Below are 55,954 nucleotides of genomic sequence, written 5' to 3'. Positions count from 1 at the left end.
GTGAAGACGATGGCGTCCGGCCGCGCCCCGGACGCCTCGAGGTCCTCGAACACCTCCCGCAGCCGCTGCTCGCTGTCCACGGCCCCGTACAGCGGGGCGTCCCCTCCGAGGAGGTGGGTGTCACTCATGTGCAGGACGAAGTGCTGGGGCCGGGGGTGTTCTGCTGTCCGGGGGACCATGGAACCTTCTCCGATAGCTGGTGGGCACGCTGGCTTGTCTGCCATCAAAGCAGAAGCTCGCGTCCCTGTCGGTGAACTCCCCACGGCACGGCGCGAAACTCTGAGGAAACATGTGCCATCGGGCTCCGTCGAGTAGGGTGTCGCCGCGAGGTGTTGATCATCGGGTCCCGCGGGGCCCTGCAGGAACGGCACGAGAACAGGAGACCCCGGCATGTGCGGACGCTTCGTCATCGCGGGCAACAGGGCGGACCTCATCGACGCCTTCGAGGTGGACGAGGCGGCCGAGGACGAGGTGCCGCCGTCCTGGAACGTGGCGCCGACCGACACCGTGCGGCTCGTCGTCGAGCGGTTGGACCCGCACACGGGTGAGCTGACGCGCCGGCTGGAACCGGCGCGCTGGGGTCTCATCCCCTCCTGGGCCAAGTCCGCCGCCGTCGGAGCGCGGATGATCAATGCCCGGAGCGAGACCCTGCTGGAGAAGCCCTCCTTCCGGGCCGCCGCACTCAAGCGCCGTGCCATCGTCCCCGCGGACGGGTACTACGAGTGGCGGAAGAACGACGACGGCTCGAAGACCCCGATCTACCTGCACGGCCCGGACGGCTCGCTGCTGGGCTTCGCCGGGCTCTACGAGTTCTGGCGGGACCCCGCGACCGCGGACCCGGAGCACCCGCAGGGTGCCTGGGTGGTCAGCTGCACCATCATCACCCGGCCGGCGAGCGACGCCCTGGGCGAGATCCACGACCGCACGCCGGTGATCCTGCCTCCGGACCTCCGCGGCGCCTGGCTCGATCCGCGCAACGATTCGCGGCCCGTGGTGCAGGACCTGCTGGACGCCATCCCGGACCCCCACCTGCTGCCGCGGATCGTCGGCACACGGGTCGGGTCGGTGCGCAACAACGGCCCCGACCTCATCGAACCCCTCCCCGGGACACCGCAGGGCGCCTAGGGTCGCAGCATGACGACGATCGGAACGCACGCATGATCAGGACGGACCTCGCCCCGGGCATCCACTACCTCGAGCACGCCAGGACCAACGTGTACCTCGTGGAGGACGACGACGGGCTCCTCCTGGTCGACACCGGGCTGCCGCGCTCGAAGGGACTCCTCCTGGCGGCACTGACCCGGATCGGGCGGACGGTGCAGGACATCCGGGGCATCGTTCTCACCCACGGGCACTTCGACCACGTGGGCACCGCCGAGCACCTGCGCTCGCGGTACGGCATCCCGGTGTACTGCCACCCCGACGACGCCCACCTCGCCGCACACCCCTACAGCTACGACCGGGAACGGAGCCCGTTCCTCTATCCGCTGCGCTACCCGCGGGCCGTGCCGGGGCTGCTGCGCATGACCGCGGCCGGGGCCGTCGCGGTCAAGGGAGTGCCCGACACCCTGCCGCTGACCCCCGAGGCGGCCGCGGCCCTGCCCGGCTCACCCCGGCTGGTCCCGACGCCCGGGCACACGCGGGGCCACTGCGCGCTGCACTTCCCGGACCGCGACGCCGTCATCAGCGGGGACGCGCTCGTCACCCTGGACCCCTATACAGGCCGTCCCGGCCCGCAGGTGGTGGCCCGCGCCGCGACCGCCGACATGGGCACCGCGCTGCGCTCCCTCGAGGCGCTGCGCTCCACGGCCGCGGGGACAGTCCTGCCGGGCCACGGCTTCCCCTGGTTCGCCGGCGCGGAATCCGCGGTCGCACAGGCGATCGAGGTCGGCGGCCACTAGGCCCGGACCGGGCCGGGCCGGGCCGGGCCTGCCCGGCGGGGACGACACGATACGCTGGCGACATGGGCTGGTTGAGGCGTCAGACGATGGTGGGCTTCGCCCGCGGCACGGTGAAGCGCGGGATGCTCACCATGGTCACGGCGCAGGCGGTGGTCATCGCCGGCGTCATCGCCGTGGACGTGTACCAGAGGAGCCGGCGCACCAAGCGCCCGGCCTTCCCGCAGCCGGGCACGTTCCACACCACCATCGCGGACACCGAAACCACCGTCTACACCTACGGCGAGGACCTCTTCGAGGCGATGATCGCCGCGATCGACGGCGCGAAGGAGCAGGTGCTCCTGGAGACCTACATCTGGAAGGGCGACGAGGTCGGTACACGCTTCCGCGACGCCGTGAACCGTGCGGCGGACCGCGGCGTGGACGTCTTCGTCATCTACGACGGCTTCGCGAACCTGGTGGTGAACCCGTTCTTCTACGATTTCCACCCCGCCGTCAACGTCTACCGCTTCCCGGTCATCCGCCCCTCGATCGTCTTCACGAACATCCGCGGCACGGGCCTGGACCACCGCAAGGTCCTCGTGGTGGACGGCGAGGTGGGGTTCGTGGGCGGTTACAACCTGGGGACGCTGTACGCGACGAAGTGGCGCGATACGCACCTGGAGATCCGCGGACCGTCCGTCTGGGAGCTCCGCGAGGCGTTCGCGAGCTTCTGGAATCTCCGGGCCATCCCCAGACGGCCCGAACTGCCCGACCTCAGCGCCAACTACTGGGAGCCCCGCATCCGCGCGGTCAACAACGTCCCGGCCGTGCTGGTCTACCCCATCCGGGGCGTCTACCTGGATGCGATCAACCGCGCGCACAAGCACGTCTTCATCACCACCGCGTACTTCATCCCCGACCGGCAGATCCTCGACGCGCTCCTGCGGGCCAGCCGCCGGGGAGTGGACGTCCGGGTGATCCTCCCCGAGGACTCCAACCACGTGGTCTCCGACTGGCTGTCCCGGGGGTTCTACTCCTCCCTCATCAATGCCGGCGTGCGGATCCTGCTCTACCAGAACTCCATGATTCATGCGAAGACGGCCACGGTCGACGGCGAGTGGAGCACGGTCGGCACGGCGAACATCGACCGGCTCAGCCTCACGGGCAACTACGAGATCAACCTCGAGATCTTCGACCGGGACCTGGCGGCGACGATGGAGAAGATCTTCGCGGTGGACTCCTCCAACAGCCGCGAACTGACCCGCGAGGAGTGGGAGAGCCGCCACCTGGTGGCCCGCGCCAGCGAGATCATCCTCGCTCCGCTGCGTCCGTTCCTGTGACCCCGGACGGCCCTCCGGGTGCCTGCCCGGGCGCCGCGAAGCGCTGCAGGTAGCCACGCTGCGACGAGTCCACGTGCCCGGCCATGAGGCGCCCTGCCTCGGCCTCGCTGCCGGCGTCGATCGCCGCCAGGACGAGGCGGTGCTCGCCCCAGGACTGCTTCCCGCGGTGGTCGACGTCGGAGGCGTACAGCCACTCGATCTTGCCGGAGATCTGTCGGAGCAGGGCCGTCAGCGACGCGCTGCCGCTGAGCTCCGCGACACCGAGGTGGAAGCGGATGTTCAGCTCGGGCAGCGTCGCGAGGGCGTCGGCGGCCACGGCGCGGTCGCCGTCGTCGAGGATGTCCGTGAGCGCCCGGCGTGCGGCCCACCACCCGCTGTCCGGCGCGGCGGCACCGAACTGGGCGGCGGCCCGGCGGGCTGCGCGCCGCGCGATCGTCGCCTCGATGACGCCGCGGACGGCGAACAGGTCCTCCGCGTCGTCGAGCGGGATCGCCGCCACGGTGGAGCCGGCGTAGGGACGGGACTCGACGAACCCCTCCGCCTCGAGCGCGCGCAGCGCCTCCCGCACAGGGACGCGGGAGACGCCGTACTTCGTCGCGAGCGCCGCCTCGGTGACCCGCGTGCCGGGCGCCAGGACCCCGAAGATGATGTCGTGGCGGAGGGCGTCGAGGACGCGCTGCGGCGCCCCGGCGTCCGTCTCAGGCCGCATCTGCCGCGTCCGGTCCCGCGACGGCGGGCGCGTCGGGCACGGGCTCAGCGTCCCGCCGCATACCCCTGCGCTCCCCGCGGGTTGGCGGCGGCCGACAGCACGCCGGTCCCGTGGTCCCGGGTGACGGCCGAGAGCCGGCCGAGCGACCAGTCCCCCGCACGCGTGACGACGTGGCCGCGGCGTTCCAGGTCCGCGATCACCTCCTCCCCCAGCCGGTCCTCGACCACGGCGCCGCCGGGCTCCCAGGTGCGCGGCCAGAAGGATCCGGGGATCGACGTCGTGTGGAGGGACGGGGCGTCGATGGCCTGCTGCGGGGTGTATCCGCCCACGATGGTGCGCAGGATGTAGAGCAGCTGCCACTGGTCCTGCTGGTCGCCGCCGGGCGACCCGAGGGCGACGACGGGCCTGCCGTCCTTCAGGATGAGCGTCGGGGTGAGCGTGGTGCGCGGCCGCTTGCCGGGTTCCAGCGTGGACGGCGCCCCGTCCTCGAGCCAGGTCATCTGGAGCCGTGACCCGAGGCAGAAGCCGAGCTCGGGGATGGTCGGCGAGGACTGCAGCCAGCCGCCGCTCGGCGTCGCGGAGACCATGTTCCCGGCGGCGTCGACGACGTCGATGTGACACGTGTCGCCGCGGGTCTCGCCGCTGCGGGACACCGTGGGCTCGCCCACCCCGGCGAACCCGCCACCGCCCACCAGGGCGGGTGGCGTGTAGTCGGTGCGCAGCGGCGGGGTGAAGGGGGTGCGTCCCGGGACGGTGCCGGGCCGGAAGTCGAGGGAGGCGTCGTCACCGATGAGCGCGCGCCGCCCGGCGGCGTACTCGGCCGAGAGCAGGTACTCCATGGGAACGTCGGCGTCCCCGTAGTAGGCCTCGCGGTCGGCGATGGCGAGCTTCTGCGCCTCGAGGATGGTGTGCGCCCCGAGGGCGGTGGACGGGTCGAGCCGCTCGTCGTCGAACCCGTCGAGGATCGCGAGGGTCTGCAGCAGGGCCGGGCCCTGGCCCCACGGCCCGGTCTTCGCGATGGTGTAGCCGCGGAACTCCAGGGTCGCGGCCTCCTCGTACCCCGCCTCGAAGCCCGCGAAGTCCTCGAGGGCCAGGACACCGGCGTGGTCGAGCCCGGAGGAGTGCCGGTGCGGGGTCCGGCAGAACTCGACGGCGGCCTGCGCCACGCGCCCGGTCCGCCACTCGAGGCGCGCGGCGTCGATGCGCTCTGCCCGTGTCGCGGCGTCGGCCCCGGCGTCGACGAGGGATCCGAGCACGCGGGCGTACGCCTCGTTGCGGATCATCTCGCCCTCCCGCGGCGGCCTGCCCTCGGGCATCCACAGGGCTGCGGAGGTGGGCCAGTGCTCGGTGAAGAGGTCCGCCACGGCGGCGATCGTCGCGCCCACGCGGCCGAGGACGGGGTGCCCGTCCCGCGCGTACCGACAAGCGAACTCGAGGACGTCCCCGAGTTCCCACGTGCCGTGGTCGCGGAGGAGGATCAGCCAGGCGTCGACGGCGGCGGGTACCGCGGCAGCGAGCGCGCCCGCGCCGGGGACGAGTTCCAGTCCCTCGGCGAGGTAGTGCTCGCGGGTGGCCGCGGCCGGCGCGGGCCCCTGCCCCATGAGGACGACCGGCCGGCCCGGGTCCTCCGCCGTGGCGAAGACGCCGGTCATGTCCCCACCGGGACCGTTGAGGTGGGGCTCGACGACGTGGAGGACGAACGCCCCGGCCACCGCGGCGTCGAAGGCGTTACCGCCACGTTCCAGGACCGCCTGCGCAGAGGCGGTGGCCAGCCAGTGCGTCGAGGCGCTCATGCCGAACGTGCCCTGGAGCGTGGGGCGGGTGGTGAAGGAGGGCGGGGGCGTGTACGTCATCGTTGTCCCTTTCGACGGGGGATCGGCGGTGCGCGACCGCGGTCGCGGGACTGTGAGCATTGAATACAATCGGCAGTCCGAGGATAAGCTTCGTATACATTCGCCCACATTGTACTGAAGGACATCATCGTGACGAAGAACCGGGTGGCAACGGACCGCCTCCACCTGTGGCTCATGCTCATCCTGACCTTCTCCACCGGGGTGATCGACGCCGTCGGCTACCTGGGGCTGGATCGCGTCTTCACGGGCAACATGACCGGCAACGTGGTGCTCCTCGGCATGGCCTTCGCCGGCGGGGCCGACCTGCCCATCCTCCGGCCGGCCCTGGCCCTCGTCTTCTTCATGGTGGGCGCCGCGCTCGCCGGCCGGGCCCTGCGGAACGGACCCGAGGGGTGGTCCGGCCGCACCTCCGGCATGCTCCTCGCGGTGACGGTCGGCCTGACCGCTCTCGCCGTCTACGTCGCGCTGGTCGACGTCACCGCCGAGGAGATCCTCGGCAGCATCACGACGTCGGTGCTCGCCACCGTGATGGGCGTGCAGGCGGCGACCGCCAAGCGCCTCAAGGTCGCCGAGATCACCACCGTCGTCGTCACGTCCACCATCACGGGCCTCGCCTCGGACTCCCGCCTCGCCGGGGGGAAGAGTCCCTTCTGGGCCCGCCGGGCCTCGGCGATCGCACTGATCATGGCCGGTGCCGTCGTCGGCGCCCTGGCCCTGAAGGCCGACCTCTGGGTTGGCATCGCGGTGTCGGCGGTCCTCTCCGCCGTCGTCACCCTGCTCGGGCACCTCCGGCATCGACGGGACGTGAAGGACGCCGTCACAGGAAATGTCGGGGAAGCCGCACTACGGTAGACGCATGCATACGGTCGAAGAGCAGTTCGCATTCCACCGCCTGGCACGATCCTGGCCGCAGCACCGCTGGTGGAAGCCGCTCCTCACCGTCCTGCTCGGTGGGGTGTTCTACGTCGTCTTCGTGCTCATGGTCCTTGTCACGGGGCTCGCCCTCGCGAGCCTGACACCTGCGGGGGTCGGACCCTACTTCGATGCCCTGTCCGTGCTGGATCTCAGCAACCCGGTGATGTTCGCGTTCACCCTCGTCTCGCTGATCCTGATGATTCCCGCCCTCGCCCTGGCGGCCCTGATCGTGGGCCCCCGGCCGATCGGCCTGCTCTCGTCCGTCGCCGGCCATATCCGGTGGCGGTGGCTCGCGGTCTGCGCAGGCGTCTCCGTGGCCGTGTTCCTCGTGAACCTCGTGGTCTCCTTCGGGGTCGGCGTGCTCTTCCCGGTGGAGGCCGAACCGTTGCCCGTGCCGCCGGAGACGACCACCCTGCTCATCCTGCTCGCCCTGTCCGTCCTCGCCGTCCCGTTCCAGGCCGCCGCGGAGGAGTACGTGTTCCGGGGCTTCCTGATGCAGGCCATCGGCAGCTGGCTCCGCCATCCCGCCTTCGCGATCCTGCTCCCCGTCCCGCTCTTCGTCCTCGGCCACGGCTACGATCCGCTCGGGCAGGCCGACGTGGCGATCTTCGCGATCTTCGCGGGCTGGATCACGTGGCGGACGGGCGGGCTGGAAGCCGCGATCGCTGTGCACGCCGTCAACAACATGACCATCTTCGTCCTCGGGGCGTTCGGGCTCGTGGATGTGAACTCCACCGAGGGGTCACTGAGCGGGCTCGTCCTGTCCGTCGCGACCATGGCCCTCACGGCCGTGATCATCGTCCGCCTGGCGGACCGCCGGGGCGTCGCCCGGACGCGGACCGTCACCCTGTGGCCGGCGCCGGAACCGGCGAACGGGGTGCCGGGCCCACCCCTCCCCCCGCGACAGATGATCGAGGACTGACCTCTGACGACCGACCGCCGGGGGTCCTCCCGGCCTCAGGCCTCGATCCGTAGGCCCATGCCCTCGGCGAGGAACGGGGCCAGCACCAGCAACTGGTGTTCGTCGATCGTGGCGCCCCGCAGTCCGTCGAGGCCGTTGATCCCGCGGAAGCTGCTGGTGCGCAGGTCCACGTCCTTCAACCGGGCGCCGTCGAGCGTGAGGGTGCCGATGGTGCAGTCGCGCAGCGCCAGGCGGGTGGCCCGGGCGCCGGTGAGGTCCAGTTCGCCGATGATGCATCCGCTCACGAGGACGTCCGTCAGCTGGGCGCTCCGCAGGTTCACGTAGTCGAGCTTCCCGCCGTCGATCCGGACGCCGTCGAACCTGCTGTCGTACAGCTCCGCCGAACCCCAGCGGGTACTCAGCAGCGAGGTCTCGCGCCAGGCACTGCGCGGCGCCCGGAGCACCGGCGCGAAGAGGTCCTCGAAGGCGCAGCCGATGAAGCGTGCACCCCGCAGGTCGGTGTCGTCCAGGGACACGGCCTCGAGCACGCACTCCTGCAGGGTGGTCCCGGCCAGGTCCTCGCCGTCGAGCACCAGCCTCCCGTAGTGCTCGCCCTCCCGATGGTCACCGTCGAGCAGGCCCGGCGCCTCGATGTGCGTGAGGTCCCCCGGCCGCTGCAGGGACAGGCGTGGCGGGTTCGTCGTGCTGCGCGGTGGCATCGCTGGATCCGTTCGTCGTCGTATCACTCCGGGCCGACCGGTGCGACGGACGGTTTTCATCCCATCATCGACGAAACAATTCACCCGGAACAGCCGAACTCGTACAGTGGAGCACCCGATCGTTGAAGGAGCCGACATGCCGAAGCCCGACAGCACACACGGAACAGGCGCGGAACATGCCTCGCTCCTGAAGGTCCTGGGGAACTGGGACGCCCTCGCCCTCGGGTTCGGGGCGATGATCGGCTTCGGCTGGGTGGTCCTGACCGGCGGCTGGATCGCGTCGGCAGGAACCGGCGGAGCGGTCCTCGCGATGGTGACGGGCGGCGTCATCATGGGCGTCGTCGGCCTCACGTACGCGGAGCTGACCGCCGCCATGCCGAAGGCGGGTGGCGAGCACAACTTCCTCCTGCGTGGCATGGGCCCCCGCTGGTCCTTCGTGGGCTCCTGGGCCATCACCGGCGGCTACGTCACCATCGTCGCCTTCGAGGCCGTGGCACTCCCCCGGACCGCCGAGTACATCTTCCCCGGGCTCAGCCGGATCCCCCTCTGGACGGTGGCCGGCGACGAGGTGCACCTGACGTGGGCCCTCGTCGGCGCGGTCGCGGCCGTGGTGGTCACCCTCATCAACATCCGCGGCGTGAAGATCGCAGGGGCCGCGCAGACCTTCGTGGTCGTGTTCCTCCTCGTCATCGGGCTGATCCTGGTCTTCGGCAGTGTCACCGGTGGATCGGCGGCCAACATGGAGCCCTTCTTCACGGGCGGCTCGGCCGGGTTCTTCGCCGTCCTGGTCGTGGTGCCGTTCCTGTTCGTCGGCTTCGACGTCATCCCGCAGTCCGCCGAAGAGGTCAACATCCCCGCGCGGCAGATCGGCCGCCTCGTCGTCGTCGCCGTCGTCCTCGCCACCATCTGGTACGTGATGACCATCCTGACCACCTCGTCCGCGATGCCCGCGGACGAGCTCGCCGACGCGGACATCGCGACCGCCGACGCGATGGGCACGATGTTCGGCTCGGACCTCATGGCCAACGTGCTGATCGCCGGCGGCATCGCGGGCATCCTCACCTCCTGGAACTCGCTGCTCCTGGGCGCCTCCCGCCTGATGTACTCCATGGCGCGCTCCGGCATGCTCCCCCGCTGGTTCGGCGTGCTGCACCCGCGCTACCGCACTCCCGTGAACGCCCTGATGTTCATCGGCGCCCTGTCCTTCATGGCCCCATTCTTCGGCACGCAGATGCTGGGCTGGCTCGTCGACTCCGGCGCTCCCAGCATCGTCCTCGCCTACATCCTGGTCTCGGTCGTCTTCGTGATCCTGCGCCGCCGCGAACCGGCCATGGAGCGGCCGCTGCGCATCGGCGGGGCCGGCAACGGCGGCACGGCGATCGGGTGGATCGCCGCCATCCTCTGCATCGCCCTGCTGAGCCTGTACCTGCCCGGGATGCCCGCCGCGCTGACGCCCCCGCCCTGGATCCTGTTCGGCCTGTGGTGGGTCCTGGGCGTCGTCTTCCTGCTGCGCATCCCCCGCGGGATCGCCCCGGGGCACGACGCCGAGGAGCGGCTCCTCGAGACACTCGCCGACCGCCGGAGCGGGGTCCGCTGACCCACCCGCCGTGCTTTACTGGGGTCATTCGTCGATCCAGGGGGAGGACAACCGATGAGCAGTGGCCCGCGGCCCACGCACGATCCACGCTACGAGGGCATCTACCAGCGCGGTGGTGCCCCGGATGCGGCGACGGCGGCAGGCTCGCCCTCCGGCGCTCCCGGACCGAGTCCCACCGCCGGGCCGGCCGGCCCGGGGACCTCCGTGATCCGCGAGGTGCCCCCTGAGCCGGGTGGCCACGCGACCGGGGCCGCGTCCCGGCGGAACCCGTACGACCGCTGGATCTGGGGTGTCGCCGGCGTCCTCGTGGCGCTCGGCGCCTACCTCCTCGCGGCACCGATGATCCACGCGGAGGAGTACGCCGAGGCGATGTCCGCGGTCCAGACGGGCCCCTACTTCGCGCCCTGGTTCACCTATACGAGCATGGCCTCCCCGATCCTGCTGCTGCTCGGCGTGGCCACCGCCGTCGTCCAGCTCTTCGTGCTCTCGGTCCGGCACACGCTCACGAGCCGCTGACCAGCCCCTGATCGGCCGGTGATCGGCCGGTGGTCGGCCGGTGGTCGGCCGGTGGTCGGCCGGTGGTCGGCCGGTGGTCGGCCGGTGATCGGCCGGTGATCGGCCGCCGGCCGACCACCATACCGAGGCCGGTCAATCGCCGGGCGTTGCCGCCGTAGGGTGGAGAGCATGGAATCACCGATCGAGAGCTACCTGAAGACCATCCACCGGGAGATCTCCGATCTGAAGGACGGCAAGCCCTACAGCACCATCCCCGCCATGGCGAACGTCGATCCCGACAACTTCGGGATCTGCCTGACGACGGTGGACGGCTACATGTACGAGGTCGGTGACACGCGCGAGGAATTCACCATCCAGTCCATCTCGAAGCCCTTCACGTACGGTCTCGCGCTGGCGGACCTCGGCATGGAGGCCGTGGACGCGAAGGTCGACGTCGAGCCCTCCGGGGACACGTTCAACGAGATCTCGCTCGCGCCCGGAAGCGGTCGCCCCTCGAACGCGATGATCAACGCCGGCGCGCTCACCGCCACGTCCCTCGTCCGGTCGCGCGGTGGCAACACGCGCTTCAAGCGCATCCTCAGCACCTACTCGCAGTTCGCGGGCCGCCAGCTGGGCGTCGACGAGGAGATCTTCCGCTCCGAGGTGGAGCACGGCCACCGCAACCGCGCCCTCGCCTACCTGCTCCGGTCCTTCGGGATCATCGAGGACGACCCCACACCGGTCATCGAGGACTACTTCCGCCAGTGCTCGGTCATGGTCAACTGCATGGACCTCTCGGTCATGGCCGCGACGCTCGCGAACTCGGGGCGTAACCCGCTGACCGGCGTGGAGGTGATGGACCTGCTCGCCGTCGAACGCGTCCTGTCCGTGATGACCACGTGCGGTATGTACGACGACGCCGGGTCCTGGATCAGCACGGTGGGCATGCCCGCCAAGAGCGGTGTGGCGGGCGGGACGATCGCCGTCCTGCCCGGCCAGGTGGGCCTGGCCATCTACTCTCCGCCCCTCGACGAGCACGGCAGCAGCGTGCGCGGCATGGCCACGAGCCAGCGCCTGTCCCGGGACATGGAGCTGCACTTCGTCCGGGCCGCGCGCGCCGGGAAATCGGCCATCCGTGCCACCTACGACATCCTGGCCACGCCGTCGGGCATCCGGCGCACGGATGAGGCGATGGACGTCCTCCGCGACCACGGGCATCGGGCCCAGGTGATCGAACTCAACGGCGACCTGCTCTTCGCGGGCACGGAATCGATGGTCCGCGAACTGAGCGGACTCGACGACGACGTCGACTTCGTGATCCTCGACCTGCGCCGCGTCGACGAGGTCGCCGATGTCTCCCTGCGCCTGCTCGGCGAGGTGCGGGAGAACCTCACCACGATGGGATGCGACCTCGTGCTGATCGACGGCGAGGGCACCCTCGCGGAGACCTTCAAGGATGTGGACCGGCCCGTCCCCACCTTCGACACACGCACCGCCGCCGTCGAGTGGTGCGAGAACGAACTCATCACGCAATACGGCGGGGACCTCCTGCTCCCCTCGAAGGTCGAGGTGTCCCAGTGCCCGGCGCTGAGCCCGCTCACCGACGAGGACATCGAGGCCCTGACGCTGCGCATGGAGGACCGCACCTACGAGAAGGGCCATGTGGTGCGTCGCGTGGGACAGACCTTCGGCGGCGTCTACTTCATCCTCTCCGGCAAGATCGTCACTTCGGTGCCCGGGCCCTCCGGCGAGCGCCTCAAACTGACCACGCTGAGTGCCGGCATGACGTTCGGCGAGCTGGCGCTCGGCAGCGACGACCGTCAGGAAACCACCGTGAAGGCCCTGGAGGACGTGCACGTGAAGGTGCTCACGGCACAGGCCATCAAGGCCATCGAGAAGGAGGACCCGAAGCTGGCGGTCGAACTCTGGAAGGCACTGACGCGGGACGCCTACACGCGGGTGGACCTGTACCTGCGCGAAACCGCGGTACGCATCCGGGACTAGGGTGGTCTGATGACGGTATTGATAGCGGGCTGCGGGGATCTCGGGACAGAGGTGGGGCTGCGGCTGGCCGCCCGGGGCGAGCGCGTGGTCGGCTGGCGCCGGTCCGCCGGACGCCTCCCCGCGGCGATCGAGGGTGTGGCCGTGGACCTCACGCAGCACCTCCCGCCCATCCCGTCGGACACCGACGTCGTGGTCATCGCCACCGCCGCCGGGGACCGCACCGAGGCCGCGTATCGCAGCGCCTACGTGGATGCGACCCGCGCCGTCCTGGCCGCACTCGAGCGCGACGGCGTCGCACCCCGTCGGATCCTCTTCGTCTCCTCCACCGCGGTGTACGGAGACTTCGGCGGTGCACGCGTCACCGAGGAATCACCGGCGGAGAGCACGGCACCCACGGCCCGGCTGGTGCGGGAGGCCGAGCAGGTCCTCCTCGAGGGCTCGGCCGAGGGGACCGTCCTCCGGCTCTCGGGGATCTACGGCCCCGGCCGCACCCGATTGATCGACCAGGTGCGCAGCGGGAGAGCCGTACTGCCGTCGGAACCCCAGTGGACCAACCGCATCCACCGCGACGACGCCGCCGCCGCGATCGTCCATCTCGTCACCGCGGTCGCATCCCCCGCGCCGATCTACCTCGGCAGTGACGAACTGCCCGTGGATCTCGGTGAGGTGCTGAGCTTCCTGGCCGCCGAGTTGGAGCTGCCGGAACCGCCGCGGGGCGAGTCGACGTCGAGCCGGGGCGGTGCCCGCCGCGTGGACAGCAGCCTGCTCCGTGCGACCGGCTTCACCTTCCGCTACCCGACCTACCGCGAAGGCTACCGGGCGGTGCTCGCCGGGCAGGGCGTCAGGCACCCCTAGGCGCGGCGATCGCCGCCGCAGCGCGTGCCCGCGCCGTGAGGCGCCCCAGCCGCACGAGCGACCACACGAAGATGCTCACCACGAGCAGGTTCCGCAGCGTCAGCAGGACGGCGACGGCGGGATTCAGGTCGTAGCGCAGGGCGTCGTAGAACACGGGATAGACCAGGGTGGTCAGGGCCGCCGTCACGAGCATCGTGATCGCCGGGTAGCGCCACTCCGAGGCCCGGTCCAGCACGAGGCCCGCGGCGATCGTCGCCGTGATCCACAGCATGAACTGCGGCGAGCCCACCTTGTTGAACACCACGAGCGTGCTGACGAGGGCCAGCGACCCGGTGGCGAGCAGCGCCCCCGGCTCGGCTCCACGGTGCAGGGCGATCGCGAGGAACACGGCCACGAGGACCACCGTGAGCGCGAGCAGCGGCGTCATGAGGTCCCCCACCACCCCGCTCAGGGCACCCCGGACCTCCATGGTGTTGATGACCTCGTCCTCGAAGAAGTACGCGCCGGAGGTCCCCGTGATCGCCTGCCACACGCCCGGCGTGCTGAGCGGCGCCTCGAGCTGCATGCCGCGGGCGCCCTGGGCTCCCAGGAAACCGGTGAGGTTGCGGACGTCGCCGAATACCGCGACCACGACGGCGACGCCGGCCGTGAACGCGGCACCCGCGGCGAGGATCCGGAGCCGGCCCTCGCGGACGACGACGAGCGCGGCGAGGACCACGGCGGCCGGCCACACCTTCATCCAGGTGGCGGCGCTCAGCAGGAGGGACGCGACGAACGGCCGCGCGGCGACGATCAGCAGCGCGGTGATGACCAGCGGCGCGGTCAGCCCGTCGATCCTGCCCACGGCCACGGGTCCGAGGAGCGCGGTCGCGACGAGCCACCAGTAGGCGGCGGTGAAGGACGACGGCGTGCCCCGCCGGATCAGGGCGGCGACCCCGACGGCGTTGAGGCCCGCGAAGAGCACGAACCAGGCCAGCTGGTACAGGTGGGGTCCGAGGACGGCGGCGACGAGCATCGGAGCCAGGGCGCCGGCCGGGTACACCCACGCCGTGTCGATGCCCTGCCACACGCCGTCGCCCAGTGCCTGGTAGGCCCACTCCCGGTAGAAGCGGACGTCACTGAGCACTCCCCCGTCGAGGATGAACGGCAGCAGCCGCGCGAGGAACCCGGCGTGGATGAGGGCGAAGAACAGCCAGACCGAGCGGGCGCTGTTGCGGGTCTCCGGGCGGGGCGGGCGGATGCGCACGAATGGCTCCTGATCGGCGGATGGCGGCAGCGGCAATCGTCTCACCCGGCGTGTGGCCCGCGCCAATCTCCCACGGCACCCCGGGCCGCGGGGCATACCCTTGGGCGATGACACGGCGCGAGGTGTTCCCGATCATCAACTGCAGCGATCTGGCGTCCACGTGCGCGTTCTACGAACGCGTGTTCGCGGCCCGCCAGACCTACCGGTTCCCCGACGTGGGCGAGGCGGTCTACGTCGCGCTGCGCATCGGGGACGGGCAGATCGCCCTCGGGGTCGGCACGTCGCCGGCCCTGTACGGCGCCACGCCCCTGCCGGCCACCGGCCACGCCGTCGACGTCTGCCTCTATGTGCAGGATCTCGCGGCCGTCGTCGATGCCGCGTACGCGGCGCAGGCGCAGGTGCCGCTGCGTCCGTCGCCCATGCCGTGGGGTGAGACGGTGGCCTACGTCCGCGACCCGGAGGGCACCATGCTGCTGGTCATCCAGGCGCCTGCGGAGGCGCGCCCGGAGGGTGGCCCCTGATCAGGTCAGCTCCCCGAGGGGACGTTCCCGAGGGCCTTGTCGACGACGCCGGGCAGCGGGCGGCCCTCCCGCCACAGCAGGAAGTTCCGCTCGAACTGGGCGGCGAGGTCGTCCAGCCAGGAATCGGCGTTGCTCGCCATGTGCGGGGTGACCAGGACTGTCGGCAGGAACCACAGAGGATGCTCCGGCGGAAGCGGTTCGACGGCGAAGGTGTCCAGCACCGCCCCCGCGATCCTCCCGGACGCGAGGGAGCGGACGAGCGCCTCCTCGTCCACGAGCCGGCCGCGGCCCACGTTGATCACGACCGTCGAGGGTGGGAGCGCCGCAATGACCTCCGCGCTCACAAGATTCTCGGTGGCCGGGGTCAGGGGCGCCACGAGGACGAGCCAGTCCACGTCACCCACGACACTCGCCAGGTCCGCGGAGGAGTGGATGCGGCCGAAGTCGTCGTCGTGCAGGGCGGCGGTGCGGCCCGCCCCCTCGACGCGCACCCCGACCGCGCGCAGGAGGCGCGCCGTGTGGCGGCCGATACTGCCCGTGCCCACGACGAGCGCGCGGGTGCCGGCGATGTTCCGGCCCTCGCGCCACGTCCATTGCCCGGCCCGCTGCTGGTCGCGCAGCGGACCGAAGCCCTTCGCGGCGTGCAGCATGGCGCCGAGGACGTACTCGGCCATCGGCTGGTCGAAGACGCCGTGCGCGTTCGTGACGACGACGTCGGAGTCCACGAGGCCGGGGAACAACAGCTTGTCCACCCCGGCCGCGGCGACGTGCAGCCAGCGCAGGGAGCCGGCGGCATGCCAGGCAGCGGGCAGCGCCCCGGAGAAGTAGTCCCACAGGTAGAGCACGTCGGCGCCGTCGAGCGCGCGGTCGAGGTCCTCGGCCTGCGCCACCCGCACCTCGGCGAGCCCGGCGACGCGCTCGAGCCCCCTGACGGGCCGCGCTCCCTCGAGCACGGCCACCACGGGCCGCTCACGCACCGGACTGCTCGGGGCTGTGCGCCAGCGGCCCTGCTTCCGTCGTCGTCGCCCCGGGACCCTGCGGCGGCCCGTCCTGGGCCCCGACGTCCCGCTCCGGCCGATACTCGGTGGACAGGTCGCGGAGGTAGCGGAGCACCACGATGGCGACCGCCGTCGTCGGGACCGCGAGGAACGCGCCGACGAGCCCGAAAAGGGTTCCGCCCACCGTGACGGAGGCGAGGACGACGGCGGGGTGGATCTCGAGCGTGCGACCCACCAGCAGCGGCTGGATGAAGTTGCTCTCGAGCTGCTGGACCAGCACCACGAGGCCGAGCACCACCAGGGCGCTCACCCAGCCGTACGCGAGGAAGGCGACGAGGGTCGCCAGGAGCCCGGACACGATCGCCCCGACCACGGGGATGAAGGCGGAGAAGAACACGAGCACCGCCAGCGGGATGGCGAGCGGGATGTCCAGCAGGACGAGCCCGAGTCCGATGAAGACGGCGTCCACGAGCGCGACGGTGGCCTGGGCGAAGATGTAGGAGGACAGGGTCTTCCAGGTCCCGCTGGCGATCGTCGAGGCGTGGCCGAAGGCGGCGGAGTTCGTCCAGCGGGACGCCCACGGCATGAAGCGGTCGCCGTCCTTGAGGCAGAAGAACGTGAAGACGAGCGCCAGCAGCACGACCACGGTCAGGGAGGTCAGTTCGCTCAGCCCCGCCGTGATCCCGGAGACGACGTTCCCGACGTTCGCCTGGAGCTCGGTCAGGGCGGTGTCGACGACGTCGTCGAGACTGGCCGCCTCGAGGTTCAGCGGCGGGCCGGCGACGAAGTCCACGAGATCGGCGACGTTGTCGCGGGCCAGGGTCGAGAGCTCGGTGACGCCGGTCGCGATGGCGGGGATGGTCGCCGCCCCGATGCCGACGACGACCGCGATGAAGCCGAGCAGCGTCAGCAGGGCGGCCAGGACCTTCGGCAGGCCCCTGCGCAGGAACCGGTTGACGGGCCACAGCACCGAGGCGAGGAGCAGCGCGAAGAGGGTGGGCAGCACGATCGACCACAGCGCCCCGATGACGTACCAGAGGACCACCAGGCCGGCGAGGACGATCAGCGCGCGGGCGGTCCAGGCGGCGCTGACGCGCAGCCCGTCCGCGAGGGCGCGGGGCCTGAAACGGCGGGCCACCGTGGACCCGTGCGGCTCGGCGGCGGGGGTGCCGTCGTCGGCCGGCGTGCCGGCTCCGGTGGGGTTGTCGGGGCCGGTGGGGACGCCCCTACCGGTGGGGATGCCGGTGCCGTTCGGGCCGGTGGTGCTCTCGGGATTCTCGCGTGTCACGTAGCCATCCTGCCCTACACCCCGTCATGCGCGCCGGGACCCGCCTGACCTTCACGGCGTCGGCTTTCAGTCGGGGCTAGTGTTGCTGCTGGCACTGCAGGGTCTCCGTGGAAGCACCCTGACCTCCCCGACGGCAACAAAGGTGACGCATGCGCTACGTGAAACTCGGTTCGACCGGCCTCGACATCTCCGCGCTGGCCCTCGGCTGCATGAGCTACGGCTCCCCCGACCGCGGCAACCATGCGTGGACCCTCCCCGAGGAACAGAGCCGCCCCCTGATCCGTGCCGCCGTGGAGGCGGGCATCAACTTCTTCGACACCGCCAACGTGTACTCGGACGGGTCCAGCGAGGAGATCGTGGGCCGCGCCCTGGCCGACTTCACGCGCCGTGAGGACACCGTCATCGCCACGAAGGTCCACGGCCGCATGCACGAGGGCCCCAACGGCGCCGGTCTCTCGCGCAAGGCGATCCTTGCGGAGCTGGACAACAGCCTTCGCCGCCTCGGGACCGACTACGTGGACCTCTACCAGATCCACCGTTTCGATCCCGCGACGCCCCTCGAGGAGACCCTCGAGGCCCTGCACGACGTCGTGAAGGCGGGCAAGGTGCGCTACCTCGGGGCGTCCTCGATGTATGCCTGGCAATTCTCGAAGGCCCTCTACCTGCAGCGCATCAACGGCTGGACCCGGTTCGTCTCCATGCAGGACCACTACAACCTGATCAACCGCGAGGAGGAGCGCGAGATGTACGGACTGTGCGCTGACCAGGGCATCGGTGTCCTGCCGTGGAGCCCGCTCGCGCGCGGGAAGCTCACCCGCCCGTGGGACGAGACGACGACGCGCTCGGAGTCCGACCAGTTCGGCAGGACGCTCTACGGCACCCTCGACGCCGACCGCCGGGTCGCGGACGCCGTCGGGACGGTGGCCGAGGCCCGCGGCGTGTCCCGCGCCCAGGTGGCCCTCGCCTGGGTGTCGCGCAACCCTGTGGTGTCCGCGCCGATCGTCGGGGTCGGGAAGACCCGGCACCTCGAGGACGCCGTGGCCTCCCTCGACCTCGACCTGACCGACGCCGAGGTCCACGCGCTCGAGGAGCACTACGTGCCCCACCCGCTCGTCGGGTTCTGATGGCCGCCCTTCCCTGCGGCGGTTGACGCGCATGTCCACCCATCTCGTCTTCTCCAACGGCCGCGTCTTCGACGGCCTGTCGCTCCACCCCACCGCGACGGCGGTCGCGGTCGCGGACAGCACCATCGCGGCCGTCGGGACCGACGCGGACGTGCTCGCCGCCGTCGACCCGCGCACCGACGTCGTCGACCTCCGCGGACGGCTCCTCACCCCCGGCTTCACGGACGCCCACGCACACACCTTCATGGGCGGCATCGAAGCCCTCTCGTGCAACCTCGACGTGCACCGGGGGCCCGTCGGGGTGCAGCGTGCGGTCGCCGCCTATGCCGCGGGCCCGGGCGAGGGACAGGACTGGATCACCGGGGCCGGCTGGTACAAGGGTGACTTCGAGGGCGGCTTCCCGGACGGCCGCGTGCTCGATGCCGTCGCGCCGCACCGACCGGTCTACCTCATCAACCGGGACCATCACAGTGCCTGGGTCAACACGGCGGCGCTCGAACGGGCCGGGATCGACGCGCGTACCCCGGACCCGCGGGACGGGCGGATCTCGCGCAGGGCCGACGGGTCGCCGAGCGGCATCCTGCACGAGGGGGCGATGTCCCTGGTGGCCCGGCTGCTGCCGCCCATCACCCAGGCCGCCGTCGAAGCCGGAATCCTGTACGGCCAGCGCCATCTCCACTCCCTCGGCGTGACTGGCTGGCAGGAGGCGATCATCGGCGAGTACGCCGGTTACCCCGACGCCGCCCCCGCCTACCGCTCGCTCGCCGCCTCGGGCCGGCTGACGGGCCGGGCGACCGGCGCGCTCTGGGTTCCGCGGGGTCTCACCGTTCAGGACGTCCCGGACCTGATCGCTGAGTTCCTCGAGCGCCGGCGCGTGAACGCGGAGGCGGGCTTCCCGACCTCCAGCGCCAAGATCATGGTCGACGGCGTGCCCGAGAACCGGACTGCCGCACTCCTGGATCCCTACGAGCGCGTCGGCTGCGGCTGCGTAGCGGCCGCCGATGCGGACCGGGGCCCCACCTACCTGCCCCCGGACGTGCTCGACGCCGTCGTCGCCGCCCTGCAGGCCGCACGGTTCGACCTCCACCTGCACGCCATCGGCGACCGCGCCGTCCGGACGGGCCTCGACGCCGTGGCGCGCGCCCGCACCATCGCGCCGAGCGACGGTTCGTGGCGCCCGCGGCACACCATGGCCCACGTGCAGCTGGTACATCCCGACGACGTCCCGCGCTTCGGCGAGCTCGACGTGACGGTCAACGCGCAGGCGCTCTGGGCGTGCAGCGACGAGCAGATGCGCTCCCTCACGGTGCCCCTGATCGGCGAGGGCCGTGCGCAGTGGCAGTACCCGTTCGCGTCGATGGTCTCCGGGGGTGCACCGCTCGCGATGGGCTCCGACTGGTCCGTGTCCGACGCCGATCCGTGGCAGGCCATCCACGTGGCGGTCAACCGGATGCACCCCGATCATCCGGGCATCCCGCCCCTGGTGGCGGACGAGGCGCTGTCCCTCCGGGCGGCCCTGTCCGCGTACACGGCGGGCTCCGCCCGGGTCACCCGGTCGACGGCGGGCATGGTCCGCGAGGGACTGCCGGCAGACCTCGCGGTCCTGGCCGTCGACCCGTTCGAGGTCGAGACCTCGGAGCTGCACGCCGTGGCGGTGGACCTCACGATCGCGGGCGGGCGCGTGGTCTTCGAGCGATAGCCGGTCACCGGCGGGTCACCAGCGGGTCACCAGCGGCGGAACCCGCCCTCCGTGCTGAGCAGCTGGCCCACCATCCAGCGGCCCTCGTCGCTCAGCAGCCACGCGATGAGCCGTGCCGGGTCGTCCGGCTCCCCGAAGCGCCCGGACGGGCAGTGCGCCAGGACGTCCCGGAGCACCTCCGACGGACGGTCGGAGGTGCCCTCGTCCAGGTAACCGGTGTTCACCGGTCCCGGATTGACCGTGTTGAGCAGGATGCGCCGGTCCACGAGGTCGTCGGCGACGGAAGCCGTCAGCCCGGCGAGCGCTGCCTTGGACGCCGCGTAGGCGATCTCCCCGGACATAGGACCGGCCACCTGGCCCGAGGTCATCCAGATCACGCGGCCGCCCTCCCGTCCGTCGTGCTGTTCTGCGAAATACCTGGTCGCCAGCAGGGTGGACCGGGTGTTGACCTGCCAGTGCGCGTCCAGGTCCTGCCAGGAGATGTCACGGAGCCGTCCGTCGCCCCCGCTCCTGGCATGGTTGCAGACAAGACCGTCCAGGTGGCCGAGCGCGTCGGTTGCCGCGGTGATGAGCCGTTCGCCGCCGTCGGGCTCGGCGAGGTCCATGCCCGCGTGGGCGAGCTCCGCGCCGTCCCGCAGCCTGCCGCGGATGCCGGCGACGACGTCGTCGATGCTGTCGGCACCCCAGGGCTGCTCGTCGTCGTGCGGCGCGAAATGGTGCAGGAACAGGCTGGCTCCCATGGCGGCGAGGCGGGAGGCGATGGCGTAGCCGATGCCCTGGCGTCGGCTGACGCCGGTGACCACGACGGTGCGCCCTGCCAGGGCGGAGGAGGAGTCCATGGGATCAGCGTAGGTGGAAAGGCTTCGCTAGGCTGGAGGCCCCACCGACCGTCCCGCCGTGCCGAGGAGATCCATGCGCCCGACCACGAGAGCCCGCGTCCTGACGGCCGGCGTGGGTGCGGTCCTGGGCCTGTCCGGCTGCGCGGGCGGGCCCGTGCTCGACGTGCTGGAACAGGACCCGACGGAGCAGGACGTCCTGACCATCCAGACGGACCTCGACGGCATCGACCTCGCAACCACGCGCTTCCTCGCGGAGCAGGACGGCGTCGAGTACTTCGCGGCCCGGCCGACCGCCGGCAGCGCCAGCGAGGACACCGTCTGCCTGCTCGCGGAGGAGGGCATCGGGGTGGGCCTGGAGTGTACGCCGCTCGAACCCGGCTCGGCCGGCGCGGTGATGCGCGACAGCAGGGCCACGGTGGTGCTGCTGCCGGACGACATCGACCGGAACGCCCTCGCCGACGACGGCTTCGACCTGCTGCACCCCAATCTGGCCATCCGCCCGGTCGACACGGAGTGATCAGGCACCCGCGCGACCCGGTCCTCCGGGGAGGAAATGGTGGACACTCCCGATCCGCGCGTGCCTAGCATGGGAGCACGCGGAACGGACGACGACGGAGGAGCCATGGCGGTTGCAGGGGACGACGGCGGCGAGCTGATCGTCGGGGATGTCACGCACACGGGCGGCCGCGCCCTGGCGATCGGTCTGTCCTCCTCGAGGGACGGCGAGGGCCGACCGATGGTCAGCGTCGGCTGGGTGGAGCAGGGCGAGCAGCTCGGGCTCACCCTGGACGAGGCCGTGGCGCTGCGGGACGAGCTGACGCGCATCATCGACGAGGCCGGAGGCGCGTGACCCGGACCCGTCAGGCCTGCACCTGGGTCGTTCCCACGGTGACCCTGTGATCCTGTTCGCACGTGAAGACGGCGAGGGTGCCGGGCGGAACCGGCCCCTCGGCGGGCCATTGGTCCTCATCGAGTTCGACGAGCGTGGAACCGCAGCTGGGGCATCGTGCATCCATCAGGTTCTCCCTTCCTTCGCGTGGCCGTTGCCTACAGCGGGCCGTGGTCCCTCATCTCTACCCGTATGCCGCCTCCCGAGGCAGGAGCACGACACCACTGGAGCCTCCCGGCGCTGGTGCCTATAATCGGGCGTGCTCACAGCCGGCGTGGATCTCGCAGCGGAATCGAAGGGCACCGCCCTTGCGGTCATCGACTGGTCCCGCCCTACGACCACCGTGGACGTGACCCTCGGGGTCCCGGACGCCGCCATCGCGGGAGTGGCCCCCGACGTCGACCGCCTCGGGATCGACTGCGCCTTCGGGTGGCCCGACGAGTTCGTCTCCTTCATCACGCGCCACGCCGAGGGGTTGCGCGTGGACGGGAGCGCGGAGGAGGGCATGGCGTGGCGCCGCCGCCTCTCCTACCGCGCCACCGACCGCGTGACCCGGGACATCACCGGCCGCTGGCCGCTGAGCGTCGCCACGGACCGGCTCGGTCTCACGGCGATGCACTGCGCCGTACTGCTCGACGCGATCGGTGATGCCCTCGGCACACCCGTGGACCGCTCCGGCGGCGGCACCGCCGTCGAGGTCTATCCCGCGGCCACGCTCCGGGGGTGGGGCTTCGACACCCGCGGCTACAAGACCGACGGCGGCATGCGGGAGGCCCTGCTGGGCCGGATCCTGGCACGGGCCCCGTGGTTCGACCTCAGGCCTACCACCCGGCAGCTCCTGATCTCCTCGGACGACGCGTTCGACGCCGTGATCGCCGCCCTCGCCGCTCGGGCGCACGCCCTCGGTCGGACCCATCCGGTCCCCCGGGAGTTCCGGGAGCAGGCGCGCCGGGAGGGCTGGATCGCCCTCCCCGTGGGACGGTTGGAGGAGCTCGCACCGGAGGGTGCGCCGCACGGAGCACCGGGATAGGAGGCAGCGGTCATGGACCTGGCCGAGCGCACCGCCGCCCTGTACGTGCTGCCGCTCGACCGCTTCACGGCGTCACGCAATGCCGCGGCGAAGGAAGCGGCGCAGGACGGCGACAGGGAGCTCGCCGCAGCCCTTCGCTCACTCCCGAAGCCGTCGTCGGCCGCATGGCTCGTCAATGTGCTCGTCGACCGCCGTCGCGGCGAGGTGGAGCAGGTGCTGGAGCTCGGCGCGTCCCTCAAGGAAGCGCAGGCGAGCCTCGACCGGGCACAGCTGCACGCACTGGGACAGCGGCGACAGCGTCTCCTGGCCGCCGTCACCCGTCAGTCGCTGGAGGCTGCCGCAGAGGTCGGGCACGACGTCGGCCCCGCGGCGCTCCCCGGCGTCGAACAGACTCTGCGCGCAGCCCTCGCCGACCCCGCTGCGGCTTCCGCCGTCCTGACCGGGCGGCTCGTGCGCCCCCTCGAAGCGAGTGGCTGGGATCCGGTGGACCTCGACGGAGCCGTCGCCGGCCCCTTCACGCCGCCGGCGATTACCGCTGATTCGCCCTCCGGGTCGGCGGCGGGGTCGGGCGCGGACGACGGCAAGCAGCGTGGCGCGACCCCGCGGAAGGTCTCGGCGCGTCAACGGAGGGAAGCCGAGGCGCAGCTGGCCACGGCGCGCGAAGCCCTCGCCGACGCGCGGGACCGACAGGCGGCAGCCGACAAGGCATCGGCACGGATCGGCGTGCGGCGCGACGGGCTGACGGCTTCGATCGAGGACCTCGAGGAACGCCTCGGTGCCCTGCGCCGGGAGCTGGCCGACCTCGACGAGGAGGGCAACGCCCTGGCTCGCGAGGCGAAGAACGCTGCGCGCTCGCTCGAGGACGCAGAGGCGGAAGCGGAGGCCGCGGAGGCTGCGGCCCAGGCGCTTCTGGAGGGGTGACACCGGCTACGGGGCTGCCGGGGCACCCGGTCCGCCGGGTGACACCGGCTACCAGGTGACACCGGCTAGCAGGTCGCTCGACCGCTCGCCGGGCCGGTTGCCGAGCCGATCGCTTGGGTCGGGCCTTGCGCCGCCGGCGTCGTCGGGCAGACGCCTGTGTCAGAGGTGACCCACGTCGATCCCCGGCACGCCGTGGGCGTCGGCCGTGTGCCGCCTGATGAGCCGTTGAGCCCGCTTGGCCAAGCCGTGAAGGGCGCGACGGTCGCCGGCGGTGAAGCCGTGGGGGCGCTGATCGAGGATGCAGAGAGCCCCGATGTTCCACCCCCCGGGGCCGCGCAGCGGGTGTGCGGCGTAGAACCTCAGGGAGGGCTCGGAGACCACCAGCGGGTGGTGACGGAAGCGCTCGTCGCTCAGTGTGTCGGGCAGCACGAGCGAGGCAGACGTGCGGATCACCTCGTTGCAGAAACTTCCACGCCTGGGCAGGAGTTGGCACAGCGGCCCTGTCTTTGCTTTCAGGAACTGGTGGTCCGCGCCGATCAGGGAGACGCCCGCAGAGCTCACGTGGAACGCATCGCGGGCCTCGGCCACGAGGGCCTCGAGCTCCGGGGCCGGGCCCGACTCCAGCAGTCCGCTCGCCGTGAGTGATCGCAGGCGCTCGGTCTCGGCGTCCTCGTCCGTGAGCAACCACGCCGCCGCTGCACTGATACTCGGGCCGTCGTCGGTCCGGACGCACCCCATAACGTCCAGGACATAGGGTACGCAGCTGGGCAGGTTGCGGTCCCAGCGCATCTCGTTGATCGCATGCGCGAGGATGTCGCGGTCGACGTCGGGCACGCCGACGTCGGCGGAGGCAGGGGCGGGAGCGCTCGGGTCAGCGTGCAGGAAACGTCCCACCTGGGCCTCGGTCAGCCGGCCGCCCATTGCGCAGTAGTTCAACCAGACCTGCTCGAGGGAGAAGCCGTCACCCGACAACGCGGTGAGCATCAGTTCCAGCTGGACCTGATGCACGGCTTCTCTCCTCGAGCTGCTGGGTCATGCTGTCCCCCAAGAAGATCAGCATGCTTATGGTTCTACGGTAGCGGAGGATCGGTCCGTAGGAAAGTGCAGAACCCGTTCTCAGCGGGCACCCATCATCACGCGGGGGCCGACCTCGTTCTTCGGCAGCGAGGCCGGGGCCGTCGTAGTACTGCGGGCTGACCATGTCGAGGACGCCCGCTTCCAGCATCGCCTTGCAGTGTGCCTTATCGGCCGGGCGCCACGGAGCGCGCGGAGTGGTGATCACGAAGCTCTGGCCGTAGAAGGACTTGAGCTGTCGGGAGACCCAGATGATCTGGTCGGTATTCGGCTGCTGCTCGCCCTCATAGGTGGTCCAGTCGGGCCCGTCGAAGCCGCCGAGCTTGCCATAGATGCGCGTGATGCTGTCCAGGAAAGTCTGGGCACGCGTGCCCGTGGAGAGATCGACATTCGCCTGCGCGCCACCGACCGTGAGAATCGCAGTGCGCCTCCTGCGGAAGTCCGCCAGGTCCGCCGTGAAGTGGGTCACCGCTCCGCGTCCATCGCCGGGTGTGTCCCAGTCGACGGCCGCGGTGGTGCCGGGCGCGCCGCGGACGGGGGCGGCGGAGAAGAGGCCGGGATGATCGCGATCACACGCGCAGGGGGCAGCGCATGTGACAGGAGCCGGAGTGCCGACCATCGAATTCGCCGCCCCCGGTCGGGCACCCCGAGACGGTTTCCAGCGTCAGGCCTTGTTCTTCGAAATCCGCCTGGGCACGCTGGGTCTGTTCATACCGCGGCGTTCTCGGTCGGCGCGCGGCTCGGGACAGATCGCAAGGACCTCCTATGCGACTGATCGCCAACGAGCCATGGGTACTTGTGTTCTATATCACAAGTAGTAAAATAGAACACATGTTCGATGAAAGCGTGACGGGGTCCCCGGACGGACCGTACGTGCCCCGCGCCACCGCCTCTGCCGTGCGGGGGTGGATCACGGAGCTGGCCCCTCGGCCATCCAGGGCTCGCGCATCGACGCCTGCGCCCTCCCCTGTGGAACCCGTCGAAGGGTACGAGGAAGCCCTGGTGTCGCAGTTGCGGGCACTCGAGGACCTGAAGTGCGCAGCCGCTGCAGCGCAGGTCCGCGTGGCCCTGGCCCTGGATACCGCCCGACGGCGAGCGGAGGCCGCCGCAGGCATGCCTGCTGACCAGCGTGGCCGGGGCGTGGGCGCGGAAGTCGCCCTCGCGAGGCGGGAGTCCCCCCATCAGGGTTCACGTCTACTGGGACTGGCCCGGACACTCGTCACCGACATGCCCCACACCCTTGCAGCTCTGGGGTCCGGCGCCATCAACGAGTGGCGAGCGACCCTGATCGTCCGCGAGACCATCTGCCTCAGCGTCGAGAACCGGCACGCCGTGGACACGGAGCTGGCGGCCGACGCGGGGGGCCTCACGGGGATCGGAACCCGAGGGGTGACGAACAGGACCCGGAAGATCGCCCTGCGTCTCGAACCGGGGGCCGCTGTTGCCAGGGCCCGCAGGGCTGTCGGCGAGCGCTACGTCAGTTGCCTGCCGGCCCCTGACTCCATGGCGTACCTCACCGCTCTGCTTCCCGCAGCCGAGGCGATCAGCGCCTACGCCGCGCTGTCGCGCCATGCTGACACCCGGATCAGCACCGGGGACCATCGGGGGCTCGGGCGGGGGCAGCTCATGGCTGATGCCCTCGTCGAACGCGTCACCGGCGTGCCCGCCGGATCGGTGAGGGCCGAAGTGCACTTGATCATGACCGACCGGGCCCTGTTCCAGGGGGACAGTGAGCCGGCATACCTGCCCGGCTACGGTGTGGTCCCGGCGCAGATCGCGCGCGACCTCCTTCGGGGCCATCCCGAGCGCTGCGATCGTGCGAGTGCGGACACCGGTGATGCCGACGAGGACGAGGTAAGCGACCGGGACGATCAGTCGGGCACCAGTGGGTCCAGCAGGCCCGATGAATCCACCGCTCAGACCTGGCTCCGGCGGCTCTATACCGCCCCGGACACCGGTCGGCTGGTGGCGATGGAATCGCGGGCCCGGCTGTTTCCGCCCGGACTGCGCCGCCTGATCGCCGCAAGGGACGCGACCTGCCGCACGCCGTACTGTGATGCGCCGATCAGGCACACCGACCATGTTGTCCCGTGGCGCCTCACCGGCACCACGAGTGTCGATGGCGGGCAGGGGCTGTGTGAGAGCTGCAACTACACCAAGGAAGCCGCCGGCTGGTCGTCCCGACACCTGCCCGGACGGTTGAACGCGATCGAACGACGCACCCCCACCGGACACACCTACGTCTCGACCTCGCTGCCCCTGCCCGGAACGCAACTGCCCGGGATACCCCTGCCGAGAAGGACACTCAGGCCGGCGCACTCGGTGATCGACCTCATCCTTTATCCGTTCGCAGCATGAGTGGCATCCACTCCTCGACCCCCGTAGGACCTACAGCCCTGTGCCGTTACGGCGAGCGTCCTCAGGCAGCGGCGGATACCGAAGCGAAGGACCTGGGCCCGCGAACGCCGACGGCGGGCGCCCAGGAGGCGACCCGCCGTCGTCGTTGCATCCGCAGCGAACCGTCAGGGCAGCTTCACCGCCAGCACGTTGCAGCGCGCCGACAAGAGGATGGTCTGCGCCGTCGACCCCATGATCAGCTTGCCCACCGGCGTCCGGTGCCGCAGCCCGATCACGATCAGCTCGGCGCCGAGTTCCTCCGCGGTGTCCACGACCTCCTCGGCCGCCGTGGCCTCGGAGATGCTGTGGCGGACCGAGAACGGCACCCCGGTGGCCCGGAGCAGGGTGTCGAGCTTCGAGACATCCTCGTCGTCGGCGTAGGCCGGGTTCACAAGGCGGTCGGCGCGCGTGGTGTTGATGACCACGAGGTCCGCCTCCCGGCGCCGGGCCTCCTCGACGGCCTCGGTGACGGCGGCCTCCCCCAGTGCGTTGGGCACGTAGCCCACCACGATCGTGCTCATCGGCCGGTGTCCTTTCGATCGATCCGGTCCGCGGACGGTGCAGACGTGACCGCATCCTCGGATCCGGGGACGGATGCGGTCCCCCGCACGACGGCGGGGGCGTCGGTGTTAGCAGCCACCATGGCCTCGAACTGGCGCTGGCGGCGCTTGAGCATGAGCGACAGCGCGAAGATGATGATCAGCACCACATAGATCGTCGCGGCGACCGGCGACTGCACGAGCGCCATGGGATCGCCCTGCGAGATCGCAAGCGAACGCCGCAGCTGATTCTCGAAGATGGGCCCCAGGATCAGTCCCACCACCATCGGCGCGATCGGATAGCCGAAGCGCCGCATGAAGAATCCGAGAATGCCCACGATCAGCAGGATGATCACGTCGATCGGCGTGAAGTTCACCGAGAACGCCCCCAGCACCGCGAACACCAGGATGCCCGCGTACAGGTAGGGCCGCGGGATCTGGAGGATCTTGACCCAGATGCCCACGAGCGGCAGGTTCAGCACGAGCAACATCAGGTTGCCGACGTAGAGGCTGGCGATGAGCGCCCACACGAGCGTGCTGTTGGACTCGAAGAGCTGCGGTCCCACCGGGATCTGGTACCGCTGGAACGCCACGAGCATCATGGCGGCGGTCGCCGTCGTCGGGATGCCGAGCGTCAGCAGCGGCACGAGGACACCGGCGGCGGCGGCGTTGTTCGCCGCCTCCGGACCGGCCACGCCCTCGATGGCACCCTTGCCGAACTGCTTCTTGTGCTCGCCCTTCGCGAGCCTCCGCTCGGAGGCGTAGGAGAGGAACGTCGCCACATCGGCGCCGCCGGCGGGGATCGTACCCACGGGGAACCCGATCAGGGTGCCGCGGAGCCATGGCTTCCAGGAGCGTCGGAGATCCTCCTTGCGGAGCCAGCTGGTCCAGCCCCCCGTGACCGGGATGACCTTGATGGGTCCGTGCCGCAGACGTGAGGCGACATAGAGCGCCTCGCCGACGGCGAACAGCGCGACGGCCACGAGGACGACGTCGATCCCGTCCGCCAGGAACGGGCTGCCGAACGTGTAGCGCTGCTGGGCGGTGAGCGCATCGAAGCCGACGAGCGCGATGAACAGCCCGAGCCCCAGGGATGCCAGGCCGCGCAGCACGGAGGACCCGAGGAGCGCGCCGACCGTCAGGAACGCGACGATCATGAGGGCCACGTACTCGACGGGACCGATCTGCACGGCGAACGCGGCCACGTACGGTGCCACGAAGCTGAGCAGGACCGTGGCGATGGTCCCCGCCACGAACGAGCCGACGGCCGCCGTCGCGAGTGCCGCCGCCCCCCTGCCGGCCTTGGCCATCTTGTTGCCCTCGAGCGCGGTGACGATCGACGACGACTCTCCGGGCGTGTTCAGCAGGATCGAGGTCGTGGATCCGCCGTACATGCCACCGTAGTAAATGCCGGCGAAGACGATGATCGCCGCCGTCGGCTCGAGACTGTAGGTGATGGGCATGAGCAGCGCGACGGTCATGGCCGGGCCGATGCCCGGGAGGACGCCGACTGCGGTACCGACGAGCACGCCGCCGAGCGCGAAGAGCAGGTAGATGGGCTGCATCGCCGTGGCGAAGCCCTCCATCAACAGGAAGAAGTTATCCACCGAACACACCGAACCCTTCGAGGAAGCCCGGGGGCAGCGAGACGCCGAGGAGCCCGGCGAAGACGAACTGCAGCACCAGCGCCAGCACGACGGCGGTGACCAGGTTGCGCCACCACGGCCGGGCGCCGAGGGCCCAGGCCGCACCGAAGAACAGGATCGCGGCCGCGATGGGCCAGCCGAGCGGGACGATCAGGAAGGCGTGCAGCAGCACGAACCCTGCGAGCTTCCCGACGGTCAGCCAGTCGGTCCTTGCATCGGGGTCCACGTCCTCACCCTCGTCCGGGGCACCCCGGTGGCCGCGAAGCACCTGGAACACTAGGCCCGCGCCGACGGTGACCAGCAGGGCGGAGACGACGAACGGGAACGCGCGCGGACCGATGTCGCTCGCCGAGGGCGGCGTCTGGATGCCCGCGCCGGCCACGAAGCCGACCACGCCGATGCTGACGATGATGAGCGCGAAGATCAGCTCGCCGACCGGCCTTCCGGGAGCGGCGGAGGTGCCGCTCCCGGCGTTCTGGACCGAGGTACTCATGGGCTACAGCAGTCCGATGTCGGTGAGGGTCGTCTTCACGCTGGCGATGTCCTCGTCCAGGAAGGTCTGGAACTCCTCGCCGGCCAGGAAGGCGTCCGACCAGTTGTTCTCCTCCAGCGTGGCCTGCCAGGAATCCGTCTCGTGCAGGTCGGTCACGAGCTGCGTGAGCTTCTCCGCCTGCGCCTCGTCGATGTTCCCGGGAGCGACGACGCCGCGCCAGTTGGTCAGCACGAGGTCGATGCCCTCCTCCGTGAGCGTGGGGGTGTCGGGCAGCTGCGGTGCGGCTTCCTCGCCGGATACGGCGAGGGCGCGCAGCTTGCCCGCCGTCACCTGCTCCGCGTACTCGCCGACGCCGGAGATACCGGCGTTCACCTTGCTGCCGAGCAGTGCCGCGAGGGACTCGCCGCCACCCGAGTAGGGGATGTAGTTCAGCTTGTCCGGCGTGATGCCGGCCTCCTTGAGCACGGACCCGGCGAGGATGTGGTCCGCACCGCCGGCCGAGCCGCCCGTGATGGACACGCCCTGACCCTTGGCCTCGATGTCATCGAGCAGGTCCTGCAGGGTCTGGTACGGCGAGTCGGCGGGGACCACGATCACGAGAGGCTCCTCGGTGAGCCGGGCGATCGGCGTGGTGTCCTCGATGCGGTTCGCCGCGTTGTTGGTCTCGACCGCCCCGACCATGACGTAGCCCATCACCATGAGGGTGTTGGGGTCGGTCTCGGTGACCAGCTGCGCGAGGCCGTTCGTGCCGCCGGCACCGCCGACGTTGACAACGGACGCGTTGCCCACGAGCTCGTTCTCCTTGAGGTCCGTCTCCATCGCCCGGCCGGTCTGGTCCCAGCCGCCCCCGGGATCGGCGGGGACCACGATGTTGAGCTTGTCGATGGTTCCTTCGGCGTCTCCGGCGGTGGTGCTCTCCGTCATCGAACCGCAGCCCGAGAGGGCGAGCGCTGAGACGAGGGCCAGGGCGGTGAGGGTCGAACGGCGCGCCGTTGTGCGATCGATCGTCATGATTGTTCTCTTCCTTGAGAGGTATCGCTGAATGTGATGCGGGTCACCACTGCTGATCTCAGGCTAGGAAGGCGGCCGAGCGGGGGTAAAGCATGCGGTCGTAGTGCTCGTAGTGGTCTTTGTGGTCGCGCCGGCTCGACGGGACACTCGAATGTGACGTGTCGGCGCATGTCACACTATGGGGATGTCCAGGACGATGCCGCTTCGATCGCAGCTGTTCCTGCTGCAGCTGGCCATCGTGCTCGTCATCGTCGCTGTCGCGGGATCCACCGCCGTCGCCATGCAGCGGCTGCAGATCCGGGAGCAGTACCAGGACCGCATGGTCGGCGTCGCCCAGTCCGTCGCGCAGCTGCCCTCCGTGATCGAGGCGTTCGACCAGGACGATCCCAGCGCCACCATCCAGCCGATCGCCGACCTCATCCGACAGTCCACGGGGGTGACCTACGTCGTCGTCACCGATGCCCGAGGCATCCGGTACTCCCACCCGAACCCGGAGCTGATCGGCGAGACCGTCTCCACCGACCCCTCCGTCCCGCTCTCCGGGGAGATCTTCGTGGGCACGCAGACCGGCACGCTGGGCGAGTCCTGGCGCGTGAAGGTCCCCGTGTACGAGGACGGCACCACCACCGGGGACATCATCGGCACCGCCTCGGTGGGTGTCCTCGAGTCAGAACTGGACGCCGTCCTCTACGAGGACCTCCCCCGCCTGCTCGCCTGGCTGATCGTCGCGGCACTGGTCGGCTCCGCCGGCGCCATCTGGATCTCGCGACTCGTCTGGCGACGCATCTACCGCCTCGAACCCGAGCAGATCGCCTCCCTCCTCGAGACGCGCGACGCCATGATCCACGGCATCAGCGAGGGCCTGGTCGCCGTCGACGCCCACCACAGGATCGCGCTCCTCAACGACGAGGCGAAGCGGCTCCTCGACCTCGACGACGACGCCACCGGCCGCCCCGCCGCGGATGTCATGGAACTCGCCCTTGCCCAGCTCCTCACCGACCCGACGGACACCGACGAGACGGTGCTCTCCGGGGAGCGCGTGCTGCTGGCCCGCACCTCCGACGCCCTTGTGGACGGCGTCCGCGTGGGGCGTGTCATGATCCTCCGCGATCGCACCGAGCTCTACCAGCTGCTCACCGACCTCGACGGCGAGCGCGACGCCACCCAGGCCCTCCGCGCTCAGGCACACGAGTTCGCCAACCGGATGCACACCATCTCCGGCCTGCTGGAGCTCGGCCGCACGGAGCAGGCCGTGGACTTCATCCAGCGGTCCGGGCACGGCGGGTCGCTGGTCTCCGGTTCGATCGCTCCGGGCATCCAGGACCCGGACGCCGCGAGCCTGCTCATGACCAAGAGCACCATCGCGGCGGAGAAGGGCATCACCCTGTCCATCGACGACGCCTCCACGGTGAAGCCCGACGGCACCACCGACGTCGTCACCATCCTCGGCATCCTGATCGACAACGCCCTGGAGGCCGTGGCCCACGGCCGCCCCGGCCGGGTCTGCGTGCAGCTCGAGACGAACGACGACGGCGTCCGCCTCACGGTCTCCGACGACGGGCCGGGCGTTCCGCCCGAGGACGTCGCCGGCATCTTCTCCTCCGGCTACTCGACGAAGGACGGCGGCCGGGCCGGGACACGCGGCTTCGGTCTCGCGCTCGTGGACAGGATCGCGCGCAGGCGCGCCGGGCAGGTCGTCGTCGACGATTCCGAGCTCGGCGGCGCCGAGTTCACGGTCTGGCTCGCGCCGTCGCTCGCGGACGTACCCCGCCCCACCCTGCAGGTGCCATGAGCACGGCCGCGCTGATCCCCACGCTGGTGGTCGACGACGACCGCGAGGTCGCCGGCATCCACACCGGGTTCCTGCTGGCCCACGGGGCGTTCGACGTCGTCGGGGCCGCCCACACCGGCGCCCATGCCCTCGACCTCGTGCAGGAGCTCCATCCCCGGCTCGTGCTGCTCGATATCCATCTCCCGGACATGTCGGGGATCGAGGTGCTCCGGGCGCTGCGGAACCGGCCCGGCGAGCCGCTCGACGTGATGGCGATCACCGCGGCCCGCGAGCTCGACACCGTGCGGGCTGCCGTGGCCGGCGGGGTGCTGCACTATCTCGTGAAGCCGTTCAGCGCAGCGGTCCTGAACCAGCGGCTGGACCACTACGTGACGTATCGGCGAGAGCTCGACGCCCACGCCGGGGACGACTCCTCGACACTGGACCAGCATCGGATCGACCAGCTCCTCGGCACGACGGGGACCGGCGGCGCGCTGCGGAGGACACCGACAGCGACCACCACACCCGCGCCCCCGAAGGGACTCTCCGCGCCGACGCTCGACGCCATCGTGGTGGACCTGGCGGGGCAGGGCCGGGGGACGTCGGCCTCCGAGGTCGCGGCGCGACTCGGCATGGCGCGCGTGAGTGCACGGCGCTACCTCGAGTTCCTGGTCTCGCGCGGGCAGGCGCGGATCGTCCCGCAGTACGGATCCGCGGGCCGGCCGGAGAAGTTCTACGTCTGGACGCCCCGCGCGGGTGAGGAATAACGCAGACGCCGGGATGTTGTTCAGGGCATGAGTGAGAACATCACGGACCGGACCGTCGCCCCCCGCAGCACGATCGGCTTCATCGGCAGCGGACACATCGGCTCGCAACTCGCCCGCCTCGCTGTCGCCAGCGGCTACCGGGTGATCATGAGCAACTCGCGCGGCCCCGAGACGCTGCAGGACCTCGTGGCCGAGCTCGGCGACGCGGCCCGCGCCGGGACGACCGACGAGGCGGCCGAGGACGGCGACGTCGTCGTCGTGACCGTTCCCCTGAAGAGCATCGACGGGGTCCCCGTGGAACCCCTCGCCGGCAAACTGGTGATCGACACGTGCAACTACTATCCGCAGCGTGACGGCCGGATCGAGGATCTCGAGGACGAGAGCACGACGACGAGCGAACTCGTCCAGCGCCACCTCCCCCGGTCCTCCGTCGTGAAGGTGTTCAACTCCATCCACTACGCGCAGTTGACCACCGACGGCACGCCGGGCGGCACCCCCGACCGCCGCGCGCTGCCCATTGCCGGTGACGATTCCGACGCGAAGCAGGCGGTGGTCGAACTCCTCGACGAGTTCGGCTTCGACGCCGTGGACGCCGGGGCCCTCGCGGAGGGCTGGCGCTTCCAGCGAGACACTGCGGCCTACGGCGCCGTCCTCGATGCCGACGGCATGCGCGAAGCGCTGGCCGAGGCACGGCGTTACGCCGACATGTAGCGATACGCGCCCGCCGGGCGGTCGCTCGGGTAGTTTGTTTCCAGTGCTTCATGGTCCCCGCGGCCCGGTGAGCGTCTCAGTGCAGCCGACCCGGCGTACACAAGTCACCGACAGTGCGTATGCGCACGAAGCAGAAGTGGAATGTACTGCCGCATGGGGACAGGAACAACTGATCCATCCGTCGATGCCTCACGCCCGAAGGATTCCTTCGGGGGCCGTGCCCTGCTGATCCGGGCCATCGTGCTCGTGACGGCGGTCCTCGGCGTGAACTACATCGCCTGGCGATGGCTCTTCTCGATCAACTGGGACGCATGGTGGATCGCCATCCCGCTGGTCCTCGCCGAGACGTACTCCCTGATCGATTCCCTGCTCTTCGGCTTCACCGTGTGGCGACTCAAGCGGCGCGAGCCCCCGGAGGCTCCCCCCGGTCTCACGGTGGACGTCTTCATCACCACCTACAACGAACCCCTCGATCTCGTCCTGACCACCGCGCGGGCCGCGAAGGCCATCCGCTACCCCCACAACACCTGGATCCTCGACGACGGCAACCGCGCCGAGGTGCGAGCGGCCGCGGAGGCGGAGGGTATCGGCTGGATCACGCGGTCCGCGGACTGGAAGGACATGCCCCGCCATGCCAAGGCCGGCAACCTGAACAATGCCCTCATGTCCACGGACGGCGAGTTCCTGGTCATCCTGGATGCCGATCAGATCCCCGACCCCCTCATCCTGGACCGGACCCTCGGGTACTTCACCAACGAGAAGATGGCCCTGGTCCAGACCCCCCAGGTCTTCGTCAACGTGCCGGACTCCGACCCCCTGGGAAGCCAGGCGCCGCTCTTCTACGGGCCCATCCAGCAGGGCAAGGACGGCTGGAACGCCGCCTTCTTCTGCGGCTCGAACGCCATCATCCGCCGTGAGGCGCTCATGCAGCTCGGGGTCACCCGCTACGTCACCGAGATCGAGCTCGCCCTCCACAAGGCCCTCAAAACCTCCGACAAGGTCATCGCCCGGGCCAAGAAGAACCTCGGCGGGGACAACGAGCGAATCACCGAGGCGCTGGACCTGGTGGCCAAGGACCTCCGCCGGGTCCGCCGTCGCCTCCGGAAGGGTGACGGCATCTCGGAGGTGACCTACGAGTTCCAGCGGCGAGTGGTGGCGGTGACCCGCAACCTGGTGGCTGCGGATATCGCGGCGTTCCACGACGACCTGGCCTCCCTGGCCGACCTCGGCATCGAAGGCCTCGACGGCGTCGACGGCGTCGAGCCCGGCGCGACGGCGGGTACCCCCGCTCTCGCCGTCGTCGACGACACCGCCCTCGACCAGTTGGCCCAGCGCTCCTGGTCCCCGCTGGCGGCGATCGACGCCGTCCGCGTCCTCATCGAGTCGGTCAACGCCGACCGGTCCGGCGAGGCGCAGGCCGTCATGCCGATGGCCACGATCTCGGTCACCGAGGACATGGCCACGTGCATGCGGCTGCACTCCCTGGGCTGGGAGTCCGCCTACCATCACGAGAAACTCGCGGACGGCCTCGCCCCCGAGGACCTCAATTCCATGCTGACGCAGCGGCTGCGCTGGGCGCAGGGGACCATGCAGGTGCTGTTCCGTGAGAACCCCTTCGCGCAGAAGGGCCTCTCGTTCGCCCAGAAACTCATGTACGGGGCGACGATGTGGAGCTACCTCTCCGGATTCGCGGCGGTCATCTACATCGCGGCGCCGATCATCTACCTCATCTTCGGCATCCTCCCGGTGAATTCCATCAGCACCGAGTTCTTCGTCCGGCTGATCCCGTTCCTGCTGGTCAACCAGCTGCTGTTCGTCGTCGTCGGCAAGGGCGTGAAGACCTGGCGCGGCCAGCAGTACTCCCTCGCCCTGTTCCCGGTCTGGATCCGGTCCATCACGTCGGCGTTCGGCAATGTCTACCTGGGCCGCGACCTGGACTTCGCAGTGACGCCGAAGACCCTGCAGCAGGACACCGCACTGCGCTGGGATCTCGTGAAGCCCCAGCTCTGGGCGATGGGACTGCTGGCCGGGGCCGCCGTCATCGGCCTCGTCCGCCTGGCCCTCGGGCAGGCGGACATCCTCGGGACGTCCGTCAACATCGTGTGGGTGGTCTTCGACCTCGTGATCTTCAGTGTCATCATCGAGGCCGTCCGCTACCGCGGCTTCGAGAGCTACCAGTCGGACATCGCGAAAGCGAAGGCCCGGCAGGACGCAAGGAAATGACAGCTGCTGTCCTTCCCCGCCCGCGGACGCGGGTCGGGGCGATGGTCCTGCTGGTGACGTTGGCTGTCTCGTTCCTCTCCATGGGCGTGCCCGAGCCGGCCGCGGCCCTCGCCGCCACGACCACCTCCACGACGACGGCCGGCGACCGACCGGCCGGGAACTCCACCGCACTGTCCGACGGGCGCTACTTCGGGCCGGAACTGGACTGGTCCTCCGACAGCGCTCGCGCCTACACCGACCGGACCGGGATCACGCCGTCGTTCTTCGCTCGGCCCATCGCCTACCCGCTGGATGCCGAGGCCGAAGGCGCCCTCGCGGACCTGGCCCTGCAGAATTCCCAGCTCGGCGCGATCGCCCTCGTGTCCCTCGAGCCGTCGAAGCCGCTGAGCGAGCTGACGACGGACGACGCCGAGCACCTGGCTGATGTGCTGGCACGTCTCGGCGACGGGTTCAGCACGGGCTTCTTCCTGCGGTTCGCGCCCGAGATGAACGGCACCTGGTACAGCTGGGGCCAGCAGCCCGACGCCTACATCGACGCCTTCCGGACCATGGCCGGCGTCGTGGACCGTCGCGTGCCGGATGCCGCGATGGTCTGGGCGCCGGCGTATGCCGCCGGCTACCCCTTCACGGAGGCCTACGGCGCGGTCGAAGGCTCCCGGTCCGGCAGCGTCACCACGCTGGACACGAACGGCAACGGGCTCATCGACGGCGGTGACGACCCTTACGCGCCCTACTACCCGGGCGACGACGTCGTGGACTGGGTGGGGCTGTCCCTCTACCACTTCGGCAGTTACGAGCAGGGCGCCATCACGAGTGTGGACGGCACGAAGGAGTATTCAGGGTCGATCACGACGTCGGTGGTCCCGGAGCCGCAGAAGTTCGCCGACCAGCTCGCCGGCACCTACGGAGCGGCCCGCGGGGCTCCACGTATCGATTTCGCCGAGGACTACGCCGCGGCGAAGGGCAAGAGACTCGTCCTCCAGACTGCCGCCCTCCACGACCCCGAGGACGCCGGCAGTGCTCCCGAGGCCGAGATCAAGCGCGCCTGGCTGGATCAGGTGCTCGACGCGCGGATCGCCGAGGAGTACCCCCAGATCGGCATGATCACGTGGCTCGAGACGTCGCGTCCCGAAGCCGAGGCCCAGGGCCACACGGTGGACTGGGGCCTCAGCGAGGACGACGCCACGGCAGCAGCCCTGCGCAGCGCCCTGGACACGGCACCGGGCGTACGACTCGGGCCGGTGACCGAGGTGACCGACCCGGAGGACGCGAACGGTTCGACCAGGCAGGTGTGGCAGACCGGCGCTCCGGTGAGCGCGGTGATGGGCTGGCTGGTCCTGTGCGTCGTCGGGCTCTTCGCACTGGTCCTCCTGGCCGGCGCGGCCAGACGCGTGGTGCCGCACTGGCGCTACCCGGACGAGCACGCACCGCGGGATGCCCGGATCGACCTGCTGCGCGGCTGGATCATCACGTCGGTGGTCGTCACACACATCGAGGTCGCCGGCCCCTGGTCCTTCATCTCCCGCAACCTCATCGGGACGATCACCGGCGCGGAGCTGTTCGTCCTGCTGTCCGGCGTCGTGCTCGGCATGGTGCACCCCATCGCGGTCGCACGCCGCGGCGCCGTGGAAGCCGCGAAGGGAACCACCAGACGGGCGGTCAAGCTCTACGTCACAGCTCTGGTGGTGGTCCTCAGCGTCTACCTGCTGTCCCTCGTGCCGTTCATCGACGCGTCCGTGCTGACCACCTTCACGGACCGGGGGACGGGCGGAGACGGCACTGCGGCTGAGGGCCGCGTGTACGACCTCTACCCGAACGTGGCGCGCCTCTTCGACTACCCGCCGCCCGGGTATGCCGTCCGGGACTTCCTGCTCCTCGCCATGGGCCCGTGGGCCTTCAACATCATGGGCCTCTACGTGGTCCTGACGCTCACCGTCCCGCTGCTCATCCTGATGCTGAGGAAGAAACTGTGGTGGCTCCTGCTCGCCCTGAGCTGGGCCCTCTACCTCGTGGACAGCATCATGCACCTGCGTGTCCTTCCATCGCAGTTCCAGGATGTCTTTCCCCTGCTCACCTGGCAGGTGATCTTCGTCCACGGTGCGGTTCTCGGGTACCACCGTCGGGCGATCATCACCGCCCTCAGCACCCGCCGGGGGAAGATCCTCCTCGGCGTCGCCACGGGCACCTATGCACTCGTGCTCGGGACCCTCTGGCTGAACCATGCGGTGGGGCTCGGCCTTCCGTTCGTCCCACCGGGCTTCTACGAGACCCTGTACGAGTCCGGGTACGTGCGGGTGTTCCTCCAACCCGGCAGGCTCATCAACCTGGCCTTCTTCATCCTGGCCGCGCACGTGATCCTGACGGCGTTCTGGAAGCCCATCAGCAGGTTGACGGGCTGGCTGTACATCCCGCTCGGGCGCGCAAGCCTGTACGTGTTCATCGTCCACGTGTTCTTCGTGCTCGCCGTCGCCAACGTCCCCGGACTGGATCGCACGAGTGTCTGGCAGGGACTCGTCGTCCACGCCGTCGTCACACTGGCGATCTGGGCCTTCGTGAAGAAGAAGGTCCTGTTCGGTGTCGTCCCGAACTAGCTCCTGCCCCGCCAGACGCGCCGCCAGAACGAGGCCTTCGGTAGTTCCGGTGGGGCCGCAGCCTCGGCGGCCCGGCGGGCTGCTGCCCGGCGGTCACGCCAGCGCTGCACCTCGGCGTCGACGTCGCGGAGTTTCGTGATCACGGGCGGGCCGCCGAGGAGCTGCCGCCGGGCGTCGACGACGCGGTAGTTGAAGTCCTCGAGGACGTCGCGGACCTGGCGCTCGGTGTACTGACGATCGATGCGGTCGTCCAGTTCGGCGTCCTCGGTGCGCAGCAGGATGGCGCGGGGGCCGAGACCGGTGATGTTCTCCCGCTGGATGAGTCCCTTGACCCACCAGTCCGGATCGTGGGCCTCCCCCAGACCCGGGATCGGTTTGCCGGCGAGGCTCAGGTTGTCGAAGTCGCCGCGCGCCACGGCACGGTCGACGATGAGGCGTGCACGCCTGGCCTCGTCCTCGCCCCGGCGCAGCGGCGCCATCTCGCCGTCCGGGGAGCCGTCGTCGTTCTGGCGTTCCAGCTCCGCCATGGCGGCGCCCTCGTCGCCCTGGGCAGCGCGGTACTGGGCCGCCCTGCGGAGCCTTTCCTCGCGTTCCTGTGAGCCGCCGATGGCGCTGCCCTCCCCCTCGTATGCCGACACATCCAGTATTCCGAGGCGTCGAATCGGGTCGCAACCCATTCCCCTGCGGACGAACGGCGACGGCGGGCCACCCCGCAGAGGGGCGACCCGCCGTCGTGGAACGCTGGGGACCTACCGGACGAGCCAGGCCGTCGTACCGCCCGGCAGCATGCCGTCCTCGAGCGGCGAACTGCTGAGCAGCACCCTGCCCTCGGGCAGGTCCACCGGCGCCGACCCGAAGTTGGTCACGGAGTGCCAGCCCCCCGGGCGCGTGAAGTGCAGGACCTCGGCGGTGGGCCCGTCGACCCACTCGAACTCCTCCTCGCCCTGCAACTCACGCCGCAGCGCAAGCGCGCGGCGATAGAAGCTGAGGTTCGAGGCGGGGTCTGCCTCCTGCACCTCGACGGCGTACTCGCCGAACCACTCCGGCTGCGGCAGGTGCGCCCCCTCGAACCCGAAGCCGAACGACTCCCCGTCCCGCGTCCAGGGCAGCGGGACGCGGCAACCGTCACGGCCGACGTCGACACCCTTGTTGCGGAAGAACGTGGGATCCTGCCGGTGCTCGTCGGGGATGTCCGCGACCTCGTGCAGGCCGAGTTCCTCACCCTGGTACAGGTAGGCGGAGCCGGGCAGGGCGAGCATGAGCTGGGAGACGGCACGGGCCCGACGCTCGCCGAGCGCGCGATCGAGTGCGGGTTCCTGCCCACCACTCATGAGCCACGCCGAGCCGTCCTGGCCGTCCTCGCTGTCGGGACCGGCGGGCGGCAGCCCGTAGCGGGTGGCGTGGCGGACGACGTCGTGGTTGGAGAAGACCCAGGTCGACGACGCACCGGACGACGTCGCCTCACCGAGGTTCTTCGTGATGATGTCGCGGAACTGGCCGGGGTTCCAGTCGGCCTTCAGGAGGTCGAAGTTGAACGCCTGGCCCAGCCCTTCGGGGCTCGCGTAGCGGGCACGGCGGTCGGCGTGGACCCAGGCCTCGGCGACCGCGGTGCGCGGCGGCGTGTACTCGTTGAACACCGTGCGCCATTCCGCGAAGACCTCATGGACCTCGTCGCGGTCCCAGAAGGGGTGCTTGCCCCGGTTGTTGCCGCCCTCGGGGCCGAGCTCGACCTTGGACGGCAGCGGCTCGGTCATGTCCTTGGTGAGGGCGTGGGCAACATCCACGCGGAAACCGTCCACGCCGCGGTCGGACCAGAAGCGGAGGGTCTTCAGGAAGTCGTCGCGGACCTCGCGGTTGTCCCAGTTCAGGTCCGGCTGCTCCCGGGCGAAGATGTGCATGTACCACTGGCCGTCCTCCGTGCGCTCCCATGCGGGACCGCCGAACACGGAGTCCCAGTCCGACGGCGGCTCCGTGCCGTCGGGGCCCTTGCCGTCGTGGAAGATGTACCGGTTCCGTGCGGCGGACCCCCTGGGCGAGGCGAGGGCCTCACGGAACCACTCGTGGCGGTCGGAGGTGTGGTTCGGGACGATGTCCGCGACGAGCTTGATGCCGGCCGCATGCAGCGCGGCAACCATCTCGTCGAAGTCCTCGAGCGAGCCCAGCTTGGGGTCGACGTCGCGGTAGTCGTCGACGTCGTACCCGCCGTCGGCGAGCGCCGACGGGTAGAAGGGGCTGAGCCAGACGGCGTCCACCCCGAGTGACTTCAGGTACGGGATGCGGGACGTGATGCCCTTCAGGTCACCGATGCCGTCGCCGTTCGAGTCGGCGAAGCTCCGCGGGTAGATCTGGTAGACGGCAGCCTGGCGCCACCAGTCCGGATCCTGCATACGCTCTGCACGTGCCTCGGCGGACAGTGCGGTGGAGGCGGCGTCTACGGCGGAATCGGCCTCGGGATCGACGGTCGAAGTCATGGGGTGCGCCTTTCGTGTGTGGAGGTGACAGTGGGCCGGTACTCCACTATTCATTATTTTTGCGATAGAAAATAAGAGATGTCAACGAGGCGGGAGGTGTTGCGGTGGACGCGGTGGAGTCATTCGCCCTCTCCAGCCCCACGCGGGCGCTGGCACGCGAGGTCCTGATCAGCGGCCCCATCTCCCGGGGGGACCTCGCGACGCGGCTCGGTCTCTCGGTCGCCAGCCTCACCCGCCTCAGTAAGCCGCTCCTCGACGCCGGTGTGCTCCGCGAGTCCGATGAGGCCGGAACCGCCTCGATCGGACGCCCCGTCCGCCCCCTCGAGATCAGCCCGGACGCGCACCGGTTCGTGGGGGTCAAGGTCACCGGTGACGCCGCCTCGGCGGTCGCCACGAACCTGAAGGCCGACGTCGTCGGGACAAGCGAGCGGACGTTGCCGGGCCATGCCGTGGACGACGTGGTCGGTGCCATCGTCGACGCCGTGGCCGACCTCGGCGCGATCGGCCAGTTCAGTGGCATCGGCATCAGCATCGGTGGCAAGGTCAACGCCGACTCCTCGGTGCTGCGCGCCCCGTTCCTCGGCTGGCGCGACGTCCCCCTCGCCGACCTCGTGCAGCAGCGGACCGGCCTGCCTGTCGTCGTCGAGAACGACGTCGTGGCCCTCACGATCGCGGAGCAATGGTTCGGCGCGGGGCGCGGCGAGAAGGATTTCGCCGTCCTGACAGTGGGTGCCGGTGTGGGCTACGGGCTCGTCATCAACGACGTCGTCATCGCCCCGCCCGACGCCGGGCTGGGCCTCGTGGGCCACCATCCGCTCGACCCGACCGGGCCGCGCTGCTCCGACGGCCACCGCGGCTGCTCGTCGGCCGTCCTCACCATCTCCGCCGTCTGCTCCCGGTTCGCCGCAGCCGCCGGCGAGCAGCGCAGCTACGAGGACATCATCGCGCTCGCGCGTCAGGGGCATCCCGTGGCGGGGGACGTCGTGGAGGCCGCCGGGGCCGCCCTCGGCGTGCTGGTGGCCGCCGTCGCGAACCTGACGATGGTGGACCTCGTCATCCTCTCCGGCGAGGGCATGGACCTCGCCGACGTCGCGGGCCCCTCGCTGCACGCCGCGATCGACGTCCACCGGGATCCGGAGGCCTCACCGGTCCGGCTGAGCCGGCAGCCCACCGACTTCGCGCAATGGGCACGCGGGGCCGCCGCCGTCGTCATCCAGCGCACCATTCTGGGGACGCTGCGCTGAAAGGTGCATGGTCCGGCACGGAATGAATCAGCATGCTGATGAATTGCACCCGGTATGACTACTATCGCGATCATCGGAGCAGGATGCGGCCTCGGCGCCGCCGTAGCACGCCGTTTCGGAGCCGAGGGCTTCTCAGTGGCGCTCATCTCCCGGAGCCAGGGCAAGCTCGACGCCCTGGCCGAAGACCTCGGCAAGGAAGGTGTCCAGGCGCGCGGATTCGCGGCGGACGTCCGCGACCCGGAATCGATCGCCGCGGCCCTCGAAGCGGCGACCGAGACGCTCGGGCCCATCGAGGTGCTGCAGTACAGCCCCCTTCCCCAGAAGGACTTCATGCGGCCGGTCCTCGAGACCACACCGGCGGACCTCAAGGGTCCGGTCGAGTTCTCCATCTACGGACCCGTGGCCGCCGTGCACCAGGTCCTGCCCGGCATGCGTTTCCTCGGCGAGAACCGCGGCACCATCCTCTTCGTCAACGGCGGCTCCGCGGTGAAGCCCGGTCGGTCCGTCACCGGCACGTCGGTGGCCTTCGCCGGCCAGGCCGCCTACGCGCAGCTGTTGCACGAAGTGCTCGGCGAGGAAGGCATCCACGTCTCGCAGCTCATCATCGGCGGCCGCATCATCGAGGGCGATCCGGAGAAGGACCCGAACGTCCTTGCAGACCTCATCTGGGGCCTCCACGCCCGGCGGGACACCTTCCGCCACCAGGTCAGCGCCGACTGACCGGCCCCTGCAGACCCCCCCCGACCCGCTACCCGGAGGACCACCATGAAGATCGCACTGCTCGGCGTAGGACGCATGGGCCACGAACTCGGCCTGCACCTGCTGCAGGCCGGCCACGAGGTCACGGCCTGGAACAGGACGGCGGGCGCCGCCGACCGCCTGCACGATGCCGGTGCTGCCCGGGCCGGCTCGGCCCAGGATGCGGTGGAGGGCGCCGACATCGTCATGACGGTGCTCTTCGGACCGGACACCGTCCGCGAGGTGGTGCTCTCCGGGCTCGAGATCCCGGCCGAGTCCGTCTGGCTGGACGTCACCACGGTCTCCCCCGAGGACGCCCGCGAGTTCGCCGACTATGCCGCAGCAGCGGGGATCCGCTATGTGCACGGGCCAGTGATCGGCAGCCTCGCGCCGGCGCGGGCGGGCACGCTCGGCGTCCTGCTCGGCGGCGCCGCCGGTGACGTCGACGTCGTCGAACCCATCGCGGCGTTGTGGGGCGACGCCGGGCGTCTACGCCGCATGGCGACGGCGTCCGACGCCGCCACCGGGAAACTGCTCGCCAACCTCGCCCTGGGCGTCACGCTCCAGGGACTCGTGGAGGCCCTGCGCCTCGGCCGGGCCAATGGCCTCGACGCCGCCGCGGTCCTCGACCTGCTCGAGGGTACGGGTCTCGGCGCCATCGCCGGGATGAAGGGCCCGACGATCAGCGCCGGGACGTTCGAGGACACCCAGTTCTCCGCTGATCTGCTCGCCAAGGACGCACGGCTCATGCTGCGCTCCACTCCCGATCCACTGCCCGCAGTGACCGCACTCCTGCAATCCCTCACCGAGGCCGTTCGTGCCGGTGCGGGCGACGACGACATCGCCGTGGTCACGAAGCCCGAACTGGGCTGACCACGCTCCTCGGGCGCGCCGCACAGTACTGTCTGGAGGTCGGTGGATCTGGGTACGGTACCTGGTATGGCTACCCCAGACACCCCCGGTCCCGATTCCAACCACCAGCGCCCCGACGGCGTGTCCGACCTCACGGTCGAGGCGCTCGGGAAGCTCTCCGAGGCCCTCGAGGTCGTGGAGCACGCCCGCGGCTACCTCTACGGCTTCCACCGCCTCACCGGCAAGGCCGACCTCAACCTCTCCGAGGCCGAGGAACTGTTCCGTAAGGCCGGGCACACGGATATCGCCGACAGACTCACCACCGAGATCATCGGCCGCAACGTGATCGAGGGACGGTGGACGTTCCAGATCATGGAGGACTACGACGACCACTACTACTCCGAGTTCAAGTCCTTCGAGAAGGATGCGCGGGACTCCCTCGTCGAGGGCAAGCGCCACCTCTTCGAGGCGGAGATGAAGGAGGAGCGCCGCACCAAGGGGCAGAAGCACCACGAGGCGCTACCACCCGAGGCCTGAGGAGCGGACGCGCGTCAGTAGACTTCGGATATGTTGTGCTCCGACGCTCGATCCTCTGTGACGCCGGAGCTCGCCCGGCCCCACGACACCGACCGCGATCCGCTCGGCTTCCTCGCCGAGCGGGCCGATGCTGCACGAGGTTCCCTCCCCCGCACCCTTGCCCTCGCCGCCGACCTGGGTGCCGCGGCACCGCTACCGGGATCGGGCAGGACGGCTCTGACCTGGCAGATCCTCACCACCCTCGCCGCCGCCGACCTCACCGTGGCGCGCGTCGTCGAACCCCACCTCGATGCCCTGGCGATCCTCGACCAGGCCGGGTTGAGCGCTCCCGCGGGACCGAGTGGCATGCCCCGCGGGACCTGGGGCGTGTTCGCGGCGGAGGCGCCCGGCGTCACGCTCACGGCCGCGGAAGGACCGGACGGCGCCTGGACCCTCACAGGTACCAAGCCCTGGTGTTCCCTCGCCGACCACCTCGACGCCGCGATCATTACCGCCCATGTGGGCGAGGGGAAGCGCCGGGCCTTTGCCGTCGGCCTCCGTGCCGACGGCGTCACGCCGGAGCCCGCCGGGGCCTGGGTGAGCCGCGGCCTCCCGGCGGTGACCAGCTGTTCGGTGCACTTCGACGCGGCCGACGCCATACCGGTCGGTGACGCCGACTGGTACCTCGCCCGTGACGGCTTCGCGTGGGGCGGCATCGGCGTCGCGGCGTGCTGGTTCGGGGGCGCCCTCGGCGTCGCACGCACCCTCCTCGCGGCATCCCGGCACCGTACCCCGGACCAGATCGCGCTCATGCACCTCGGTCGCGTCGACGCCGCCCTGCACGGGACCCGGACGGCACTCGCCGCCGCCGCGGACGCCGTCGATGACGGCCGTGCGGGCGGACAGGACGGGGCACTGCTCGCGGCGCGCGTACGGTCCATCGCATTCGCCTGCGCGGAACTGGTGCTCCGGGCGGCGGCCCACGGGCTCGGTCCGGCACCCCTCGCCTTCGACGAGCGCCACGCCGCCCGCGTCGCCGACCTGCACCTGTACCTGCGGCAACACCATGCAGAGCGGGACGACGCCTCACTCGGCCGGCGTGTCCTCGAGGGATCACAGCAGGGCGGCGCGGCGTGGTGAGCTTCACGCACGACGGCGAGGGAACGCCGGAGAGCCATTGGCGCACCTGGGAGCAGGACCGCGAACCCGGCGGTGATCTCCAGATCGAGGAACTCTTCGACGGGCGGCTGCCCTCCCGGTTCGTCCTCCTGGCAGCGCACCCCGACGACGAGACGCTCGGCGCAGGCGGTCTGCTCGCCCGGCTCGCGCGCGACGGCGTGCCATGCGACGTCGTCGTCCTCAGTGACGGCGAGGCGTCCCACCCGTCCTCCCCCACGTACTCGCCGCGGCAGCTCGCGGAGCTGCGGCGCAGCGAGGTGACGAACGCCCTCCAGGTCCTGGCCCCGGCCGCCCGCATCACCTTCGAGGGGCTGCCCGACGGCGGGATCACCCCTGAGGACGTCGCCGCGGTCCTGGCCCGCGAGCTCGACGACGGCGAGACCGCCCGCCTCCTGGTGGCCGCACCCTGGCGCCACGACGGGCACACGGACCACGAGGCCGCCGGTGCCGCCGCGGCGCAGTTCTGCAGCGAACGTTCCATCACGCTGCTCGAATACCCCATCTGGCTCTGGCACTGGGCAACGGCGGAGGAGCAGGCGGAGCAGCTCACCGACCTGTCGCTGCATCACCTCGGCGCCGACGATCATGCCCGCAAGGGCTCGGCCCTCGCGACCCATGTCTCCCAGACGCAGCCCCTCTCGGACGCACCGGGCGACGAAGTCCTGCTGACGCCCGGCGTCCTCGAGCACTTCCGTCGCAGTTTCGAGGCCTTCTTCGTCACGGGAGTGTCATCGTCCTTCGAACGCCTGCATCGCGACCGAGCCGATCCCTGGGAGGTCGCCGAGCGGTTCTACGAGCAGCGCAAGCGCGCCCTGACCATCGCCGCGCTGCCGAGGCGCCGCTTCTGCCGGACCCTGGAGATCGGGTCCTCGGTCGGAGCCCTCACGAGGGACCTCGCCGCGGTATCGGACAACCTGCTGGCGCTCGACACCAGCGAGACGGCCGTCCGCCGCACCAACGAGGCCGTCATCCAGCACGTCGCTGCCTCCGCGAGGCTCGCTACCGTCCCGCGGGACTGGCCCCGCGAGGACGGGCCGTTCGACCTGATCGTGCTCTCGGAGACCGGCTACTTCCTGTCCTCCGACCAGCTGGACGAGGTGATCCGGCTCATCGGCGCGTCACTCGACGACGACGGCGTGCTGGTCCTGTGCCACTGGCGTCACCCCATCGAGGGCTGGGAGCTGGACGGGGACGCCGTCCATCAGCGCGTCCGTGACCGGTCGGGACTCATCACTCTCTCGCTCCATACCGAGGAGGACTTCCTCCTCGAGGTCCTCGTGCCTGCTCCTGCGCTCTCCGTCGCCCGGCGGGAGGGCCTGGTGTGATCCCCGGTCAGGTGGCCATCGTCGTCCCCGTTCGCAATGAGGAGGAGCGTCTTGCCGCCTGCCTCCTGTCGATCGACGCCGCCCGAACGTACCTCCTCCGCACCGTTCCGCGGATCCTCGTCTCCGTGACGGTGGTCCTCGACCGTTGCACGGACCGGTCGGCTGCCGAGGCACGCTCGGCGCCGGGCGTCTCCGTCATCTCGGGCAGCTTCGGCTCGGTCGGGGCGGCGCGCGACACAGGCGTGACGTTCGCGCTCGGAAAGTCCCGCAGCCTGCCCCTGCGCACCTGGATCGCGAACACCGACGCCGACACCACCGTGCCGCGGGACTGGCTCGTCCAGCACCACCGCCTCGGAAGCGGCCACGATCTCGTCCTCGGGACGGTCCGGCCCACACTGACCGCCGACAACCGGGAGCGGCTTCGGCTGTGGTCCGACGCCTACGTCCCCGACGACGGACACCACCACGTCCACGGCGCGAATCTGGGGATCAGGGGAAGCACGTACCAGGAGTCCGGCGGATTCGGCCCACTGGAGCAGGATGAGGACGTGAGCCTCGTACAGCGGGCGAAGGCGCGCGGCGCACGGTGGACAGCGTCCGGGGCGCTGACCGTCTCGACGTCGTCACGCACCGTGGGTCGGGTGCCGGCGGGCTTCGCCACATACCTCAGCCTGCTCGGTCGAGGGAGCTGAGAACTGCTTTTCCTGATCGTCAGCGGTATCTGCTAGACAAGTAAAGTCACGGAACGGGTCTTCGCTGGGAGCAGGCCGACGTGGCCGCTTTCGATGGGGGATGAACCACATGCGATTCGGCGACATGCTGCGCCAGGCGCGCACCACCGCGGGACTCACACACGCTGAACTGGGCGACGGCGTCTACTCGACCCATTTCGTCTCCCTCCTCGAGCGCGGACTGCGCCAGCCCACACCCGACATGGTGCAGCATCTCGCAGCGCGGCTCGGCATGGACCCGCGGACCCTCAGCTGGTGGGTGGAGCAGCCACCGGCCGACGATCAGGCGGGCCTCACCACCGCGATGTTCGCCGCGAATTATGCGCGCGACCTCCACGACCACGCCCTGACGGCCTCCGAGGCCGCGCACGCCGCGAGCATCGCCTACGAGCAGCGGAACGCTCCGGCGTGGTGGGACATGTCCATGCTCCAGGCCCAGTCGCTGATCGAACTGCGCCGGCTCGACGAGGCGGAGAACGTCCTGCTGGCCATGGACCGGTCGTCGCTGATGGCGCCCACACCCGAGCTGCGGTCGGCCGTCCAGGGGCGGTTGTCCACCATTGCCCGGAACACGGGACGCTTGGTCGAAGCGGTGGAGCTCGCGCGTCGGTCGGTGGAGTGCGCGGCCGCACTGCCGGAGCACGCGCCTGCCCGCCTGCAGGCGGCCTTCATCCTCATCGCCGCCCTCTCCGTCAAGGGCGAGCTGGACGAGGCGTGGGACGTGGCGACGAGCCTGGACATCACCGACGGGACCTCGCCCGCTCCGTCGCTCCTCATCGCGCGCGGTGCCTGGGCGATCGGCAATGTCGCCTTCCGACGCGGGGACGCGGAGGTCGGCGAGAAGTACTACGCGCTCGCGAGCGAGCTGCTGCTCCCGCAGGCGGACCTGCAGGCCTGGACGGAGTTCCACCGGGCGAGCGCCGGCTACAAGCTGCTCGCGGGCCTCGTGGACGACTCGGTCCGGACCTCGCTCGCGAACGCGGCGCTCGGGTTCCAGCTCGTAGGCACAGAGACCCAGCGACTGGAGCTCGCGCTCGCTCAGGCCCGGCTCGCCCTCCTCACCGACGACCTCGACGCCGCCGAGGAGCTGCTGAAACAACTGATCGACCAGCGGGACCTCCTCGACTTCGAGTCGGAAACGGACCTCGAGGAGAGCCTCGGCCTGTACTACGCGGGACGCCGGTCCCCGAAGCAGGCCGCCCACCACCTGACCGCCGCGGCGAAGCTGCATTCCGACGCCGGAGCGGACGAGAAGGCCCGCGAACTCATGGACCAGGTCCGGGACCTCCCCCGCTGATCGGTACCGCCCTTTTTGGGGTCGTGAGACCGTCGACAGTCCTCGGGTGCAGTCCTACCATGGCAGGTGCGCGAATACCCTGGGCATCAGGGCTGCGCTCGTCGAAAAGCGGCTCACCCGCCGCTTCTCGGTGCTGGGGCCGGTCACCGCATCTCGCACATGAACCGCACCCCTAGGACATCCATCATGCAAGGTAGAACCACGCCCATCGTGGCGACGGCTCTCGCCGTCGCCCTCCTGTCCACCGCCGGCGCCGCCACGGCGTCCCCGGTGACCGTCCCGTCACACCGCAGCGACCACGTGTCGGTCGGCGAGACCACCACACTCGCGAGGGGACTCGCCGGTCCGCTCCGCGTAGGCATCGGCCGCGGGAACACCGCCTACGTCTCGCAGAACTTCGCAGGCCAACTCACCAGCGTGGACCGCAACGGAACCGCAACCACGCTCCTCACCAGCCCCGGCATCGAGATCGGAGGCGTGTCGACCACCAAGGGCCGCGTCTACTTCACCGAGAGTGCGGGCGGACCGGACAGCCCTGACGCTCCGTTCGTCGCGAACCTCAGCGTCCTCGAGAGGGGCGAACCGCGCGTGCTCGCGGACCTCGCCGCGCTCGAGACGGAGAACAACTACGACGCCGACAACAAGTACGGGTTCCAGGACCTCACAGAGAACTGCACAGCAGAACTCGAGGAGAAGCTCCCCGGGGAGCTGCTCCCCTTCCTGCTCCCGCATGGAGGTGATGAGTACTCCCACCCCTATGCCACAGCGGTGACCCACTCGGGGCGCTATGTGTACGTCGCCGATGCCGGGGCCAACGTCATCTGGACCGTGGACACGCGGCACGAGACGGTCGACGCGACGGTCCTCGAACCGGTGCCCACGCTGGCCACGCCAGAACTCCTCGCGTCGCTCAAGGAACAGCAACAGATCGAGCTGCCGCAGTGTGTTCTCGGCTCCACCTACAACTCGGAGCCCGTCCCCACGGACATCGAGTTCGGTCCGGACGGACTCCTGTACCTGACGTCGCTGCCCGGGATTCCCGAGGACCCGACGCTCGGGTCGGTGCGCAGCTTCGATCCCCGATCGGGCGACGTGGAACTCGTCGCCTCCGGCCTGACCTCGCCGACAGGGCTTGCGGTAGACCGCCGCGGCAACATCTTCGTCGCCGAGCTGTTCGCCAACAGGATCTCCGTCATCACGGCGGGGACCGGGGAAGCGGTGCCTCTCCGTGAGGTCGTGCGGCCTGCGGACGTCGAGCTCGACGGCAAGTACCTCTATGCGACCGTCAACGCCGTGCCGGACGACGCCGGAGCCGAGCCCGGCCCCGGGACTGCTCCTCCCGCTCCTGAGGGCATCCTGGAGCGCACCCGTCTGCACTACAGCCATCGGTGATCCCGTCGACTGTTGTGCCTCGGGTCAGCCCTCCTGCCCGCGTTCTGTGGGCGAAGGGGCGGATGACGTGTCGGCGGTGCCCCGTGCCTCCTTCTGCCACGGCCAGCGCCCACTGATCTCCAGTTCGAGGGACCAGCTCAGGAAGGTCCGGATCAGCACGATCAGCGCGAGGACGCCGACCGATTCGAAGGTCGGCGTCACCGCCACGGTCCGGATGATGTCGGCGGCCACGAGCAGTTCGAGGCCCAGCAGGATCGACCGGCCGAGCCGCTGGCGGTACCGGCTGTAGATGCCGTCCTCGCCGTGCCGGCGCAGCAGGGCCATGCCTGCGATCAGGGTGGCCACGATCGCCCCGATGACGATCGCGGCCACCCCGGCGGCGTCGACCGCCTTGCCCGTGAGTTCCATGCCTTCATGGAAGGTCATCGCGCACCTCGGGTCGGAGAAGCCGCGCCGGCGTCGTCGGCTCCCGCGCCGACAACCGGCCCGGTGGTTCCCGGCGCCGGATCGGCTCCGCGCAGGAAGAACGCTCCGAGCGACCCCGCGAGCGTCGCGAAGACGGCCACCGAGTACACCGCGAGCAGGACCTGCAGGATGCGCGCGAACGCGCTTTCCGGGGTGAGTCCCGATCCCGTGATCGTCGCCATGGCCGCCTCGAAGAGGGCGTCCGCGTAGGAATCATGGGTCCCGGTCGCATACAGCAGCTGGCTCGAGGCCAGGATGACGACGGCGGTCACGGCCGCGAGCCAGCCGATACGGCTCGAGAGCAGCCGACCGGCCGACCGGGAACCCCGGACGCCCGCGGAAACGATGCCTCCGAAGCGGGCGAACCGGGCGAGGCGCACGAAGCGCAGCGCCTGCAGGGCACGGAAGAACCGCAGGAAGGGCACGAGGAGGAACACCACCTGCCACCAGTTCTTCGTCCAGAACGCCCTGCTGAATCCTGCGATGTAGGCGCGCAGCAGGAACTCCGCGACGAAGACGGCCCAGAAGACCCAGCCGACCACGGTGAACGTCGTGATCATGCCGGCGTTCGTCGCGAGAAGCTGCCCCAGGACGACGAAAAGGAAGATCACGCCGAGGACGCCCATCGGCCTGTCGAGTCTCGCGGCCACTGCTTCGGCCCGCTCCAGCCCGGTGCGGTCGCCGCCCGCCGTCGTCGAACTCATCGCGAGTTCCCCGGGTAGCCGCGGATCCCCGCCAGCGCCGAGCCGCTACCGAGCTTGCCGGCGGGGATCACGCTGATCTTCCCGTTGGTCTCGAGCACCACTGCGGCCACGGAGGACAGGTCGCCGGAACCGGTGCCCCGCACGGCCTGGAACACCTCGGACTCCGTCAGCCGGTTGCGGCGCAGTTCCTCCTCCTGCAGCTGCCCGTCCACCACGAGCGCGACCGGCTCCGCCGTCACGACGCCGCGTGCGCCGGGCCACCTCGCCGAGATCCATGCCACCACGAACTGGAGGCCCGCCAGCAGCGCCAGGGCCGCGAGGCCCTCGACGTATGCGACGTCGGAACTGAGCAGGATCGTCGCGAGGGTCGACCCGAGGGCCACGGTGACGATGAAGTCGAACGCGTTGAGCTGGCCGAGGGTCCGCTTGCCCGACAGCCGGAGCACCATGACGAGCGTGGCATAGGAGACCGCACCCACGATGAGGACCCGGAGAACATCTGCCCAGGAGTCGAACCACATGAGCGCCCCCTACGCCATCGAGGAGGACGGGGTCTCGGACAGGGCGGTGACGTTCATCGTGAAAACTCCTTCGATCGTCTGCCAGGTCCGAACACGGCCGGGCACCCTTTCGACAGTACGCTTAGTGATTCACTCGATTCCACCGGGTTCCCGGATCGATACGCTCCGGTGACTTTTCGCGCTGCGGACGGAAGCGGCGGATGCTGTACACGATGAACAGGGCGGCGAGCACGCCGGACAGGGCGAGTCCCGAACCGACGCTCCAGCCACCCGGGATCCACCAGGCGGCACTCACGGGCCACCACCCGGGCGCCGCGGGCTGGACTCCCCACAGGACGCCGAGCAGGATCAGCCCGAGGGCACCCGAGAAACTGAGGGCGATGTTGGGCCTGGTCCTCACCCCCCGCGCGGCTGCCGCGAAGGCCTTCGCCTTGACAGGCCGGAGCCATCGCCGCGCCCAGTCGTACTGTTGGGCGAGCACGGCGAGGCCCGCGACCAGGGCCAACAGCCCCGGCCCCGGAAGGACGAGGGCGGCGAGGCCGATCAGCACCAGCAGCCATCCGACCGCGAGGCCGAGAACCCTGCGGGCACCCTGGGGCCTGGTCCGTCCCGCGGACGTGGAGCCTTTCGACGTCCTCCGGTGCCTAGGTCGACGCATCCGGATTACTCAGTAGGCTTTGCATTCCTCTATGATGGATACCCATAGACGCCGGAGGCAAGGACCACGGCCGCGTACGCCGGGCTTGCCACACCGCCCGGCTCACCGCTGGCAGGACGTCCGGACCGGCAGGACCCCATACTTCCCGCGCAGCGCGGGCCCCAGAAGGAGATTCATCATGATCGGATTCATCATCGCCGGCCTCATCATCGGCGCACTCGCCCGCCTCATCAAGCCGGGCAAGCAGAACCTCGGCCTCATCGCCACGCTGCTGCTGGGGATCGTCGGGTCGCTCATCGGCGGCACCATCGCGAGCTTCCTCGGCACCGGACAGATCATGGAACTGAACGTGCTCGGCTTCATCTTCTCGGTCATCGCCGCCGTGCTCCTGATCGGCGTCGCCGAGAGCCTCATGGGCCGTCGTCGCGTCACCCGCTGATTCCTCACGGCGAACTGAAGGGGCGGCCCCGGCCGCCCCTTTTTTCGTACCCGGCACGCCCTGGCCCTGTCGCTCGTTCACCCAGTACGCGCGCCCATAGAACGTCCAGCGTGCAGGTGTAGCGTAGTCGGCAGATGGGGCACAGATTCGTTCGGAAGGCTCAATCATGAACAGGAACTGGCGCTGGCTCCCCGCCGGCATCGTCCCGGTCGTCATCGTCACCGCTGCCGTGAGTGGTTCCGCCGTCGCCGAGGCTCAACCGGAGCTCCCTGCGAAGACCGCGCAGGAGCTGCTCGAGTTCGTGGCCACCAGCACCGACGACGCCTACTCCGGCACCGTCGAACAGTCCGCCGACCTCGGACTGCCCGACATCAGCATGGCCACACCTCCGGGCGGGACGTCCAGTTCGGACCCCACCTCCACCGCGCTCGAGCTCTTGACCGCCGACCACACCGCGCAGGTCTACGTCGACGGTCCCGACCGGGCCCGCGTCCAGGTGCTCGACCAGCTCGCCCAGCGCGACGTCGTCGTCAATCAGGACGACGTCTGGTTCTACGACTCGAGCACCAACGAGGCGGTGCACGCCGCCCTGCCGGACCGCGCGTCCGCGACGGCGGAGCTCGAGGCGAAGCTCCAGGAGAAGTCCGTGGAGTACCCCGAGCTGCAGAACGTGCCCCGGACCCCTGCCGAGCTCGCCGAGGCGTTCCTCGCGGAGATCGACCCGACCACCGAGGTGACCGTCGACGGCACCAGCCGCGTGGCCGGCCGCAGCGCATACGAGCTGCTGCTGACCCCCGAGGACACCACCACCCTGATCGGCTCCATCGCCGTCGCCGTGGACTCCGAGACCGGCGTTCCGCTCAGCGTCACCGTGCAGGCCAAGGGCCAGGAGGAGGCCGCGTTCCAGGCAGGCTTCAGCGCCGTCGACTTCAGCACCCCCGACGCCGGCATCTTCGACTTCACGCCGCCGGCGGACGCCACCGTCACCGAGGCACCCACGGCCGAGGAGGCCAAGGTTCGCATGGAGGCGAAGGACCACCCTGCGGCACCGAGCGAGCCGGTGGTCCTCGGCGAAGGCTGGAGCACCATCGTGGAGCTGCCGGCGGGCACCGCGGCGAAGCTCGGGGTCGCCCCGGGCACCGGCGATGCTGCCGGAATGGCCGACATCATGGACATCAAGCCCGGCATGGACCCCCAGGAGGTCGCCGGGGCCCAGGCGCTACTGGACCAGGCCCTTACCGAGGTGGACGGTGGCAGCGCACTGCAGACCTCCCTCGTCTCGGTGCTCGTCACCGATGACGGCCGCATCCTCGTAGGCGCCGTCGGCGTGGACCAGCTCGTCGCCGCAGCCCAGCGGTGATCCGCAGGGCTCCCTCTCACCCGTTGCGGGTCCGCAGGTGAGTGCCGGCGGGTTCGCGATCGAGACGCGCGGACTGACCAAGGTGTTCGGTCGCCAGAAGGCCGTGAACAGCGTCGACCTCGCTGTCCCCCGCGGCACGGTCTTCGGCTTCCTCGGCCCCAACGGGTCCGGGAAGACGACCACCATCCGCGTGCTCCTGGGCCTCGCCGAGGCGTCCAGCGGGGACATCCGCCTGCTCGACGGCGACATGCCGAAGGAGGCACGCTCCGTCCTGCCGCGCGTCGGAGCCCTCGTCGAAGGCCCCGCCATCTATCCGTTCCTCTCCGGGAGGGCGAACCTGCAGCGGTTCGACGCCGCCGACCGCCACACCTCCCCGGCCACCCGGAACCGGCGCGTGGACGCCGCCCTCGAGCGCGTGGGCCTCAGCCATGCGGCGACGAAGCGGGCCCACGCCTACTCGCTCGGCATGAAACAGCGCCTCGGCATCGCCAATGCGCTGCTCGCCCCACGGGACCTGCTGATCCTCGACGAACCCACCAACGGCCTCGACCCGCAGGGCACCCGCGAGGTGCGCAGCCTCATCCGGTCCCTGTCCGACGACGGCACCACCATCTTCGTCTCCAGCCACCTGCTCGCCGAGGTGGAACAGATGTGCAGCATGGTCGCGGTGATGAGCGCGGGCAGACTCGTGGCCCAGGGTTCCCTGGAGGAGCTGCGCGCCGAAGGCACCGTCCGGGTGCGCGTCACCACGCCGGATGTCGCCGACGCCCGCCGGGTCCTCTCCGGTCTGGGCCTCCACCCCGAACCCCACGGCCGTGACGACGTCGTCGCCGCCGAGCTGGCCGTCCCCGGGCTCCTGCCCGAGTCCGTCAATGCCGCCCTCGTCCGCGCCGACGTGCGGGTCCGCGGCTTCGAGGCGAGCGGGGCCTCACTCGAGGACCGCTTCGTCGCCCTCACCGGGGAGGGGTTCGACGTTGCCGGCTGAACGGTCACTGGGCCTCTCACTCGTCCTGTCG

General features: G+C 70.4%; 56 protein-coding genes (2 of these 56 only partly in view). 35 read left to right on the top strand and 21 right to left on the bottom strand.

The annotated features are described in order from the left end of the window. Positions 1-128 carry the 5' end (the start) of a phosphodiesterase gene (locus ACX80F_RS03785; protein ID WP_459335058.1) on the bottom strand. It extends 742 nt beyond the left edge of the window, so only the first 128 of its 870 coding nucleotides appear in the window; the start codon lies at positions 126-128; the stop codon falls past the left edge of the window. A 262-nt stretch (positions 129-390) separates the two neighbouring features. Between ACX80F_RS03785 and ACX80F_RS03780 the strand changes: the two genes are divergently transcribed. From ACX80F_RS03780 to ACX80F_RS03770, 3 genes are all read left to right on the top strand, one after another. Continuing rightward, positions 391-1,125: an SOS response-associated peptidase gene (locus ACX80F_RS03780; RefSeq protein ID WP_459335057.1), complete on the top strand. Its 735-nt coding sequence runs from the start codon at positions 391-393 to the stop codon at positions 1,123-1,125. 32 nt (positions 1,126-1,157) lie between these two features. Continuing rightward, the gene (locus ACX80F_RS03775) at positions 1,158-1,901 is read left to right on the top strand and encodes an MBL fold metallo-hydrolase (protein WP_459335056.1); all 744 of its coding nucleotides are present in this window, start codon (positions 1,158-1,160) and stop codon (positions 1,899-1,901) included. A 62-nt stretch (positions 1,902-1,963) separates the two neighbouring features. Next, the gene (locus ACX80F_RS03770; protein ID WP_459335055.1) at positions 1,964-3,220 is read left to right on the top strand and encodes a phospholipase D-like domain-containing protein; all 1,257 of its coding nucleotides are present in this window, start codon (positions 1,964-1,966) and stop codon (positions 3,218-3,220) included. On the opposite strand, the gene ACX80F_RS03765 is transcribed toward ACX80F_RS03770, so the two are convergent. Together ACX80F_RS03765 and ACX80F_RS03760 are read right to left on the bottom strand one after the other, a co-directional pair. Next, the gene (locus tag ACX80F_RS03765) at positions 3,189-3,929 is read right to left on the bottom strand and encodes a GntR family transcriptional regulator (RefSeq protein WP_459335054.1); all 741 of its coding nucleotides are present in this window, start codon (positions 3,927-3,929) and stop codon (positions 3,189-3,191) included. The two genes, ACX80F_RS03770 and ACX80F_RS03765, sit on opposite strands and share 32 nt — an antisense overlap. 44 nt (positions 3,930-3,973) lie before the next feature. After that, positions 3,974-5,782: a gamma-glutamyltransferase family protein gene (locus ACX80F_RS03760; protein WP_459335053.1), complete on the bottom strand. Its 1,809-nt coding sequence runs from the start codon at positions 5,780-5,782 to the stop codon at positions 3,974-3,976. Between the two features lie 129 nt (positions 5,783-5,911). Here ACX80F_RS03760 and ACX80F_RS03755 point away from each other — a divergent pair, with 129 nt between their 5' ends. Continuing rightward, on the top strand, positions 5,912-6,634 hold the full coding sequence (locus tag ACX80F_RS03755) for a YoaK family protein (protein WP_459335052.1): 723 nt from the start codon (positions 5,912-5,914) through the stop codon (positions 6,632-6,634). A 4-nt stretch (positions 6,635-6,638) separates the two neighbouring features. Beyond that, positions 6,639-7,619 carry a CPBP family intramembrane glutamic endopeptidase gene (locus ACX80F_RS03750; protein ID WP_459335051.1) on the top strand — a complete coding sequence of 327 codons (981 nt, stop codon included), beginning with the start codon at positions 6,639-6,641 and terminating at the stop codon, positions 7,617-7,619. A gap of 35 nt (positions 7,620-7,654) precedes the next feature. Here the strand turns inward: ACX80F_RS03750 and ACX80F_RS03745 are convergent, their stop codons facing one another. After that, the gene (locus ACX80F_RS03745) at positions 7,655-8,317 is read right to left on the bottom strand and encodes a pentapeptide repeat-containing protein (RefSeq protein ID WP_459335050.1); all 663 of its coding nucleotides are present in this window, start codon (positions 8,315-8,317) and stop codon (positions 7,655-7,657) included. 136 nt (positions 8,318-8,453) lie between these two features. Between ACX80F_RS03745 and ACX80F_RS03740 the strand changes: the two genes are divergently transcribed. The 4 genes from ACX80F_RS03740 (at position 8,454) to ACX80F_RS03725 (ending at position 13,268) form a co-directional block, all read left to right on the top strand. Beyond that, positions 8,454-9,914 (top strand): APC family permease, encoded by a 1,461-nt coding sequence (locus tag ACX80F_RS03740; RefSeq protein ID WP_459335049.1) that lies wholly within the window; start codon positions 8,454-8,456, stop codon positions 9,912-9,914. Between the two features lie 54 nt (positions 9,915-9,968). Then, entirely contained in the window at positions 9,969-10,430 is a 462-nt protein-coding gene (locus tag ACX80F_RS03735) for a hypothetical protein (protein ID WP_459335048.1), read from the top strand. A 168-nt stretch (positions 10,431-10,598) separates the two neighbouring features. Further along, positions 10,599-12,413, top strand: a complete 1,815-nt coding sequence (gene glsA / locus ACX80F_RS03730) for a glutaminase A (protein ID WP_459335047.1) — start codon at positions 10,599-10,601, stop codon at positions 12,411-12,413. Positions 12,414-12,422: 9 nt separating this feature from the next. Further along, positions 12,423-13,268: an NAD-dependent epimerase/dehydratase family protein gene (locus tag ACX80F_RS03725; RefSeq protein ID WP_459335046.1), complete on the top strand. Its 846-nt coding sequence runs from the start codon at positions 12,423-12,425 to the stop codon at positions 13,266-13,268. Here ACX80F_RS03725 and ACX80F_RS03720 read toward each other — a convergent pair. Beyond that, positions 13,255-14,514 (bottom strand): glycosyltransferase 87 family protein, encoded by a 1,260-nt coding sequence (locus ACX80F_RS03720; protein ID WP_459335045.1) that lies wholly within the window; start codon positions 14,512-14,514, stop codon positions 13,255-13,257. The two genes, ACX80F_RS03725 and ACX80F_RS03720, sit on opposite strands and share 14 nt — an antisense overlap. Positions 14,515-14,621: 107 nt before the next feature. Here ACX80F_RS03720 and ACX80F_RS03715 point away from each other — a divergent pair, with 107 nt between their 5' ends. Continuing rightward, the gene (locus tag ACX80F_RS03715) at positions 14,622-15,035 is read left to right on the top strand and encodes a VOC family protein (protein ID WP_459335044.1); all 414 of its coding nucleotides are present in this window, start codon (positions 14,622-14,624) and stop codon (positions 15,033-15,035) included. Positions 15,036-15,040: 5 nt separating this feature from the next. Here ACX80F_RS03715 and ACX80F_RS03710 read toward each other — a convergent pair whose 3' ends face one another. Then, positions 15,041-16,012 (bottom strand): D-2-hydroxyacid dehydrogenase, encoded by a 972-nt coding sequence (locus ACX80F_RS03710; protein WP_459335043.1) that lies wholly within the window; start codon positions 16,010-16,012, stop codon positions 15,041-15,043. Beyond that, positions 16,005-17,321: an AI-2E family transporter gene (locus ACX80F_RS03705; protein WP_459335042.1), complete on the bottom strand. Its 1,317-nt coding sequence runs from the start codon at positions 17,319-17,321 to the stop codon at positions 16,005-16,007. The genes ACX80F_RS03710 and ACX80F_RS03705 overlap by 8 nt, the downstream gene beginning before the upstream one ends. A 149-nt stretch (positions 17,322-17,470) precedes the next feature. On the opposite strand from ACX80F_RS03705, the gene ACX80F_RS03700 reads away from it, so the two are divergent. Together ACX80F_RS03700 and ACX80F_RS03695 are read left to right on the top strand one after the other, a co-directional pair. Continuing rightward, complete coding sequence (locus ACX80F_RS03700) at positions 17,471-18,445, top strand: aldo/keto reductase (RefSeq protein ID WP_459335041.1); 975 nt, start codon at positions 17,471-17,473, stop codon at positions 18,443-18,445. Between the two features lie 31 nt (positions 18,446-18,476). After that, positions 18,477-20,144, top strand: coding sequence for an amidohydrolase (locus ACX80F_RS03695; protein ID WP_459335040.1), 1,668 nt, complete (start codon positions 18,477-18,479; stop codon positions 20,142-20,144). A gap of 26 nt (positions 20,145-20,170) precedes the next feature. Here ACX80F_RS03695 and ACX80F_RS03690 read toward each other — a convergent pair whose 3' ends face one another. Beyond that, positions 20,171-20,983: an SDR family oxidoreductase gene (locus tag ACX80F_RS03690; protein WP_459335039.1), complete on the bottom strand. Its 813-nt coding sequence runs from the start codon at positions 20,981-20,983 to the stop codon at positions 20,171-20,173. 73 nt (positions 20,984-21,056) lie between these two features. Here ACX80F_RS03690 and ACX80F_RS03685 point away from each other — a divergent pair, with 73 nt between their 5' ends. Both ACX80F_RS03685 and ACX80F_RS03680 read left to right on the top strand, forming a co-directional pair. Next, entirely contained in the window at positions 21,057-21,500 is a 444-nt protein-coding gene (locus tag ACX80F_RS03685; protein ID WP_459335038.1) for a hypothetical protein, read from the top strand. A gap of 105 nt (positions 21,501-21,605) precedes the next feature. Then, a complete protein-coding gene (locus ACX80F_RS03680; RefSeq protein ID WP_459335037.1) occupies positions 21,606-21,833 on the top strand; it encodes a hypothetical protein in 228 nt (75 codons plus the stop codon). A gap of 10 nt (positions 21,834-21,843) precedes the next feature. Here the strand turns inward: ACX80F_RS03680 and ACX80F_RS03675 are convergent, their stop codons facing one another. Beyond that, positions 21,844-21,999 carry a hypothetical protein gene (locus tag ACX80F_RS03675; protein WP_459335036.1) on the bottom strand — a complete coding sequence of 52 codons (156 nt, stop codon included), beginning with the start codon at positions 21,997-21,999 and terminating at the stop codon, positions 21,844-21,846. Between the two features lie 132 nt (positions 22,000-22,131). Here ACX80F_RS03675 and ACX80F_RS03670 point away from each other — a divergent pair, with 132 nt between their 5' ends. Next, the gene (locus ACX80F_RS03670) at positions 22,132-22,902 is read left to right on the top strand and encodes a DUF429 domain-containing protein (protein WP_459335035.1); all 771 of its coding nucleotides are present in this window, start codon (positions 22,132-22,134) and stop codon (positions 22,900-22,902) included. Between the two features lie 12 nt (positions 22,903-22,914). Beyond that, positions 22,915-23,823 (top strand): hypothetical protein, encoded by a 909-nt coding sequence (locus ACX80F_RS03665; RefSeq protein WP_459335034.1) that lies wholly within the window; start codon positions 22,915-22,917, stop codon positions 23,821-23,823. A 159-nt stretch (positions 23,824-23,982) separates the two neighbouring features. On the opposite strand, the gene ACX80F_RS03660 is transcribed toward ACX80F_RS03665, so the two are convergent. Together ACX80F_RS03660 and ACX80F_RS03655 are read right to left on the bottom strand one after the other, a co-directional pair. After that, positions 23,983-24,831: a GAF domain-containing protein gene (locus ACX80F_RS03660; RefSeq protein WP_459335033.1), complete on the bottom strand. Its 849-nt coding sequence runs from the start codon at positions 24,829-24,831 to the stop codon at positions 23,983-23,985. Further along, the gene (locus ACX80F_RS03655) at positions 24,785-25,366 is read right to left on the bottom strand and encodes a hypothetical protein (protein ID WP_459335032.1); all 582 of its coding nucleotides are present in this window, start codon (positions 25,364-25,366) and stop codon (positions 24,785-24,787) included. Before ACX80F_RS03655 ends, ACX80F_RS03660 begins: the two co-directional genes overlap by 47 nt. 533 nt (positions 25,367-25,899) lie before the next feature. On the opposite strand from ACX80F_RS03655, the gene ACX80F_RS03650 reads away from it, so the two are divergent. After that, positions 25,900-27,255, top strand: a complete 1,356-nt coding sequence (locus ACX80F_RS03650; protein WP_459335031.1) for an HNH endonuclease — start codon at positions 25,900-25,902, stop codon at positions 27,253-27,255. Between the two features lie 164 nt (positions 27,256-27,419). On the opposite strand, the gene ACX80F_RS03645 is transcribed toward ACX80F_RS03650, so the two are convergent. From ACX80F_RS03645 to ACX80F_RS03630, 4 genes are read right to left on the bottom strand one after another with little or no spacing between them, the layout of a single operon-like run. Then, complete coding sequence (locus tag ACX80F_RS03645; RefSeq protein WP_459335030.1) at positions 27,420-27,815, bottom strand: universal stress protein; 396 nt, start codon at positions 27,813-27,815, stop codon at positions 27,420-27,422. Next, positions 27,812-29,440 (bottom strand): tripartite tricarboxylate transporter permease, encoded by a 1,629-nt coding sequence (locus tag ACX80F_RS03640; RefSeq protein WP_459335029.1) that lies wholly within the window; start codon positions 29,438-29,440, stop codon positions 27,812-27,814. Before ACX80F_RS03640 ends, ACX80F_RS03645 begins: the two co-directional genes overlap by 4 nt. Further along, the gene (locus tag ACX80F_RS03635) at positions 29,433-29,972 is read right to left on the bottom strand and encodes a tripartite tricarboxylate transporter TctB family protein (protein ID WP_459335028.1); all 540 of its coding nucleotides are present in this window, start codon (positions 29,970-29,972) and stop codon (positions 29,433-29,435) included. Before ACX80F_RS03635 ends, ACX80F_RS03640 begins: the two co-directional genes overlap by 8 nt. Positions 29,973-29,975: 3 nt before the next feature. Continuing rightward, positions 29,976-30,983: a Bug family tripartite tricarboxylate transporter substrate binding protein gene (locus ACX80F_RS03630; protein WP_459335027.1), complete on the bottom strand. Its 1,008-nt coding sequence runs from the start codon at positions 30,981-30,983 to the stop codon at positions 29,976-29,978. A 184-nt stretch (positions 30,984-31,167) separates the two neighbouring features. Here ACX80F_RS03630 and ACX80F_RS03625 point away from each other — a divergent pair, with 184 nt between their 5' ends. From ACX80F_RS03625 to opgC, 5 genes are all read left to right on the top strand, one after another. Then, the gene (locus ACX80F_RS03625; protein ID WP_459335026.1) at positions 31,168-32,775 is read left to right on the top strand and encodes an ATP-binding protein; all 1,608 of its coding nucleotides are present in this window, start codon (positions 31,168-31,170) and stop codon (positions 32,773-32,775) included. Next, positions 32,772-33,521: a response regulator gene (locus tag ACX80F_RS03620; RefSeq protein ID WP_459335025.1), complete on the top strand. Its 750-nt coding sequence runs from the start codon at positions 32,772-32,774 to the stop codon at positions 33,519-33,521. The genes ACX80F_RS03625 and ACX80F_RS03620 overlap by 4 nt, the downstream gene beginning before the upstream one ends. Before the next feature lie 27 nt (positions 33,522-33,548). Further along, positions 33,549-34,232, top strand: a complete 684-nt coding sequence (locus ACX80F_RS03615) for an NADPH-dependent F420 reductase (protein ID WP_459335024.1) — start codon at positions 33,549-33,551, stop codon at positions 34,230-34,232. 153 nt (positions 34,233-34,385) lie between these two features. Next, positions 34,386-36,455 carry a glycosyltransferase gene (locus tag ACX80F_RS03610; protein WP_459335023.1) on the top strand — a complete coding sequence of 690 codons (2,070 nt, stop codon included), beginning with the start codon at positions 34,386-34,388 and terminating at the stop codon, positions 36,453-36,455. Continuing rightward, positions 36,452-39,046, top strand: coding sequence for an OpgC domain-containing protein (gene opgC, locus ACX80F_RS03605; protein ID WP_459335022.1), 2,595 nt, complete (start codon positions 36,452-36,454; stop codon positions 39,044-39,046). Before ACX80F_RS03610 ends, opgC begins: the two co-directional genes overlap by 4 nt. On the opposite strand, the gene ACX80F_RS03600 is transcribed toward opgC, so the two are convergent. Together ACX80F_RS03600 and ACX80F_RS03595 are read right to left on the bottom strand one after the other, a co-directional pair. Continuing rightward, positions 39,043-39,684: a DnaJ family domain-containing protein gene (locus ACX80F_RS03600; RefSeq protein ID WP_459335021.1), complete on the bottom strand. Its 642-nt coding sequence runs from the start codon at positions 39,682-39,684 to the stop codon at positions 39,043-39,045. The genes opgC and ACX80F_RS03600 overlap by 4 nt on opposite strands. A gap of 111 nt (positions 39,685-39,795) precedes the next feature. Next, positions 39,796-41,433: a glycoside hydrolase family 13 protein gene (locus ACX80F_RS03595; RefSeq protein WP_459335354.1), complete on the bottom strand. Its 1,638-nt coding sequence runs from the start codon at positions 41,431-41,433 to the stop codon at positions 39,796-39,798. Between the two features lie 197 nt (positions 41,434-41,630). Here ACX80F_RS03595 and ACX80F_RS03590 point away from each other — a divergent pair, with 197 nt between their 5' ends. The 9 genes from ACX80F_RS03590 (at position 41,631) to ACX80F_RS03550 (ending at position 50,791) form a co-directional block, all read left to right on the top strand. Beyond that, the gene (locus tag ACX80F_RS03590) at positions 41,631-42,761 is read left to right on the top strand and encodes an ROK family protein (protein ID WP_459335020.1); all 1,131 of its coding nucleotides are present in this window, start codon (positions 41,631-41,633) and stop codon (positions 42,759-42,761) included. A 54-nt stretch (positions 42,762-42,815) separates the two neighbouring features. Further along, positions 42,816-43,481: an SDR family NAD(P)-dependent oxidoreductase gene (locus tag ACX80F_RS03585; RefSeq protein ID WP_459335019.1), complete on the top strand. Its 666-nt coding sequence runs from the start codon at positions 42,816-42,818 to the stop codon at positions 43,479-43,481. Positions 43,482-43,526: 45 nt separating this feature from the next. Then, positions 43,527-44,372 carry an NAD(P)-dependent oxidoreductase gene (locus ACX80F_RS03580; protein ID WP_459335018.1) on the top strand — a complete coding sequence of 282 codons (846 nt, stop codon included), beginning with the start codon at positions 43,527-43,529 and terminating at the stop codon, positions 44,370-44,372. A gap of 66 nt (positions 44,373-44,438) precedes the next feature. After that, positions 44,439-44,888 (top strand): hypothetical protein, encoded by a 450-nt coding sequence (locus ACX80F_RS03575; RefSeq protein ID WP_459335017.1) that lies wholly within the window; start codon positions 44,439-44,441, stop codon positions 44,886-44,888. A gap of 30 nt (positions 44,889-44,918) precedes the next feature. Further along, entirely contained in the window at positions 44,919-46,007 is a 1,089-nt protein-coding gene (locus tag ACX80F_RS03570) for an acyl-CoA dehydrogenase family protein (protein WP_459335016.1), read from the top strand. Then, on the top strand, positions 46,004-47,371 hold the full coding sequence (locus tag ACX80F_RS03565) for a PIG-L family deacetylase (RefSeq protein ID WP_459335015.1): 1,368 nt from the start codon (positions 46,004-46,006) through the stop codon (positions 47,369-47,371). The genes ACX80F_RS03570 and ACX80F_RS03565 overlap by 4 nt, the downstream gene beginning before the upstream one ends. Beyond that, entirely contained in the window at positions 47,368-48,063 is a 696-nt protein-coding gene (locus ACX80F_RS03560; RefSeq protein WP_459335014.1) for a glycosyltransferase family 2 protein, read from the top strand. The genes ACX80F_RS03565 and ACX80F_RS03560 overlap by 4 nt, the downstream gene beginning before the upstream one ends. A 109-nt stretch (positions 48,064-48,172) precedes the next feature. Continuing rightward, positions 48,173-49,399 (top strand): helix-turn-helix domain-containing protein, encoded by a 1,227-nt coding sequence (locus tag ACX80F_RS03555; RefSeq protein WP_459335013.1) that lies wholly within the window; start codon positions 48,173-48,175, stop codon positions 49,397-49,399. 186 nt (positions 49,400-49,585) lie between these two features. Beyond that, positions 49,586-50,791: a ScyD/ScyE family protein gene (locus ACX80F_RS03550; RefSeq protein ID WP_459335012.1), complete on the top strand. Its 1,206-nt coding sequence runs from the start codon at positions 49,586-49,588 to the stop codon at positions 50,789-50,791. A 24-nt stretch (positions 50,792-50,815) separates the two neighbouring features. On the opposite strand, the gene ACX80F_RS03545 is transcribed toward ACX80F_RS03550, so the two are convergent. The 4 genes from ACX80F_RS03545 to ACX80F_RS03530 form a co-directional block, all read right to left on the bottom strand. Next, positions 50,816-51,217 carry a DUF1622 domain-containing protein gene (locus ACX80F_RS03545; RefSeq protein WP_459335011.1) on the bottom strand — a complete coding sequence of 134 codons (402 nt, stop codon included), beginning with the start codon at positions 51,215-51,217 and terminating at the stop codon, positions 50,816-50,818. After that, the gene (locus ACX80F_RS03540) at positions 51,214-51,960 is read right to left on the bottom strand and encodes a hypothetical protein (RefSeq protein WP_459335010.1); all 747 of its coding nucleotides are present in this window, start codon (positions 51,958-51,960) and stop codon (positions 51,214-51,216) included. The genes ACX80F_RS03545 and ACX80F_RS03540 overlap by 4 nt, the downstream gene beginning before the upstream one ends. Continuing rightward, the gene (locus tag ACX80F_RS03535; RefSeq protein WP_459335009.1) at positions 51,957-52,481 is read right to left on the bottom strand and encodes a DUF421 domain-containing protein; all 525 of its coding nucleotides are present in this window, start codon (positions 52,479-52,481) and stop codon (positions 51,957-51,959) included. The genes ACX80F_RS03540 and ACX80F_RS03535 overlap by 4 nt, the downstream gene beginning before the upstream one ends. A 121-nt stretch (positions 52,482-52,602) precedes the next feature. Next, entirely contained in the window at positions 52,603-53,139 is a 537-nt protein-coding gene (locus tag ACX80F_RS03530; protein WP_459335008.1) for a PGPGW domain-containing protein, read from the bottom strand. Between the two features lie 178 nt (positions 53,140-53,317). On the opposite strand from ACX80F_RS03530, the gene ACX80F_RS03525 reads away from it, so the two are divergent. The 4 genes from ACX80F_RS03525 to ACX80F_RS03510 form a co-directional block, all read left to right on the top strand. Then, positions 53,318-53,578: a GlsB/YeaQ/YmgE family stress response membrane protein gene (locus tag ACX80F_RS03525; protein WP_459335007.1), complete on the top strand. Its 261-nt coding sequence runs from the start codon at positions 53,318-53,320 to the stop codon at positions 53,576-53,578. Positions 53,579-53,744: 166 nt separating this feature from the next. After that, a complete protein-coding gene (locus ACX80F_RS03520; RefSeq protein WP_459335006.1) occupies positions 53,745-54,938 on the top strand; it encodes a LolA family protein in 1,194 nt (397 codons plus the stop codon). A 37-nt stretch (positions 54,939-54,975) separates the two neighbouring features. Next, positions 54,976-55,923, top strand: coding sequence for an ABC transporter ATP-binding protein (locus ACX80F_RS03515; protein WP_459335005.1), 948 nt, complete (start codon positions 54,976-54,978; stop codon positions 55,921-55,923). Then, positions 55,811-55,954, top strand: the start of a protein-coding gene (locus ACX80F_RS03510; RefSeq protein ID WP_459335004.1) for an ABC transporter permease. Its footprint extends 792 nt past the window's final position; 144 of the gene's 936 nt are visible here — the first part of the coding sequence; it begins with the start codon at positions 55,811-55,813; its stop codon lies off the right edge, out of view. Before ACX80F_RS03515 ends, ACX80F_RS03510 begins: the two co-directional genes overlap by 113 nt.

It is taken from the genome of Arthrobacter sp. TMS2-4, assembly GCF_054511075.1.
This window is presented reverse-complemented; position numbering and strand designations above follow the sequence as displayed.

Bases quoted from the DNA above. Each gene is read 5' to 3' on its own strand.
- ACX80F_RS03780 (WP_459335057.1), top strand. From the start codon at position 391: ATGTGCGGACGCTTCGTCATCGCGGGCAACAGGGCGGACCTCATCGAC.
- ACX80F_RS03775 (WP_459335056.1), top strand. From the start codon at position 1,158: ATGATCAGGACGGACCTCGCCCCGGGCATCCACTACCTCGAGCACGCC.
- ACX80F_RS03770 (WP_459335055.1), top strand. From the start codon at position 1,964: ATGGGCTGGTTGAGGCGTCAGACGATGGTGGGCTTCGCCCGCGGCACG.
- ACX80F_RS03765 (WP_459335054.1), bottom strand. From the start codon at position 3,929: ATGCGGCCTGAGACGGACGCCGGGGCGCCGCAGCGCGTCCTCGACGCC.
- ACX80F_RS03760 (WP_459335053.1), bottom strand. From the start codon at position 5,782: ATGACGTACACGCCCCCGCCCTCCTTCACCACCCGCCCCACGCTCCAG.
- ACX80F_RS03750 (WP_459335051.1), top strand. From the start codon at position 6,639: ATGCATACGGTCGAAGAGCAGTTCGCATTCCACCGCCTGGCACGATCC.
- ACX80F_RS03745 (WP_459335050.1), bottom strand. From the start codon at position 8,317: ATGCCACCGCGCAGCACGACGAACCCGCCACGCCTGTCCCTGCAGCGG.
- ACX80F_RS03740 (WP_459335049.1), top strand. From the start codon at position 8,454: ATGCCGAAGCCCGACAGCACACACGGAACAGGCGCGGAACATGCCTCG.
- ACX80F_RS03735 (WP_459335048.1), top strand. From the start codon at position 9,969: ATGAGCAGTGGCCCGCGGCCCACGCACGATCCACGCTACGAGGGCATC.
- glsA (WP_459335047.1), top strand. From the start codon at position 10,599: ATGGAATCACCGATCGAGAGCTACCTGAAGACCATCCACCGGGAGATC.
- ACX80F_RS03725 (WP_459335046.1), top strand. From the start codon at position 12,423: ATGACGGTATTGATAGCGGGCTGCGGGGATCTCGGGACAGAGGTGGGG.
- ACX80F_RS03715 (WP_459335044.1), top strand. From the start codon at position 14,622: ATGACACGGCGCGAGGTGTTCCCGATCATCAACTGCAGCGATCTGGCG.
- ACX80F_RS03700 (WP_459335041.1), top strand. From the start codon at position 17,471: ATGCGCTACGTGAAACTCGGTTCGACCGGCCTCGACATCTCCGCGCTG.
- ACX80F_RS03695 (WP_459335040.1), top strand. From the start codon at position 18,477: ATGTCCACCCATCTCGTCTTCTCCAACGGCCGCGTCTTCGACGGCCTG.
- ACX80F_RS03690 (WP_459335039.1), bottom strand. From the start codon at position 20,983: ATGGACTCCTCCTCCGCCCTGGCAGGGCGCACCGTCGTGGTCACCGGC.
- ACX80F_RS03685 (WP_459335038.1), top strand. From the start codon at position 21,057: ATGCGCCCGACCACGAGAGCCCGCGTCCTGACGGCCGGCGTGGGTGCG.
- ACX80F_RS03680 (WP_459335037.1), top strand. From the start codon at position 21,606: ATGGCGGTTGCAGGGGACGACGGCGGCGAGCTGATCGTCGGGGATGTC.
- ACX80F_RS03675 (WP_459335036.1), bottom strand. From the start codon at position 21,999: ATGGATGCACGATGCCCCAGCTGCGGTTCCACGCTCGTCGAACTCGAT.
- ACX80F_RS03665 (WP_459335034.1), top strand. From the start codon at position 22,915: ATGGACCTGGCCGAGCGCACCGCCGCCCTGTACGTGCTGCCGCTCGAC.
- ACX80F_RS03645 (WP_459335030.1), bottom strand. From the start codon at position 27,815: ATGAGCACGATCGTGGTGGGCTACGTGCCCAACGCACTGGGGGAGGCC.
- ACX80F_RS03635 (WP_459335028.1), bottom strand. From the start codon at position 29,972: ATGAGTACCTCGGTCCAGAACGCCGGGAGCGGCACCTCCGCCGCTCCC.
- ACX80F_RS03630 (WP_459335027.1), bottom strand. From the start codon at position 30,983: ATGACGATCGATCGCACAACGGCGCGCCGTTCGACCCTCACCGCCCTG.
- ACX80F_RS03625 (WP_459335026.1), top strand. From the start codon at position 31,168: ATGTCCAGGACGATGCCGCTTCGATCGCAGCTGTTCCTGCTGCAGCTG.
- ACX80F_RS03620 (WP_459335025.1), top strand. From the start codon at position 32,772: ATGAGCACGGCCGCGCTGATCCCCACGCTGGTGGTCGACGACGACCGC.
- ACX80F_RS03615 (WP_459335024.1), top strand. From the start codon at position 33,549: ATGAGTGAGAACATCACGGACCGGACCGTCGCCCCCCGCAGCACGATC.
- ACX80F_RS03610 (WP_459335023.1), top strand. From the start codon at position 34,386: ATGGGGACAGGAACAACTGATCCATCCGTCGATGCCTCACGCCCGAAG.
- opgC (WP_459335022.1), top strand. From the start codon at position 36,452: ATGACAGCTGCTGTCCTTCCCCGCCCGCGGACGCGGGTCGGGGCGATG.
- ACX80F_RS03595 (WP_459335354.1), bottom strand. From the start codon at position 41,433: ATGCAGGATCCGGACTGGTGGCGCCAGGCTGCCGTCTACCAGATCTAC.
- ACX80F_RS03585 (WP_459335019.1), top strand. From the start codon at position 42,816: ATGACTACTATCGCGATCATCGGAGCAGGATGCGGCCTCGGCGCCGCC.
- ACX80F_RS03580 (WP_459335018.1), top strand. From the start codon at position 43,527: ATGAAGATCGCACTGCTCGGCGTAGGACGCATGGGCCACGAACTCGGC.
- ACX80F_RS03575 (WP_459335017.1), top strand. From the start codon at position 44,439: ATGGCTACCCCAGACACCCCCGGTCCCGATTCCAACCACCAGCGCCCC.
- ACX80F_RS03570 (WP_459335016.1), top strand. From the start codon at position 44,919: ATGTTGTGCTCCGACGCTCGATCCTCTGTGACGCCGGAGCTCGCCCGG.
- ACX80F_RS03555 (WP_459335013.1), top strand. From the start codon at position 48,173: ATGCGATTCGGCGACATGCTGCGCCAGGCGCGCACCACCGCGGGACTC.
- ACX80F_RS03550 (WP_459335012.1), top strand. From the start codon at position 49,586: ATGCAAGGTAGAACCACGCCCATCGTGGCGACGGCTCTCGCCGTCGCC.
- ACX80F_RS03545 (WP_459335011.1), bottom strand. From the start codon at position 51,217: ATGACCTTCCATGAAGGCATGGAACTCACGGGCAAGGCGGTCGACGCC.
- ACX80F_RS03540 (WP_459335010.1), bottom strand. From the start codon at position 51,960: ATGAGTTCGACGACGGCGGGCGGCGACCGCACCGGGCTGGAGCGGGCC.
- ACX80F_RS03535 (WP_459335009.1), bottom strand. From the start codon at position 52,481: ATGTGGTTCGACTCCTGGGCAGATGTTCTCCGGGTCCTCATCGTGGGT.
- ACX80F_RS03530 (WP_459335008.1), bottom strand. From the start codon at position 53,139: ATGCGTCGACCTAGGCACCGGAGGACGTCGAAAGGCTCCACGTCCGCG.
- ACX80F_RS03525 (WP_459335007.1), top strand. From the start codon at position 53,318: ATGATCGGATTCATCATCGCCGGCCTCATCATCGGCGCACTCGCCCGC.
- ACX80F_RS03520 (WP_459335006.1), top strand. From the start codon at position 53,745: ATGAACAGGAACTGGCGCTGGCTCCCCGCCGGCATCGTCCCGGTCGTC.